Consider the following 47213-nt stretch of genomic DNA (forward strand, 5'->3'; position numbering starts at 1 on the left):
GTCGACCACGGCGCGAAAACGATTGCGGCCACTCCGCAACACTCCAGCGCTACCACCATTCGCCGCGGGGTCGCGGCTCCTACGCTAATGCAGCATTTTCGCCGACCGTAGGAGCGTCGCCCCCGGCGCGAAAACGATTGCGGCCACTCCGCAAGACCGCAGCGCTACCACCATTCGCCGCGAGGTCGCGGCTTGTACAGATGTGGGAGATTCGCTCAGACCGACGGGTCCCAGCGCTGTGACCAGTCGGTATCCTGGGCGGCGATCTCGCGCAGCAGGGTGAAGCTCTGCTGCAAAGCCGCCGAGTCGCGCTCGCGGGCGTAGACCAGATAGGTCGGGTAGCTGAACTCCGGCGCCTTGCTAACCCGCTCGAGCACCTTGCTGTCCAGATAGCTCTGCACCACCCGGGTACGGAAGTAGCCGGACCCACCGTGCTCCAGAATGTACTGCAACGCCAACGGGCCGAGATTGAAGGTCACCGGCGCACGTGCCTTGTCCGGCAAGGCACGGTCGTGCTGCGCGCGGAAGCTGTCGCCCCAGTCGATGTAGACGTAGGGCTCGGGGTTCGCCGCCTTCACCAGGATCAGCTTCTCCTCGAGCACCTGCTCGACCTGCATACCGGCCCAGTACGTGGGCTGGTAGACCAATGCCGCATCCAGCACGCCCAGCTCTACCTGCCGTAACAGACTCGCTCCTTCGGCGATCTGCGCACGCACCGCATAACCATCGATGTTCTCGCGAATCGCGCTCACCCAGCGCAGCATCAGCGGGTTGCACAGGCTGACCTCGCCGCCGATGTGGATGACGTTGTGATAACCATCCGGCAGCGGCAGGTCACGCTGCGCCGCTTCCCAGGTCTGTTGAATCTGGTTGGCATAGGTGACGAACGCCTCGCCGTCGGCAGTCAGTCGCGCGCCCGCCCGGTTGCGCACGAACAGCGTGCTGCCAAGGTGGCTTTCGAGCTTCTGGATCCGCGCGGTGATCGCCGTCTGGGTGACGTGCATGCGCTCGGCAGCGGCGATGAAGCTGCCGCTGCGGACGATTTCCAGAAAGGTGCGGGTAAGGTCGATATCCATCTTCGCTGAGCCAGCGCGATTGGCGCCGACGACTCCTCAAGCCTGATCCGATGTGCAGTGTAAGGGGGCAGGTCGAATCATTCGATGCATCAATTCAGATGCCTGAGCAGATCGCGGTGCAGTGCCGCGACCAGATCGGTCTGGGTGATCATCCCGACCAGAGCCCCGTCGTCCAGTACCGGCAGGCAATGCAGGCCTTCGTCGGAGAGCAATGCAATCAGGTCGACGACATGGACATCGACATCCACCGACTGCACGGGCGATGTCATCAGCTCGCCCAGTACCTGCTTCTTTTGCAGACCGAGCATCGCGCGCAGATTGAAGCGCCTGGAACGCAGAGCGCTGACCAGATCAACCAGGCTGACGATGCCCACCAGTCGCTTGTCACGGTCGAGAATCGGCAAGGCCTTGAGCTGGTGGTGGGTAAGCAGGTAAAGGCCCTTGGCGACGGGGGTTGCGGGGGCGGCATGAACCAGGTCGCGGGACATCATCTGCCCGGCCCGAATATCCCCCATGCTGCGGCGCAGGGCATGCTTCTCGGTGCTGCGCACGATCAGCTCGAGGTCTTCACGGGTGACATCGACGAAGGCGCCAAGCTCGTCCAGGGCATGATCCAGATCGTCCGCCTTGATGCCGGTACGTTCGCTGGGCAGCGGGTCGCGGGTGCGGTGCAGCGTGGACGCTCCCGGGTACGGGCGAGGGTAAGGCATGCGTGTCAGGTTGTTGTAGAGCAGCGCGCAGGCCAGCAGACCGAGGCCGGCGGTCATCGCCACCAGCGCCGGCTGCCAGAACGGCTCACCGGGCGCAGGCGTGGCGAACACCATGCAGAAGGCGATGGCACCCGCCGGCGGATGCAGGCAGCGCAGCGGACACATCAGCAGCAGACTCAGGCCCAAGGCCAGCGCGGCACCGACCAGGCTGTGATCGATGAAGTGGGTGATCGTCAGTGCGACCACGCAGGCACACAGGTAGCTGCCGAGGATCGACCAGGGCTGCGCCAGCGCGCCGGAAGAGACTGCGAACAACAGCACGGCCGAGGCCGCCAGTGGCCCGGAAAAATGCACCGTCATGTGCAGGCCGAACAGATGGCTGCACACCCAGGTACTGAACAGGAAACCCGTCGCGGCACCAAGCGCGGCGCGGCTCCATTCACGAGGTCGGGTGTGCAGGGAATCCGGCAGTAAGGCAGACAGCCACTGGGGAAAATGCGCTGAGGATTTCATCGGGTATCGTCGAAAAGATCGAGCCTCTCACGTGAAAGGCCCGCTGTGTACCGCCATAGGCGGCTGGCAGGAGTATCCGTCCCTGGATGATGGAATCGTCTGTTTGCAACCTTGTCCGCTTCAGCAGAGAAACCGATTCGGACAATGCAACGGAGTGTGACGAACGAAGAAGGCTTCATCAAACGAATAATAATGAAGAATGGATAAGCTTTTTTTGATATTAAATGCCAGCGTTGACAGGTGATCCTGCCAGCCATGCTGACGCCCGCCATTCGCTTGCTGGCTGCAAGCGGGCTCCTCCAGGAGGCTATCGAGAGAGAACACGGGCAGACGGGCGGCTATGGATAGCTGAAGCTTTTCACCAGCGTCAGCTCGCCCGGTGTACGCATCGGTACGAGGAAACTCTGCTGTTTTTCGTTGACCGTGCCCTCTTCGCTGATCACGGTGATCTGCCCGGTGGTGAGAATCTGCTGGGCAGTGCTCTCGCCGTCGTCGTAGCTGTAACCGCCGCCGTAGTAATTCACGTACACCAGGTACTGGCCCTTGAGCGGCGTTGGCGTGGCGATCATCTCCGGGCCGTAGCCGGTGGTCACGTCCACATCCAGGGCTGCACCGTTGGCCAGGGAACGGTCGCCGTACCAGACGTGGCCACCATCGGGTGTCACCAGATGCAGGTCGAGGTCGGTGTTGTCGCTGTCCCAGGACAGCACCACCCGCAAGCGCGCCGGGGTTTCGCCGCTGCCGTTGTTGTAGAACTGCACGCGGCGACGCTGCCCGCCATCGGGGCTGCGCACCTCGACGTTGTTGCTGCCCTCCGAGAATACGAAGGGGCGATCGAAGCTGCCGTCTTCGGCGATCTTCAGCGGCATGCTGACACCGTTGACCACCAGGCGACCGGGTGCCTTGCCATCTTTCTCCGACTTGCTGATCGCGCCCTTGATGCGGGCGGTATCGGCCTGATTGGCGGCGCTGTTGACGCTTGATGCCGGGTAGTTGACCTGCTGCATGAACTGGGCGCCGTCTGCCCCTCCTTCGCGCCAGCCACTGCGCGGTGTATCGAGGCTCACTTCGGCCAGCGCGCAGAGCGGCAGCAAGGTCAGGCAGAGAACGAAACGGGGATTGATCAGAGCCATGATGTCATTCCAGTAACAGGGTGCGGGCGAGGCCTTCGACATAGGCCTCGTCCTGTCCATTGGGGTGAGCGATGAATGCCAGGTGCAGGTACTCGTGGGTCAGGTCGAGGCGGTCTTGCAACGAGAAGAAGCCGCGCACGAAGATCCGTTGCCGCTCGCGATCCACATAGGGCCGGCCAGACGCCAGCTGGCACACGGTGAACTGCTGGATTTCCTCGTAGCCCGGTTCGCGATCCAGGCGCGGGCGCCAGTCGCGGCGCTGCTTGCGCAGCCACTGTTCGGCGGCGGCAAGCGGTTGGCAAGCCGCTACCGGTTTGTCCCAGCGGCTCAGCGTGGCGCGAGGAAAGGCGCGGGCCAGGATGGCGTCATAACGCAGGCCGCTGCCAGCCTGCTCGACGGCCTGCGTCCAGGCCAGGCGATCAGGGCCGGATTGGGTCGTGTGATAGGTAACAGGGGTGCCGGCCAGCACCAGGTCGGCCGTCCACGCGGCGATATCCCGTGCGCCCTGACTGGCCGGGCGCGGCGCCACCCGCTGACTGGCGCTGCTGTCGTCGATACGCAGACATTCGCCGCGCCGCCCGGCACTCTGCAGCAGGTAGGTACGGGCAGCGATGGCCAGAGCCTTGGCGGCTTCAGCGGGCTGCGCCGAGGCTTCGCGATCCAGCACACGGGCGACATAATCTTCGCGATCCAGGTGCGCGGTCAGTTGCAGTCCCTCGTCGGAACGTTCGAGAAACAGCTCACCTTGACTTTCGATGGGCAGGCGATTGCCGTTGGCGAACTCGACCTCGTAACGACCATTCAGCACACCCGGCTCAACGGCCGCGTCATTACCCTCACGGCGTATCTGGCGCAGAGGATAGCGGGCGAACAGGCGTACCTCGACGCAGCTGCCGGCCTCACGCGGCCACCCCGCAGGCAGTACCTGGCCAAGCGCCTCGGCATGCCGCTTGAGCACCATGCTGCTGGTGCCCGAGCCGCCGCTCCAGACCGGCGTGCCATCGGCCAGCCAACCGGCGAAACCGCCCTGACGAGCCTGGGGATCACCATCGGCCAGCCAGCTCCAGGTTTTTACCCGCAGCCGGCTGCCCAGGGCGCTGATGGTCGAGCCGTCGCCGCCCAGCACCACGTCCAGCAGCACCTTGCGGGCATCGGCCTGGGCCGGCAATTGCCCGAGTTGCGTCAGCAATTGCTGAACCGAAACGCGGGTATCCGCTGCCAGGCGCTGGCGCTCGCTGATCCAGCTCGGCGCCTTTCGAGCCTGCCAGTAACGCGACCAGTCATCTTCGGCCAGTTGCAGATTCTGCTGCTCGAAATACAAGCCGCAGGATTTGACCAGCGCCTGATCCCGGTCGATGCGCCCGCCCGGGTTGCAGCAATAGACCTCTTCCTTGTCCTGCCCACGGCACTGATAGCCGTTATCCGGCTGCCTCGTGTCGACCAGATAGGCATAGACGAACAGCTTCCACAGGCTGCCCAGCGGCGCCTGCAGGTTCGCGGATAAGGGTTCGCGGCTGAGCAGCCGCTGCTCGTCCAAGCGCAGCAGCTCGCTGCCATCGGCCCGTTTCCAGGCCAGCGACAGCGGCGCTTCGGCTGCCATTGCCGGCCCTGAGAAAGCGGATAGCAAGGCCAGCGAAGCGAGCAAGCCGCACTTACTCAACGGTTACCTTCTGCAGCGCGGGTTCAGCCTCCAGTGCTTGCTGGCCTGGAGCGTAGAGGCGCACGTAGCGGGCCGGCGGCAGTACGAACTCACCCTTCTGCGAGAAACGCACCAGATGGCGCAACACCAGTTCGCCCTGCAGGCTGTCCACCGGTACGGCGTAGCTCAGCTCGCCCGGCTCGTTGCGCGCCTTCTCCAGCGCCGAGGCTTCATCGCCACCCAGGCCGCTTACCTGAATGCCCCAGGTGGTACGTTCCACATCGGCGCCCGGTGGCAGCGGTACTTCCAGCATGCCGTAGCGCAGGGTCTGCTCGGATTCGCTGCTCAGGGTCACTTCGTCCAGGTACAGGTCGGCACTGGAGATCTCGTCCTTGCCGACTTCCTCGGCGCGGAACTCGAACGCCTTGTCGCTCGGCACCAGGCGCAGCAGCCGCCGTTTCAAGGTCACCGGCACATTGCTTGGCGCCGCCTGGGCGCTCTGGTAGTCGAGGCGCACATCGCTTGGCTGATCCAGGTCACCGGCCAACAGCAAAGCCTGGGGCGGCTGAGCGCCGTTCCATTGCCAGTAGGTTTCGCCAGTCGCCCCCTCCACGGCCCGCCAGTCGCCTTCCAGCACCAACGCAGGCTGCGTGCTACGCAGGTCCAGCGACGGCTGCAGCCAGGTCAGCGCCAAAGCGCGCTCCAGGCCTGCCTGGGCAGGCGCCAGCTCGCCGAGCAGGCGCTGGGCCCGCTGGCGATCCGGGCCATCCAGATACAGACCGACGGCATCGACGAAGGGTGACTGGCTCTCGGCGAGACGCCCACGAACAGCCTCCATCTGCGCGAGCAGCTCATCCGATACCGGCACGCCAGCGCGCTGCGCCAGCTTGACGCCCAGCTCGCGGGCAATCGCCAGACCGAGCGCGGAATCCGGTGCCGCCATCACCAGGCTGTCACCCTCGCCGAGCACCGCTTCCTCGCCCTCGCCCGCTGCGGCCAGGTCATAGACCAGCCCTTCGAGCAGGGTTTTCACCGGCAAGCCCATGTCTCGGGAGAACGCGATGATCAGCGCGCGCTGCAGCAATGGCGTGTCCTGAGCGCGTTTGGCATACAGCTCCAGCAGACGCTGCCAGTGCTCGGGCGGCAACGGGATCGCCAACGCACGGCTGGCGTGCCAGTCGGCGAAATAAGCGTAGGCGGTGAGGAAGGCGTCGCCATCGGCATCGCCGCCCCACCAGGTGAAGGTCGCTTCCGGCCCGGCCATCTGCACCAGGCGCAGGCGGCTGTTCTGCATGACCAGACGCAGGCGATCCTTGATCCGCGGCTCGCCTGCCGCCAGGGTCGGGTAAGCCAGGCTCAGCGGCAGCAGACGGCTTGCTGTCTGCTCGACACCGCCATAGGGGTAGGCGAGCAGATCGTCCAGCGCCGCACCGAACAGGCCGGCGCCGCTGTCATCCAGGCGCACCTGTACCTGACTGGCATCGGCGGGCAGTTGCAACGCCGTGCTGCCCGGGAAAGCTGACAGGCGCGTGCTGCGCACCTGCTGCCAGCCCGCAGCGACAGTGCGCAGATTCACGGCCAGCGCATCGGCCACCTTGTCGCCCTGGCGCAGCTCGGCACTGAAATCACCCGCGGCGATCACCGAGTCCTCGACGGGCAGATAGTTGATGCCCTTGGCCAATACCACTTCACGGCGCTGTTGCTGCTCACCATGACGGATCAGCAGTTCCGCTTTACTGCCCTCTTCGCCCTGATTGAAGGCGAACAGCCCAAGTGCCGGCTTGTCGCCGACCCGGAAGCGGCTCGGGCCGCTCCACTTAAGGTACAGCGGCTTCTCCGAGCGCACGAACTGACGTTTCTGACCAACCTGCCCGTCCGCGCTCACCGCACGGGCGGTGATGCGCCAGCGGGTCAGCGAGTCGGGCATGCGGAAGCTGAAACGTGCCTTGCCGTCCGCATCGGTGACCAGATCCGGCTGCCAGGAAGCGGTGTCGACCTCTTCACGGCGTGGCCGCTCCAGTACCTTGACGCCCCGCTCGCTGCGGTTGGCGCGGCCCGGTGCACTTGGCGTACCCGGCAGGGCCAGGTCATAGCTGATGAACGACAGGCTGGCACTGGTGCGCACGTTGTTGCGCCGTGGGTGATAGAAGAACTGATCGATGCCCGGGGCGATTTCCGGCTGCAAGGCGTAGATCATCTCGTCCACCACGCTGACCGTCAGACGCGTCGGTACCGGCTTGCCTTCGAACAGGGTGCTCAGCTCGACGGTGACCAGGTCGCCCGGCTCCACCACTTCCCTGTCGGCCTTGATGGCGATGTCGATCTGCGGCGTAGCGACCTTGATGCCCGCGTTCTGGAAGCTGTAGTCACCACCGCGGGTGTACAGCGCCGAGAAGGTGATGTTCGGCGAGAAGGTCTTGCCGACCGGAATACGCGCGCGGTACTGGGTGTCGGACAGGCGCTCGAGCTTGAGCCAGTCGCCGCCCTTGGAGAGCAGCGCAGTGGCCTCGACCTTGTCACGTTCCAGGGTCAGCAGCGCATCGCTGACCGGCTCCGGGAACGTGATCAGCGCCAGGGCTTCTTCACCGGCCTGGTACTCGGCCTTGTCGAGCACGATCTCGATGGTGCCGGCGACGGATTTGACGCCCTCGCCACTGACCGAATGGCCGGTGGCGCCGAGAATCAGGCCGCTGCTGTCCTTGAGGGTGACGCTGTAGGTACCGGGGCGTTCGAAGTTCAGCTCGAAGCCCTTGGCATCCGCCGCCAGCTCGCCGTTGCCGGTGCTCTGATCCTCCAGGCGCACCCAGTCGTAACGGGCCGGGCGCCGCTCGCTGTCACCCTCGCTGCGGTAGCTGAAACTGACGGCCTGACCGGCCGAGCTGAAGCGCTGTGGCGCACTCAGGCGGTAGCGCGCGGCACCGCGTTCGATGAGGATTTCCTTGCTGGTCTTGACCCGGTAGGCGGCACCATCGCTGGCGAACACACTGAGCAGGTAGCGGCTGGGCTTGTCGGCGGCCGGCAGGTCGAGCACGGCGCGGCCCTGGCTATCGGTGCTCACTTCGCTGCTGGTCAGCTCGACCGGGAACTGGCCGAGGTACTGCAGCTCGTTATCGACCATCGACAGTTGCTGGGCACGCAGGCTCAACTGCACCTTGGCGTCCACCACCGGCTTGCCATCGGGGTAGAGAAGCACCAGGGCGCCCTTGACCGGCTCACCGGTGCGCAAGTCCGGCTTGTCCAGATCCAGCGACACTTCGAAGTGCGGTTTGATGTACTCGGCCACCCGGAAGGCGCTGCTGTACAGCTGATCACGGTAGGCGAAGCGCAGCTCGTAACCGCCGGCCACGGCGTTGTCCGGCAGCTGGAAGCGGCCCTGGCCGCCACGGGCGCCGTCGAAATCCAGCGTCTGGGTCTGCAGCACGGTGCCGTTGGCGTCCAGCACGCTGAGACTGATCGGCGCGGTACCGGCCGCCACCGAATCACTGGAGTTCTTGAACTCACGGCCGACGATCTTCACCTCTACCCAGTCGCCGGGGCGGTACAGCGGGCGATCAGTGAAGGCGTAGAGCTTGGTGTCGTAGATTTCGCTGTCGTAGTAGAAGTTTTCGGACACGAACACACCGCCCTGGGCGTCCTCGCCGATCACGTAGGAGCGCTCCGGGCTGGCATGGCCGAGGCGCAGCAAGCCTTGTGCGTCGGTCTTGCCACTGGTCATCACACCCAGGCCATCGCTCCACAGCAGCTTGGCATCCGCCACTGGCGTGCCCTGATGCTTGTCGGCCGTCCACACCAGCAGTTCACCACCGGCGATCTTGCTCACCGCCACGGTGTTGGAAACGAACACCACGGTAGTGGCGCGGTACTTGCCGATGATCGCCTCGGCCAGGTACAGGCCCGGCTCCAGCTTGCCCAGCGGCACGTAGACGTTACCCGGTGCGACACTGACGAAGTTGCTCGACGAGCCGGACAGGTCGACGCCCGCTGGCGGCTCGATGGGCTTGGCTTCCCACAACGGATAGCGGAACTCGGCCACCAGCGGCAGCCCCTTCATCGGCGCGAACTGCACCTGCGGGGTGTACTCGGTGGGCGCGGCGATGGCGCTGCCCATCTTCAGCTCCGGCGCTTCCTCGGTGACCTGCTTGCGCGACTCGTAGGAGAAGGCACGCTGCATCACCCGACGGGATTTGCGGTACCAGTTGTCCCACAGGTAGGACAGGGTATTGGACAGCCCCTCCCCCTTGAACTGGCCCTCGGCAACCACGCGGTGCAGATTCTTCTGGCGCTTGAGAAACTCCAGCGGCTGCTCGATGCGGTACAGGCGCATGTCCACCCCGCCGTAGCCTTCCATGCGATAGCGGCGGTAATCACGGCCTGGCGCCTCGAGGCGTACCGTGGCCACTTCGTCGGCGGCGAAGCTCGAGTCGGCGAGCAGGAAGAACGACTCGCCGGACAGCGGCGTGTAGTTGCTCGCCGGCACCTCGTCCTCCGCCTGAGCAGCCAGAGGCAGCAGGGCCAGCAGCGCGACAGCCAGCAGGCGGTTCATCGCGCGAGGAAATTCAGCCGATAGATGCCGATAAAGTTGGGGTTGGCGTCGTCGGGTATCCATCGGGTGTCCTTCCATGTCATGAGTTGTTGCAGGCTGACGGCACGCATGCCGTTATCCGTGGGAGTGGTGGTGCCGGTGTGGTAAACGATGTCGCGGCCCATCCAGATCATCAGGTGCTGGTCGTCGCCCTGATCGAAGAACATCAGGTCGCCGGGACGGGCCTGGTTCAGATCGCGGCCGACCAACTGGCTGTTGAACTGGATCATCTTGATCGCATTGACGTAGGGGCCCTGCTTGCCGCCGCCCTGCTGCCAGTTCTGCGCCAGACGGCGCTGAGCATCGTCCAGCTCCAACTCCGGCGGCAGGTAGCGATTGGACAGGCCATTGGCGTGCAGCCACTTGGCGTCATGCACCTTGAACGCTTCGTTGGCAGCGAAGCGAACGAGGCCGACACAGTCCTGCTGGTGCCAGCGCGGGCTCGGTCCCTGGCGCAGCTGTTCCTGGGCGATCCGCACGAACCAGGCACGGAAGATCTGCGACTGCTCGGGGTTCAGGCCGGGCGCTTGCTCGGCGCGCGCGCAAAGGCTCAACGCCATGAACATGGCGAACATTGCGATAGCTGCAACCCGCCCAGAGGCTCGCGAGCTAGAGCCATGCAAGGCAAAAACAGGCGAGGAACGGACTGGGCTCGCACTCGAGTTTACGAGTTTGTAAATGAGCATTCCGAGCCTGTTTTTAACGCAGCAGGGCCGACGCGCAGCAGCCTCTGGGTGGGTTTTCACAGAGAGCGCCATTCCAGTGGTACCCATTTCCAATCGTCATCGGCTTCGGTGTCTTTCGGCAGCGTCAGCGCGAACTGGCCATAACCACCCATGGCACGCAGCTTGGGCAGCAGATGCGTGTCGGCGGCGTTGCGGAATACCGGCTCGTAGTTGGCTGGCAGGCTGTCCAGGGTTTCCTGTTCGAGCAGGCGCGACAGCCCCTCGGGTGCCAGATAGCCGGGCACCAGGCCATCGGTGGGCAGCACCTCGGCAAGCGGCGGGAAGCGTTTGCCGAGCGTATCGAGCGCCTTGTCCACCAACCGGTCATCCAGGGAGAACAGCAACGTCTGCCCCTGACGCGCCAGGCTCACGCGGAAGAACCCCTGGGAAACCAGCGCATCGGGCATTGCACTCTGCTCGGCCGGGTACTGGCCGAAATTCGAGCCCACCTCGCGGCGCCAGGTATGGCCGTCGGCAGTGCTCTGGCTTTCCACCGGGAAGCGACCGTTCTCGGCATTGGGTTCGAACGCGCCGACCATGCCGTCGAACAGACCACCGATGGCCTGATCGAGCTCGGGTGTGACGGCCTCGTCGAGGTGGGTGACCAGCAACGGCGAATGCAGTCGCGAGTCGGCGTACCAGCATAGACCGGCGGTGCTGCCCAGGCGTGTTTCGAGATCTTCGCTGACCGCCTTGCTGGCACCGACACGGGTCAGCAACCGCTCGGCGCTACCTGGCGCCACGGGGACCGCCACACAGGCACTGGCGCCCATCGGCATGGCTTTCCAGATCGGCGTGAAATCCAGCCGCGGCTGGTCATCGACTTCGTTCAGGGCCAGGAAGCTGCTCCAGCCGCCCTCGCCTTTTTCGAAACGCAGACCGGCGAAGGCCGGAAAGAAGCGCTGGTAGCCGAGGGCGACATACTCGCCACTCAGGGAAATGCGCTGCTGCTCCTGCTCACGGGCCTTGAGGCCGAAGCGCTTGGGAAACGGGTTGTCGCCGTCGAGCAGGGACTCCACCGACTCCACGGCTTCGCGGCCGAGCTTGTCGTCCTCGCCAAGCAGCATGCCAGGTGAAGACAGCACCAACAGCTTGTCGCCATGGCTGGCCAGCAGCAGCGCACGGTCGCCCAGGTAGTTGAGACGATACAGCGGCACGCTGCTGCCATCGACGCGCAGCTCGCCAACCTGCTTCAGTTGGCTATCGTCCAGCGCGATATGGGCCAGCGGCTCCAGCACCTTGGCCAGACCGCCGCGCTGCATCACCATCAGGAAGTGCTTGAGCTTGCCATCGGCGCCCTTCCACAGAGCGACGTCGGCGGGCTGGTCGAGCAGCTCGTCGAGCAGGTTGTCACGCAGCTTCAGGTCGCGTTCGTAGATGATCCGCCGCAGGCTGCCAACCAGCCCGAGGCGGTCGGCGTTGTGCTCGTAGTAGAAGACGAAGTCTTCGGTGAGGGTGTCGCGCAGCAGCGGCACCGCCAGCAGGTCCTTGGGCAGACGGCTGAGCGAGGCACTCTCGATCAGCGCATCGGGGTGCTGCAGATTCAGGCCCAGGGCACTGCGTTCACCCAGCTCGCGGGAATCCTGACCGCAGGCGGCAAGCAGTACAGCCAGCGCCAGTGTGGAGACGCGCTGCAAGTGGGCGGTGATCATCCGGTTCATAAAAAGTCCCAGTTCATCCGAGCATCGGGTTCAATAATTGAAAGATTTCACGAAAAGCAGCTCGCCAATGGCACGCAGCGGCACCAGGAACGTCTCGCGCTTTTCGTTGACGGTGTTCTCGTTGAAGATCAGGTTGATCTGCGCAGTGATGATCTCGTTCTGGTTGCTACCAGCCTCGAAGTTGTAACCACCGCTGCCCAGGTTGTCCCAATAGTTCACGTAGATCAGATAGGTGCCCTGCAGCGGCGCGGTCATGGTGAACATTTCCGGGCCGGGGCCATCGACGCTGTCCACGTCCAGGCCGCCACCGTTGGTCAGCACCGGGTGGCTCCAGAAGGCGTGCTGGCCATCCGGGGTAACCACGTGCAGGTCGAGCTCGGCCTTGGGATCGTCCCAACCCAGCACCATGCGGATGCGCGCCGGGGTGCGCAGGTTGTTGGCTTCATAGAATTGAATGCGTTTGAGCGACTGCCCCTCACCTGCCACCAGCTCGACGCTGTTGGAGCCCGCGCCAAAGGCATAGGGCCGGGCGAAGCTGCCCTGCTCGTCGGTGTACAGCGGCAGCGGGTTGCCGTTGACCACCAGCCGATGGGGCGCACGCAGATGACCGATATTGTGCAGGGTGCCCTCGATCAGACTGCGCCCGCGCTGGGCGCCACGGTCGATGGGCGGCGTGGGGTAAGCCACGCGTGCTTCGTCGGCACCGTCATTGAGACCGTGATAACGCCAGCCACCGCTGGGGCCTTGCAGGGATACGGAGGGGTCGGCCAGGGTCATGGAAGGCGTCAGGACAACGCACAGGAGCAGCACGCGACGCACTGCCCAGGCCTGGGCCCAGGCGAGTCGAAACGACCCTCGTCGTGAAGATGGACGAACCACTGCACTGCACTCCTTGTGCTGGCTCAGGCTCTACAGCCCGGCATCCGCACTTCACATCGTAGGCTCATAGTAGGCGACACCGTGACCTCATGAGCGACAAGGCGGCCGTCACATGAAGTTACACGCTAGCCAAGGATGCTAACCAGTTACCCCGCAACTAACAATCGTGGCGCGTGCGAATCGGCACTGGATCACAGTGGCGGAATCGATGACGGGTAGTCGTGGGTTGGCGATGCGAACAGGTGGTGCGCTGAATCCGCCCCTGCAGCACGCGCCTCGCGTCGGGTGGATGAGGCTCTTGTCATCCGCCCTCGCTCTCGTGAACGAGTGGGCGAAGCGGACCACGCAGGTGAGATCCACGCCACCCGGCCAACTCGCAGGCTCCATTTGAACACGCCATTGGTGGGCTGAAGCCCACCCGACAACCAGCCCCGCAGGATGAGCGTCAGTTATTGCCCACCCCACGGCCTGAAATCGGGGATGCCTGTTGATGCCGAATGAGCGCTTGCGAGGCAATGGGCAAGACGGTAGCTACACGGGGGGCGCTATCGATGCGCTAGATCCATCCTGCCCACTGCAACAGCAACAGCCCGACGTTGGTGGTGACCACCGCCGCCAGGGTGGTGATGACGATGATCGCGGCCGCCAGTTGGTAGTTGCCGTTGACCGCCCGGGCCATAACGAAGCTGGCGGCAGCCGTGGGGCTGGCGAAGTACAGGAAAAGGATCGCCAGGTCGGCGCCACGGAAGCCGAATGCCCAGGCTCCCAGCGTCGACAAAAGCGGCAGCCAGACCATCTTCATCATGCTCGACCCGATCGCCACGCCACTGCTTTCACGCAGCGAGGTCAGCGACAGCGTGCCGCCGATGCAGATCAGCGCCAGCGGCAGGGTCATCTGTGCGAAGTATTCGCCGGACACCAGCATCCAGTGCGGCAGCGGGATCTGCCAGTAGGCGAACGGGATGGCCGCGAGTACGCCGATGATCAGCGGGTTGGTGAAGATGCTCTTGCACAGTGTCCAGGGGTCGGCCTTCATGTTCGGGCTGTAGATCGCCAGGACGATGGCCGACAGCACGTTGTAGCAGAGGATCACCACGCCACCGAGCACCGCGCCCACCGACAGGCCATAGTCGCCATACATGCTGGTGGCCAGTGCCAGGCCGACGATGCCGTTGTTACCGCGGAACGCGCCCTGGGTGTAGATACCGCGATCGGCCATCGGGCAACGCCAGATGGCCCAGCCCCAGGCGACGACGAAGGCGACCAGGGTGGCGAACACGAAGTAGCCGATCAGTGCAGGCTGCAGCGCCGCGTTGAGGTCCGCACCGATGATGCTGAGAAACAGCAGGGTCGGCATGGTGCCGCGGAACACCAGAGAGGACGCGGTATCGATGAAGGCATCGTCGATCCAGCGCAGGCGCTTGAGCAGCACGCCGAGAAACAGCATGGAGAAGACCGGGGCAGTGATGCCTAAGGTTTGCTGAAGCACGGCGAGCATGGGCGTCCAGGAAGCAGGAAGGTGGCACGGCAACGTGCCTGAAAACCCAGGCACGTTGATAGCGTGCTAATGATAGTCGTAAAGGCAGCGGCAAGCTTCAAGCTTTGAAAGGCAAGAAACGGCCCGTTGTTGTCAGGGCATTCGGACGCTGCCCCGACCGAGCACCACCGTCGCTCAGCCCAAGGGCTGGACGTCAGCGGGACACTGCTCAGCCAGCGAACGTCTCTTACTCGCAGCGCGTGGCTCGAGGCCGCGTTATCGGCGAACCGGGCGCTTCTGCAGTTTGCGCTGCAGGGTACGGCGATGCATGCCAAGGGCGCGGGCAGTTGCCGAGATGTTGCCTTCGTGCTCGGCCAGCACGCGCTGGATGTGCTCCCACTGCAGGCGGTCCACCGACATGGGGTTCTCCGGCACCAGGGTGTCGAGGTCGGCATGCTGGGTCAGCAGTGCAGCGAGCACGTCGTCGGCATCCGCCGGCTTGCACAGGTAGTTGCAGGCGCCGCGCTTGATGGCTTCCACCGCGGTGGCGATGCTCGAATAGCCGGTGAGGATCACCACGCGCATTTCGGCATCCAGCTCCAGCAGCTTGGGCAGCAGCACCAGACCGGAGTCGCCTTCCATCTTCAGGTCGAGCACGGCGTAATCCGGCAAGTCCTGGGTGGCGAGCGCCAGGCCTTCTTCGGCGGATGCAGCGGTCGATACACGCAGGCCGCGGCTGCTCATGGCACGCGCCATCACCCGGGTGAAGGTGGGGTCGTCATCGACCAGCAACAGATGGGGTTGTTCTTCGCTTTCCAGCAGCGCTTCGTCACTCATACATCACTCCTTAACTCAGGCCCGAACGTAAGCCCTTGGCAGCTTGAGCTCGGTGAGCGTGCCGCCTTCTTCATGGTTATACAGCTTCACCGTGCCGCCGGCGCGGGTCACGCTGGCCTGACTGAGGAACAGCCCGAGGCCGAACCCCTTGCCCTTGCCTTTGGTGGTGAAGAACGGCCGCCCCAGTTGCTCGGCAATGGCCAAGGGTACACCGGCACCGTAGTCCCGTATGCTCAGACGCACCCACTGGTGATCCCAGTCCAGGCAGATTTCCAGATTCTCCGGGCACGCATCGGCAGCATTGTTGAGCAGGTTGAGCAGCGCCTGGGTCAGGTCCGCAGGCGGCATCAATTGCGGCGGCTTGCCGACCCCCAGGCACTCGTAACGATAGCTGGCTTCGGGGCGCATCAGGTGCCAGCGATTCAGGGTGGTTTCCAACCAGGCCACCGAGGACATCTCCACCACTGCCTGACGGCGATCCGCTTCGGCGGCGCGCACCAGTTGCTGGAGGGTTTCCTTGCACAGTTTTACCTGTTCCTGAAGCAGCGCCAGGTCTTCCTGCAGCAGCGGGTTCTGGTGCTCGCGACGCAGTTCCTTGATCAGCACGCTCATGGTCGCCAGGGGCGTACCCAGCTCGTGGGCGGCACCGGCAGCCTGGGTGGCCACGGCCAGCAGTTGCTGATCACGCATGCCCTCCTCGCGGCGTTCGGCCCGCAGTTTTTCCTGCTGACGCAGTTCTTCGGCCATCTTGGCGACGAAGAAGGTGATCAACCCCGCCGCCAGGGCGAAGCTCAGCCACATGCCATAGACCAGCAGGCTTTCCCGCGGTCCGACCGGCAGTTGCAGCGGGTGCGACCACATCAGCAGCAAGGTGTAGGAGGCCAGCGCCATACCGCCGAGGATCATGGTGAACAGCCACGGCAGTGTCGCGGCGGCGATGGTCAGCGGCACCAGGTAATAGGAAACGAAGGGGTTGGCCGAGCCACCCGAGTAATACAGCAGCACACTGTGGATGATCAGGTCGAAGCCCAGATGGATACCGTACTCGGCCTCGGTCACCGGCCAGGGCCCACGCAGGCGAATGGCCGTAAGCAGGCACAGCACCAGAGAGGCGCCCAGGGTGATGCTCAACTGCATCCACGGCAGCGGCAGCAGCTCGGACTTGTAGGCCAGGCCGACCGAACCGGCCTGTGCCGCCAGCACCAGAAAGCGAATCAGGGTCAGCCGCCACAGGTTCTGGCGGCTGGCGGAGAGCAGTTGTACGGGGGCGAGCATCAAATTTCCTCAAGGCTCATCGCGAGCCTGGCGAGTATAACCAAGCCCGCCAACGGCCTGATGCGGCAACGCGCCGCAGTCGTACGATGATTGCCGGCCCAGGTAGAGGATTAAAGAAGTCACCTGCCAGAAATGGAGGTCAGAGAGGGGGCGGATATTTTTTTCGACCGGGCTTAACCCGAATCCCCACGTCGCCTCGTCTACCCTCATGAACACGGCCGATGGGCCGTACACGTCACCGATAAGGAACCGCCATGCAGCCACTGTCCCGTCTCGCCACCGCTCTGGCCCTCACTACCGCTGGTCTGCTCAGCGTCACTGCCCAGGCCGACGAGCCACGCTACAACCAGATCTCGCTGAGCACCCAGGTCAGCCATGAAGTGGCCCATGACCTGATGCAGGTCACCCTGTACACCGAAGCCCAGCAGAAGGATCCAGCCGCTCTCGCCGCAGAGATCACCCGCACCCTCAATGCCGGTCTGACCCAGGCCCGTGGCGTGAACGGCGTGACCGTCTCCCAGGGCAGCCGCAACAGCTACCCGGTCTACAGCGAGAAAGGTGAGGAAATCAGCGCCTGGCGCGAGCGTGCCGAGATCCGTCTGGAAAGCGCCGATTTCGCCGCCCTCTCGAAACTCACGGGCGACATGCTCAAGACCCTGAAGATGGGCGGCATGAGCTTCAGCATCGCCGATGCCACGCGCAAGAAAGAGGAAGACGCACTGATCAAGGACGCCGTGGCGGCCTTCAAGGAGCGCGCGCAGTTGACCACCGAAGCCCTGGGCGGCAAGAGCTACAAGCTGGTCAGCCTGGGCCTCAACAGTGGCGGCTTCGTGCGCCCGCCGATGCGCATGGAAGCCATGAAGGCTTCCGCGTTCTCCAGCGACAGCGTGACGCCTGAAGTCGAAGCGGGCACCAGCCAGGTGACCCTCAGCGCTGACGGCGTGATCGAAGTACAGATGTAATCGAACGCCCATCCCCGCGCCGGGCCCGCTCGGCGCACCCGATCTCGAGGTTGCGACCGCTGTCGCAACCTCATTGCCACATCCCGCCTGGTTTTCGGCACATCCCGTGCATAGCGTAAAACAAGGTCTAGGGTTAAGGCAGGCTGGTCACGATCTGACACGCCCTGTTTTCCCCACAGCAGACCCCTCACGAAAAACACAATACCAATGAGGTAACCATGCACAAGAACGCCTTCATCCAGGCTTTTGTCGTCGCCGGCCTGATCGCCAGCACCCCCTTCGCCCAGGCCGCCGGTAACCTGGTGTACTGCTCCGAAGGCAGCCCTGCGGGCTTCGACCCTGGGCTCTACACCACCGGCACCGACTTCGATGCCGGTGCGGAAACCGTATTCAACCGCCTGTCGCAGTTCGAGCGCGGCGGCACCGCCGTGGTCCCCGGCCTGGCGGAAAAGTGGGACATCAGCGATGACGGCCTCACCTACACCTTCCACCTGCGCGAAGGGGTGAAATTCCACACCACCGAATACTTCAAGCCGAGCCGCGAATTCAACGCCGACGACGTGCTGTTCACCTTCAACCGCATGCTCAGCAAGGATCACCCGTTCCGCAAGGCCTACCCCACCGAGTTCCCGTACTTCACCGACATGGGCATGGACAAGAACATCGCCAAGTTCGAGAAGGTCGACGATCACACGGTGCGCTTCACGCTGGCCACCGTTGACGCAGCCTTCATCCAGAACATGGCCATGAGCTTCGCGTCGATTCACTCCGCCGAATACGCCGACCAGCTGCTCAAGGCCGGCAAGGCCTCGGACATCAACCAGAAGCCCATCGGCACCGGCCCGTTCGTGTTCAGCCGTTACCAGAAGGACGCGCAGATCCGTTACAAGGGCAACAAGGAGTACTGGAAGCCCGAAGACGTGAAGATCGACAACCTGATCTTCGCCATCAACACCGACCCGTCCGTGCGCATGCAGAAGCTGCGCGCCGGTGAGTGCCATGTCAGCGTATTCCCTCGCCCTGCGGACCTCGAAACGCTGAAGAAGGATCCCAAGCTGCAGATGCCCGAGCAGGCCGGTTTCAACGTCGGCTACCTGGCCTACAACACCGAGCACAAGCCGTTCGACAAGCTCGAAGTGCGCCAGGCCATGGACATGGCCGTCAACAAGCAGGCAATCATCAACGCCGTCTACCAGGGCGCAGGCCAGGTGGCAGTGAACGGGATGCCGCCGACCCAGTGGTCCTATGACGACACCATCAAGGACACCCCCTACAACCCGGAAAAGGCCAAGGAACTGCTCAAGGCCGCTGGCGTGAAGGAAGGCACCGAGATCACCCTGTGGGCCATGCCCGTGCAGCGCCCGTACAACCCCAACGCCAAGCTGATGGCCGAGATGCTCCAGGCCGACTGGGCGAAGATCGGCATCAAGGCGCGTATCGTCAGCTACGAGTGGGGCGAGTACAACAAGCGCGCCAAGGCCGGCGAGCATGACGCGCTGCTGATCGGTTGGACTGGCGACAACGGTGACCCCGACAACTGGCTGAGCGTGCTGTACGGCTGCGATGCCATCGGCGGCAACAACTACAGCCGCCTGTGCAACAAGGAGTTCGACGGGCTGCTGAAAAAGGCCAAGGCGATCAACGATCGTGAAGAGCGTACCGTGCTCTACAAGCAGGCCCAGCACCTGCTCAAGGCCGACGTGCAGAACACGCCGATCGCCCACTCCACGGTGTACCAGCCGATGAGCACCCGGGTTAAGGACTTCAAGATCAGCCCGTTCGGGATCAACTCCTTCTACGGCGTCAGCATCGAGTAACGCATCTGCCTGAATGAAAACGCCCGGCCAATTGGCCGGGCGTTTTCGTTTCTACTGGCTGTTACGCGCTCAACCCGAACGGGTCGTCTACCGAATGGCTCGGCTGGGTAAACCAGCGCGGGCCGTCGGCGGTCATGTAGAAGTGATCCTCCAGACGAATGCCGAACTCGCCGGGCACGCAGATCATCGGCTCGTTGCTGAAGCACATGCCTTCGGCCAGCGGCGTGTCATCGCCACCGACCAGATACGGACCCTCGTGGATGTCCAGGCCGATGCCGTGACCGGTGCGGTGCGACAGGCCCGGCAGCTTGTAGCCAGGGCCAAGCCCGGCTGCCTCGAGGCTGCGGCGCGCTGCGGCGTCCACCGATGAACAGGGCGCGCCCAGGGTAGCGGCCTCGAACGCGGCCTGCTGGGCAGCCTTCTCCTTGTCCCAGAACTCGCGCTGGCGCGCGCTGGGGGTACCGAACACGTAGCTGCGGGTGATGTCCGACAGGTAGCTGTGCACCTGGCAGCCGGTGTCGATCAGCACCATGTCACCGTCCTTCAGGTACTGCGCATGCTTGACCCCATGGGGAAACGCGCTCGCCGGCCCGAACAGCACGATGCAGAAGATCGAGCCCGGCGCGCCGACCTTGCGGTGCGCCTGACGGATGAACTCGGCGACTTCGGTGGTGCTGATGCCTTCGCGAAGGATGCTCGCAGCGGCCTTGTGCACTTCCAGGGTCATGTCCTTGGCGCGCTGCATCAAGGCGATTTCCGCCGCCGACTTATGCTGTCGGCAGGCCGTGGTGATGGTGCCAGCATCGACGAAACGATAACCGCCGGTCAGTTGGCGCAGGCCGTCGTACATGAAAAAAGGCAAGGAAGAACAAAGACCTACCCGAGGCGGCGCACCATCATTGGGCGCAACACCCAGGCGTCGCAAGCATCTGATCAGCAGTGCGTAGGGGCTCTCATGCTCTTCCCAGGTATTGATCACACCGGGCACGACCTGAAAGTCGAGCACGGTGCCTTCTTCGAAAGTCGGAGCCAGGTATTCGAGTACACCGTCGGCAGGCAGAATCGCCCCGACCATGCGCTCGCTGGGGTTCCACTTCACACCGGTGAAGTACTGCAGATTGCTGCCTGCGGACACGAACAGCGCCGCGATACCTTGCTCGCGCATCAAGGACTGAGCGCGTGCGATGCGGCCGCGGTACTCGTCTTCGCTGATCGGCGACGTACCGCCTGTCATGTCCCGCAGGCGTGCCAAGGCCTGCTCCGGCGTGCTGCCGCCCACTCCCAGTGTCATCTGCGCATCCTCTTCTTGAGCCTGCAACGGGCATCGTCGCCCGGCAGTTCGCTGCGGCAAAATTTAAGTGCAACTTAAATTTTGGTCAAAGGCTTTTTCAGTCAGACTTAAAAAGCACCGGAGGTTCAGGCTGAAGTCCCTGCGTCTGATGGGTATACTGCGACGATTCGAACAGCGAGCCCCTTTCATGACCGCAGATCGCATTGGCGAACGCTTGCGCCGCTACCGGCGGGCCGCCGGCAAGACCCTCAATCAGGTCGCGGCCGACGCCGGCCTGACCGCGAGCTTCCTGTCTCAGGCAGAACGCAATCTGACCGGCGTGTCGATTTCATCCCTGGCGAGCATTGCCAAATCCCTGAACATCCCGCTCAACGCCCTGTTCGATCAGCCGGCCCAGGCGCAGCCGGACTCCCACGTCAGCGAGCGGGTTCGCTACACCGTGGGCGGCCAGTTGCTGGCCTACGAGCGCCTGTCCAGCTCGTTTCCCGGCAACTCGATCAACGCAGTGAAGATGAATATCCCGGTGGGTTACCAGTCGGAACTGATCGCCCACGAAGGCGTGGAATTCTCCTACGTGCTCGCTGGCCAGATCGTCTACACCATCGAGGGCCGCGACTACATTCTCGGTCCGGGTGACTCGGTGCACTTCGATGCAGGCAAGCTGCATCGCCTCGCCAATGCCACCGATGCCCCCGCCGAAGTGCTGACCATGACCACCATGGCACTTTTCGACGACCGCCCCACCATCGAGTGATTTTCGCCCCAATTCAGGGCAATTATGCGCAATGTTAGTGCCGCTTAATTTTTGTTGACCGGAATTTCAGCATGACTTAATTTCGAGGCTTACCCGGTGGGCTATCCGCTTTCACCGCATTCCGAGCTCGCGCTGAACCGAAGCGCGAACAAAAAGAAAAAGAGGTTCGCATGCGCATGTCTCCCCTGTGCAAGGCTCTGCTCACCGCAGGACTGCTCACCAGTGCTTCGTTCGCAAACGCCAGTAACCTGGTGTATTGCTCCGAGGGCAGCCCGGGCGGTTTCGATCCGGGCCAGTACACCACCGGCACCGACTTCGATGCGGCTTCGGAAACCATCTTCAACCGCCTGGCGGAATTCGAGCGTGGCGGCACCAAGGCGCAGCCCTCCCTGGCCAGCTCGTGGGACATCAGCGAAGACGGCCTGACCTACACCTTCCATCTGCGCGAAGGGGTCAAGTTCCACACCACCGAATACTTCAAGCCGACCCGCGACTTCAACGCCGACGACGTGCTGTTCACCTTCCAGCGCATGCTCGATCGCAACCACCCGTTCCGCAAGGCGTACCCCAGCGAGTTCCCGTACTTCACCGACATGGGCCTGGACAAGAACATCGCCAAGGTCGAGAAGACCGACGACAAGACCGTGGTCTTCACCCTCAACGCCGTGGACGCCGCCTTCGTGCAGAACCTGGCGATGAGCTTCGCGGCGGTGCATTCGGCCGAGTATGCCGACCAGCTGCTCAAGGCCGGCAAGGCCGCTGACATCAACCAGAAGCCTGTCGGCACTGGCCCGTTCGTGTTCAGCCGCTACCAGAAGGATGCGGTGATCCGCTTCAAGGGCAACAAGCAATACTGGGCACCCGAACTGGTTAAGATCGACAACCTGATCTTCTCGATCAACACCGATGCCTCGGTGCGTGCGCAGAAACTGCGCGCCGGTGAATGTCACGTCACCCTCAACCCGCGTCCAGCCGACCTCAAGGCGCTGCAGGCGGACAAGAACCTCAACGTGCCGACCGAGCCTGGCTACAACGTCGGCTATATCGCCTACAACGTCACCCGCGCGCCATTCGACAAGCTCGAAGTGCGCCAGGCGCTGGACATGGCGGTGAACAAGTCAGCGATCATCGACGCCGTGTACCAGGGCGCCGGCCAGTTGGCCGTCAACGGCATGCCACCGACCCAGTGGTCCTACGACGAATCGATCAAGGACGCCGCCTACGACCCGGAAAAGGCCAAGCAACTGCTCAAGGCCGCCGGCGTGAAGGAAGGCACCGAGATCACCTTGTGGGCCATGCCCGTACAGCGCCCGTACAACCCCAATGCCCGTCTGATGGCCGAAATGCTGCAGAGCGACTGGGCCAAGGTCGGCATCAAGGCACGTATCGTCAGCTACGAGTGGGGCGAATACATCAAGCGCGCCCATGCCGGCGAGCACGACGCCATGCTGATCGGCTGGACCGGTGACAACGGTGACCCCGACAACTGGCTCGGCACCCTGTACGGCTGCGCCTCGGTAGACGGCAACAACTTCTCCAAGTGGTGCGATGCCGAGTACGACAAGCTGGTGGTCGCCGCCAAGCGCGTCACCGATCAGGAACAGCGCAGCGAGCTGTATCGCCAGGCCCAGGTGGTGCTCAAGCGTGAAGTGCCGATCACCCCGATCGCCCACTCCACGGTCTACCAACCGATGCGCACCAGCGTCAAAGGCTTCCAGATCAGCCCCTTCGGTCGTAACAGCTTCATCGGTGTGAGCAACGACTGATAGCGTCGCGCACCGTCCTCGAACGGCGAACCCGGGCAAAACGCCCGGGTAACGTCGTGGTCGAACAGCTAACCTGCAAACAAGCGAAGGAATCGCCAGAATTCCCTGCTGCTGGCAGGTCGTTGAAAACATTGGCGAGGCAGCCAGTTTTTCAGCGGCCTGTTCGACACCGCCCTGATTAGGAGTTATCTACCCCCATGCTGAGTTTCATTGCGCGCCGCCTGGGCCTGCTGATTCCCACCTTCTTTGGCGTCACCCTGCTGACCTTCGCACTGATTCGCATGATCCCCGGCGACCCCGTGGAAGTGATGATGGGCGAACGCCGGGTCGACCCGCAGATGCACGCCGAAGCCATGGAGCGCCTGGGCCTGAACAAGCCGCTGTACGCTCAGTACTTCGACTACATCAGCCAACTGGCGCGAGGTGATCTGGGTGAATCGCTGCGTACCCGCACCCCGGTGTGGGACGAGTTCACCACCCTGTTTCCCGCCACCCTGGAACTGACCCTGGCCGCGCTGCTGTTCGCCGGTACCCTGGGGCTGATCGCCGGGGTGATCGCGGCACTGAAACGCGGCTCTCTGTTCGATCACGGCGTTATGGGCATCTCGTTGACCGGCTACTCGATGCCGATCTTCTGGTGGGGCCTGCTGCTGATCATGTTCTTCTCGGTATGGCTGGGCTGGACACCGGTATCCGGGCGTATCGACCTGCTCTACGACATTGCGCCGGTGACCGGCTTCATGCTCATCGACACCCTGCTTTCCGGTGAAGAAGGCGCGTTCGCCGATGCCCTGCGCCACCTGATTCTGCCGGCCATCGTGCTGGGCACCATTCCGCTGGCGGTGATCGCCCGCATGACCCGCTCGGCGATGCTCGAAGTGCTGCGCGAAGACTATGTGCGCACCGCCCGTGCCAAGGGCCTGTCACCGGGTCGCGTGGTGTTCGTGCATGGCCTGCGCAACGCACTGATTCCGGTGCTGACGGTATTCGGCCTGCAGGTCGGCACGTTGCTGGCCGGTGCGGTACTGACCGAAACCATCTTCTCCTGGCCGGGCATCGGTAAATGGCTGATCGAGTCGATCGGCGCCCGTGACTACCCGGTGGTGCAGAACGGCATCCTGCTGATCGCCTGCCTGGTCATCCTGGTCAACTTCGTGGTCGACATCCTTTATGGACTCGTTAACCCACGTATCCGCCATCAGCGCTAATGAAGGAGCTTGCCATGTCCCTGAACCAGCACTGCTGGCAACCCGTAGGGTGGATGACGTTTTTTTCATCCACCATGAACAACATGCAGCGATGGATGGGTGAAGCGTCGGCTACGCGCCCCGGTTCCCCCACAAAGGTCGAGGCACAACCATGACTTCAACCACCACGTCCCTGGACCAGAGCCTGGTCTACCCTTCGCCGCTAAAGGAATTCTGGAGCGCGTTCAGTCACAACAAGGGTGCCGTCGCCGGTCTCGGCTTCATGATCCTGATCGTGTTCTGCGCGCTGTTCGCGCCGTGGATCGCCCCCTACTCGCCCAGCGAGCAGTTCCGTGACGCCCTGCTGACGCCGCCGGTTTGGCTCGAAGGCGGACAATGGCAGTTCCTGCTGGGTACCGACGAGGTGGGTCGCGACCTGCTTTCGCGGCTGATCCACGGTGCGCGCCTGTCGTTGCTGATCGGCCTCGCGTCGGTGGTCATCTCGCTGATCCCCGGTTTGCTGCTGGGCCTGGTCGCGGGCTTCTTCCCGCGCCTGATGGGCCCGTCGATCATGCGTCTGATGGACATCATGCTGGCTCTGCCGTCGCTGCTGCTGGCGGTCGCCATCGTCGCCATCCTCGGCCCTGGGCTGATCAATACTGTGATCGCCATCGCCATCGTCTCGCTGCCGTCCTACGTGCGCCTGACCCGCGCCGCGGTGATGGGCGAGCTGAACCGCGACTACGTCACCGCGGCACGCCTGGCCGGCGCCAGCCTGCCACGGCTGATGTTCATCACCGTGCTGCCCAACTGCATGGCACCGCTGATCGTGCAGGCGACCCTGAGCTTCTCCTCGGCGATCCTCGACGCCGCAGCACTGGGCTTCCTCGGCCTTGGCGTACAACCGCCAACCCCCGAGTGGGGCACCATGCTGGCCTCCGCACGCGACTACATCGAGCGCGCCTGGTGGGTCGTGACCCTGCCGGGGCTGGCGATTCTGCTCAGCGTACTGGCGATCAACCTGATGGGCGACGGCCTGCGCGATGCGCTGGATCCCAAGCTCAAGAACGCGATCTGAGGAGGCCGATCATGAATAACCTCCGCATCACTATCCACCAGGCGCCTCGCCTGCAGATGGAGGCCGCCCGATGAGCCTGCTGGAAATCCGTAACCTGAGCGTGCGCTTCGGCGACGCCAACGCCGTACCGGTGGTCGACGGTCTCGACCTGAGCGTCGACAAGGGCGAAGTGCTGGCCATCGTCGGTGAGTCCGGCTCCGGCAAGTCGGTGACCATGATGGCGCTGATGGGCCTGATCGACTCCCCCGGCATCGTGCGCGCGGACCGCCTGGTCTTCGACGGCACCGACATGCTCACCCTCAAGGGCCGCCAGCGTCGCCACATCGTCGGCAAGGATCTGTCGATGATCTTCCAGGACCCGATGACCGCGCTGAACCCCAGCTTCACCGTGGGTTTCCAGATCGAGGAAGTACTCCGCCAGCACCTCGGCCTCAAGGGCAAGGCAGCTCGTCAGCGAGCCCTGCAACTGCTCGAACGGGTGGAGATTCCAGGGGCGGCGAGCCGCCTCGAGGCCTACCCGCACCAGCTGTCCGGCGGCATGAGCCAGCGCGTCGCGATCGCCATGGCGATCGCTGCCGAGCCCAAGCTGCTGATCGCCGACGAACCCACCACCGCCCTGGACGTGACCATTCAGGCGCAGATCATGGAGCTGCTGCTCGACCTTCAACGCGAGCAGAACATGGGCCTGGTGCTGATCACTCACGACCTGGCCGTGGTCGCCGAAACCGCCAACCGGGTCTGCGTGATGTACGCCGGCCAGGCGGTGGAGCTGGGCCAGGTGCCGGCGCTGTTCGATGCGCCCACCCACCCGTATACCGAGGCGCTGATCAAGGCGATCCCCGAACACAGCCTGGGCGCCACTCGCCTGTCGACCCTGCCCGGCATCGTACCCGGGCGCTACGACCGGCCGCATGGCTGCCTGCTGTCGCCGCGCTGCCCTTACGTGCAGCAGAGCTGCCGTGACCGCCGCCCGACCCTGGAACCCCACGAGCGTGGCGCCGTGCGCTGCCATTTCCCGCTCAACCTGAATGCCGAGGTGGCGTGATGACGACCGTCCTGACCGCACGCGAACTGACGCGTCACTACACCGTTTCCCAGGGGCTGTTCAAACCCAGTGCCACGGTGCAGGCGCTCAATGGCGTGTCCTTCGAGCTGCAAGCTGGCAAGACCCTGGCCGTGGTCGGTGAATCCGGCTGCGGCAAATCCACCCTGGCCCGTGCCCTGACACTGATCGAAGAACCCTCTTCGGGCTCGCTGCAGATCGCCGGCCAGGAAGTCGCGGGCGCCAATGCCCAGAAGCGCAAGCAACTGCGTCGCGACGTGCAGATGGTCTTCCAGAACCCCTATGCCTCGCTCAACCCACGCCAGAAGATCGGTGATCAGCTGGCAGAGCCACTGCTCATCAATACCGGTCTGTCACGTCTCGAGCGTCGTGAGAAAGTCCAGGCGATGATGAGTCAGGTGGGCCTGCGCCCCGAGCACTATCAGCGCTACCCGCACATGTTCTCCGGCGGCCAGCGCCAGCGTATCGCCCTGGCCCGCGCCATGATGCTCACCCCCAAGGTGCTGGTGGCCGATGAGCCGACCTCGGCGCTGGACGTGTCGATCCAGGCGCAGGTGCTCAACCTGTTCATGGACCTGCAGGAAGAGTTCAAGACCGGCTACGTGTTCATCTCCCACAACCTCTCGGTGGTGCGTCACGTAGCGGACGACGTGCTGGTCATGTACCTCGGCCGCCCGGCGGAGATCGGCCCCAGCGAGCGCATCTACGAACGCCCGCTGCACCCGTACACCAAGGCATTGCTGTCGGCCACGCCGACCATCCACCCGGATCCGGCCAAGCCGAAGATCAAGATCGTCGGTGAACTGCCCAACCCGCTGAACCCGCCATCGGGTTGCGCCTTCCACAAGCGCTGCCCCTACGCTACCGAACGCTGCCAGAGCGAACTTCCGCTATTGCGCCCGCTCGATGGCCGCCAAGTGGCCTGCCATCACGCCGAGCAGTTTCTCTGACCGCACGTCGGGCGCAGCAGCACGCTGCGCCCGACGACTCAGGCAGCCAGCGTGACGAATGCAGCAGCGGGTCAGGAGGTCAGCTCGACGGTGGTAGCGGGCGGGGACGCCTAGCCATGCCCGCGATTAGCGCACGGGCCGCACCCACTTCAGCACTTGCCCATAACGACAGAGCGAGCCCTCAGTACACATCCCGCCGGTACCGTCCCTGCTCCACCAGCTCCTCGACCACCGCCTCGCCCAGCACCTCGCGCAACACCTGATCCACCCCCGCCGCCATGCCCTGCAGGCTGCCGCATACATAGACGGCAGCGCCATCGGCGATCCATGCACGTAGCTCCTCGGTTGCTTCACGCAGTCGATCCTGCACGTAGATGCGCTGTGCCTGATCGCGGGAGAAGGCCAGATCAAGACGCTGCAGCTGGCCGCCATTCGCCCAGCCCTGCAGTTCCTCACCGCAGTAGAAATCGTGCTCGACACTGCGCTCGCCAAACAGCAGCCAGTTGCGCGTATGGCCTGCCGCGATGCGTGCCTTGAGCAGGCTGCGCAGACCCGCCAGGCCCGTGCCGTTGCCGATCAGGATCACCGGTCGATCATCCACGGGAGCATGGAAACCACTGTTGCGACGCACCCGCGCCAGCAGCTGTGCACCGACCGGCAGATGCGCGGTCAGCCAGCCGGAGCCCGCGCCCAGCTGCCCGTTAGCAAGGTGTTGCTGGCGTACGATCAGCTCCAGCTTGCCCTCCTCGGGCAAGGACGCGATGGAGTACTCGCGGCTCGCCAGCGGCACCAGCGCATCGAGCAGCGCCTGGGCATGCAGACCAACCAGATGGCTGGCGCTGAACGGTAACTGACGAGCGCTCAGCGCCTCGCCAAGCGTGTGCCCCAACGGCTCGATGACCACGGATTCCAGTGCCTGCAAGCCATGCTCGTGCAGCCAGTGACGAACCTGAGCCTCGCCATTGCGCGGCACAATCTCCAGGATATCGCCGGCCTCCCACGAGACGCCGGTCGGTGGCTGCAAGCCGATCAGCCAGGTGCTCTGACCCTGGCCGTGGGGATTGAGGCATTCACGCGCGCGCAGCGTCCAGCCATCGAAGGGTACGTGCTGCACCGGTAGCGGCTGCACGCCGGTCAGATCGGCCAATTGCCGTTGCCAGGCGAGCAGCGCCGCCTCGTCGTCACCGTCGACCTCGACACGCTCGCCGAGACGCAGGGCTCCACGGCTGCTCAACCAGTCGTCGAGGCGCCGGGCAAAGCCGCAGAATTGGCTGTACTGCCGATCACCGAGAGCCAGTACCGCATAGCGCAGCTGCGGCAGATCCAGGGTCGCCGCCAGCCATTGCCTTTCCACGCCGCGAGCGCTGTCCGGCGCCTCGCCGTCGCCAAAGGTGCTGAGCACCAGCAAGGCACGGGGCGTGGTACTCAGCCTGGCGGTATCGATGCGCGCCAGCGGCTGCACCTCCACCGTCATGCCGGCCGCCTGCAACTGCCCGGCCGTCTGCCAGGCCAGTTGCTCGGCGAAGCCGCTCTGGCTGGCGAACCCCACCAACCAGGATTCACCGCCTTCGCCACCAGCCAGCGCCTGGCGGGCTGCCAGCGCCGCACGCTTCTTGCGTCGTCGGTCCAGGTACAGCAACCAGCCGGTGATGAAGAACAATGGCATCAGCAAACTGGCGACCATCATCAGCACCCGCCCGGGCATGCCGAAGTACTCACCGGTATGCAGGGCGTAGACACTGGCCAGCAGTTGCGCCTTGAACGACTTGTCGGCGTAGCGCTCGACCTGCTTGGCTTCGCCGGTCAGCGGGTCGAGCTGCACCTGGTTGAAGGCGCGCGTGTGCTCGGCGTCGCGCAGCATGAAAAACACCCGCGCCGGCTGGCCGAGTGCATTGGGCAGCTGCAGGCTGTAAACGCCGAGCTTGTCGCCCGCCGTTCGCTGAATGCCTTGCCAGAGGTTCGCGTAGTTCACCTCAGGCATTGGCTGGCCATCGGGCGGCGGGCCGCGTCGGCCGCGCCCCTCGCCTGCCTCACGGGGCGTATCGCTGAGCAGGGTTTCCAGGCCGCTGCGGTACCAGTCGTATGACCAATACAGGCCCGTCAGCGCCGCACACAGATAAAGCGGCAGGCACCAGGTGCCGACCACTGCATGCAGATCCCAGTTGAAAGCACGGCCCTTCTTGGCCCAGTCGAACGTCAGCCAGGCGCGCCAGCTGAACACCCGCCGCGGCCAGCGCAGATAGAGCCCGGACAGGCAGAAGAACACCAGGGCGATGGTACAGGCGCCGGTGATCTGCCGGCCCGTCTGGCCCATGGCGAGGAAGCGATGCAGTTGCAGCATCAGACCGAAGAACGCCATGCCCCGCGGCTCGCCCAGTGACTCGGCGGTGTAAGGGTCGACGAAGCGCACACCGCCACGTCGCTCACCCGGCGGCGGGGTCAGGAACACCCGCGCTGGCTGGCCGCCTTCGGTATCCACATAAAGGCCGGACACACCGATGCCCTGAGCCTGCAGCCGCTCGATCATCTCGCCGGGCTCGAGTACCGATCCCGGCTGCGCCGTCACCGCCATCTGCGGATTGATCGCCAGCAGGATTTCCTCCTGAAAGCTGTACAGCGCACCGGTCACGCCCATCAGGGCAAGCACCAGGCCGGCAGTGATGCCAAAAAACCAGTGCAGTTGGAACAAGACTTTCTTGAACACGATTAACACTCAGCAGATGGACCTGACATGAAACCGCGCGACTCTAGATGAGAATCATTTGGAATGCTCGATATTTACCCGACCTTTACAGCCATCCAGACCCCACCTGCGAGAAAGCCCCGCCAACGCTGGTGCGTTGGCGGGGCTGGTCAGGCTTGAATCAGAAGTTGTAGGTCGCAGACAACAGGGCAGAACGGCCATCGCCATATTCGATAGCTGAAGAACGTGCGACCGCACCAGCCTGCTGGCGCACCCGCTCGACGTAATCCTTATCGAACAGGTTGTTGACGTTGAGCTGCAGATCCAGATTCTCGTTGACCTTGTAGGCAACCATGGCGTTGTGCAGCCAGTAGTCATCCAGTTTGGCGCGCGTGCTGGAGGTCACGTTGCGCTCGCTGACGTAGCGAGCGCCGTAGCCGATGCTCCAGCCTGCAGGCAGCTCGTAGGTTGTCCACAGGTTGAAGGAGCGTGGCGGTGTATTGCCCAGCGCCTGCCCTACGCGCCCCACACCTGCCGGAGTATCGGCGGCCTTGAGCGTCTCGCTGTTGAGGAAGGTGTAGTTGGCGAACACATCCCACTGTTCGGTCACATGACCGGTCAGGCCCAGCTCGAAGCCATCGACACGCTGTTTGCCCGCCAGCTGCGTCGAGCCGTCGGACATGGTTTCCCGCGCGTTGCTCTTCTCCACCCGGAATACCGCCGCGTCCAGTTCCACTCGGCGGTCGAACAGCTCCCACTTGGTACCCAGCTCCCACGTCTCGTTCTTTTCCGGGTCCAGGTTCGCTGTCGCGACGGTCAAGCCACCGCCTGTAGACGCCAGGTTTTCGGCCGACGGGTTGAAGGAGTTGCCCCAGGCGACATAGAACCGTCCGTTCTCCACAGGCTTGTAGACCAAACCGACGCGGCTGCTGGCCTTGCGATCATTGGAGTCGAAACGGGTAGTTGGCTGCTGCGTGGCATTGAAGGCGCGGGCTTGGCCGTCCATCCAGTCCACCCGCACGCCGCCATTGAGGTCCCATTGCTCATTGAGGGCAATGGTGTCGAAGAAGTAGATCGCCTTGTCGGTCAGCTTGGTCTCGGTGTAACCGCTGTTGGCCTTGTTGGTCGCACCGCTCCAGTACTTGGGAGGATTGCCTAGATTGGCAACCGGATAAGGCGCCGCGCTGGTCAGGTTGTAGCTGTATGTGCGCAGATCCAGAGTCTCGCGGGAAATTTCCGCTCCGACCACCAGATTGTGCGCCAGGCCGAAGGTATCGAAAGCCGCCTTCAGGTTGGTCTGGTTGATCCACATTTCAGTCTCGGCATCGCGGCCATAACCTTGCGGGCCCGCTGGCCGGTAACTGCCTGCCGGCAACCCGGTGGTATTGACGTGGGACGCCGACACCGTGGTATCGCGGTTGACCAGGCTGTAGCGGGTCAGGTTCTGGATGCTCAGGTCATCGTTGAACTCGTGCTCGAAGTTGGCAGTGAACGCGCTTTGCTCGATCTCTTCCTTGTCGAGGTTCTTCCAGCCGAAGTAGGCCTCGCGATCGACACCGGCCAGGCGCTTGCCGTCCAGTGCTGGCACGCCGTAATCCGGTAGGTTGTCGTCCTGCTGGTGGTGCAGGCTGAGGGTCAGACGGGTGGAGTCGTTCAGCCCCAGGCGCAGCGACGGGGCAATCCCCCAGCGCTTGCGGTCGATCTCGTCGCGCCCCGCTACGTCGTTCTTGTGGCCCATCAGGTTCAGGCGCACGGCGCTGTCGGTGCCCACACCTTCGAGCGGCTGGTTGGTGTCGAGCGTCATGCGGTAGTAGCTGTCGGTGCCCACGCTGCCACCGATACGCGTGAAGGCGCGATCCTGCGGCTGCTTGCTGATCACGTTGATGCTGCCGCCCGTGGTGCCGGCGCCACCGAATACCGAGTTCGGGCCCTTGATGACCTCGACCTGATCGATGTTGAAGGTGTCGGTGCGGCTGGTCTGCGCGCTGTCACGCAGGCCGTCGATCTGCATGTTGGCGTTGGCACTGAAGCCACGAATGTTGATGCTGTCACCCGAACCACCACCGCCCTCCCCGGCGTTGAAGGTGATACCGGACACATTGGACAGCACCTGGCGCAAACTCAGCGCCTGCTGCTCCTCGATGAGTTTCTGCGGCACTACCGTGATGGTCTGTGGAGTATCGAGCAAGGGCGTCGCGATCTTTGCCGATGCAGACTGCTCGACCCGGTAATTTTCCTCCTGCTGGCCCTGAATCCTTACGTCACCTAGCTCGAGCGAGCCTGGTTTGGTGGCCGATTGGGCAACCGCACCCCACGCACAAGAAGCCAAGGCAAAGCCGATGGCCGAGGCCAGCAGGCTAGGTTGAGGACGACGCGTTAGCGATTTTTTTATGTGCAACATGAAAGCTCCCCCCGAAAAGTCGTGAAGAGCAAATGATATATACTACCATCAGCTAATTACAATCATTCTCATTGGCGGCATGCATCGGTTCGATCTCGAATGGCGGCTGACGCGCAGGGCCAGCGCTCCAGCCTTGCTCATCAGTGGAGCCGTCCTGTTGATCGGTCAGCGTGCCAGCACCCGTTTGTCGATGGCCGCCAGATCACGGCAACCGGTCAACGCCATGGCCACCTCCAGCTCGGCACGCAAGAGCTGGATCACATGGGCCACACCAGCGGCGCCGGCAGCGGCCAGGCCATAGAGGTAAGGCCTGCCGATCAGCACCGCATCGGCGCCCAGCGCCAGCGCCTTGAGGATGTCGCTGCCGCGCCGAATGCCACCGTCGAACAGCAGCGGCATTCGGCCCTGCAGTGCATCGGCAATCGGCTCCAGGCAGTCGAGGCTGGCGGCCATGCCATCGAGCGTTCGGCCGCCATGGTTGGACACGATCAAACCATCCACGCCCTGCGCCAGGGCTTCATTGGCGTCATCCACTTCGGTGACACCCTTGAGTAGCAGCGGCAACGTGGTGATCGAGCGCAGCCAGCGTATATCTGCCCAAGTCGGCGCCGCAGCGAGCAGGCTGCCACCGAGCAGCAAGGCGCCGTTGTCCGGTGCGGGTTTGATGACGGGCGTGCGCATGCCCTGCAGATTGACTGCCTGCACACCCTCAGGCAGCACGAACCCTGCACGCTGCTCGCGGTTGCGCACGCCGTTGACCGGCGCGTCCACCGTCAGCACCAGCGCACGATAACCGGCCGCTTCAGCGCGCCGTACAAGGGCTTCGGTAAAAGCCCGGTCGGGCTGGATGTACAGCTGAAACCACAGCGGGTTGCCGGCCGCTGCGGCAATCGCTTCCAGGCTGGTGCTCGCCTGAGTGCTGACGATCATCCCGGCCTGCAAGGCCGACGCAGCCATTACCGTGGCCAACTCGCCCGCCGGATGGGCGAGCTTCTGGTAAGCGACCGGCGCCAGCAGGATCGGGAAATCGTGGGTGACGCCAAACAGTTGCCTGCGGGTATGCCCCCCACTGAGGTCACGCAACACCCGGCTGCGCAGGCGCGGGTGCTGGAAGGCCGCGACGTTGGCCTGCAGGGTCAGCTCATCGGCAACGCCGCCGTCGATATAGGCCCAGGCCTGCTCGCTCATGCGCGTCTGGGCGATGGCGCGATAATCGCTGACCGACGCGATGCCCGGCGGTATCTGCTGCACGATTTCCATGCTCAGGTATTCGCCCAGTGCCGCAGCAGGTTGTGATACACGCCCGTCAGGCGCACCGCCTCCGGGCTTTCAGGCAGTTGCCGGGTGACGCCCTGAATCGCCTGATCCAGTTCGAACAGCATGCTGCGCTGGCTGTCCCCGCGGACCAGGCTCTGAATCCAGAAGAACGAGGCGAACCGCACGCCGCGGGTCACCGGCATGACACGGTGCAGGCTGGTGCCGGGATAGAGAATCAGGTGCCCGGCAGACAGCTTCACGCTGTGGCTGCCATAGCTGTCCTCGACCACCAGCTCACCGCCGTCGTACTCGTCGGGGTCACTGAAGAACAGCGTCGCGGAGAGATCGCTGCGCACCCGATGTGGCGTGCCGGGCACACTGAAAATGGCATTGTCGACATGGTTGCCATAGGTGCCGCCACCCTCGTAGCGATTGAAGCGCGGGGGCAGCACCTTGAGCGGCAATGCCGCAGAGACGAAGAGCGGATTGGCGCCCAGGCAATCGACGATGAAATCGCCAATCTGCACGGCCAGGGGATCGTCGTGAGCGAGCTGCCGATTATCCTTGGCGCGCTGAGCGACGTGTCCGGCGGTGCCGCGACCATCCTGCCAGGCCGCCTGCTCAAGCGCCGCGCGGCATTGGCGCAACTGCTCGGGCGTCAGCACATCGGGGAGGGTCAACATCATGATCGGGATCTCGCGGGCACCTTAAAGATAATGATTCTAAGGCGCAACAAGCGAGCGAGAGAAGCCTGAGAAGGCAAATAAACGGCGATCGCTCACCGAAGCGAGGCAATCGTCGTCGCCCTCCAGAGCGCGGTACGTGAGTGTGGCCCGCTGAGCAGCGTCAACGCAGACGCTGGGTCTCGAACGGCCTGGCGAGGATGAACAGATCCCGGGCGATGGTTTCCGGGTACTGATCCACGGGCAGTGCCTTGGGCAGGTACAGCGCCGCCGCGTCCAGGGTGGCCAGCGCGAACTCCGGCTCGATGGCGCAGGCGCGGAACAGATGGGTGATCGCCTCGACCTCGGCGGCACTGGTGCAATTGACCCGCCGCCCGCCAATGAACGCATTGAGCTGATCGCAGACCTTTTCCGGCTGCAGCCCGGTGGCCTCGGCCTCGAGCAGCGACAGCCCCAGGTCCTCTTCACTCATGGGATCGAGCATCGCCAGCCCAGCGGTCGGCTTGACGATGGCGGACATGCTGGAGCCGGGCACGGCAGCGCCGACTTCGATGGGGAAAGGACCATTCACGCTTTGATAGAAGCGGACGGCCATCGCGCCTTCGAGCATTCCAGGGATCGATTTCATTGCACGACTCTCGCTAATCCAGTTTTGTTCTGACCCGCGACGACATCCTGCTGCCGCAACGGGGAGGCATTTTCATCCTCTTGTGTGTAGGAGTCGTGACAGTTGGAGATGGTTGAGTGTTTTTTGCCGAGCGGACTGACCGGTGGTCAGCCTGGGCTGGGCGGCGAGTGATCGCCTGCTTGACCGGAACGCCGGCGGCCACCGGCGCACTCATGAAACAGAACGCGCGGCAGGATTGCCCTGCCGTGCGTCAGAGGCGTTAAACCACGCCCTGAGCCAGCATCGCATCCGCCACTTTGACGAAGCCGGCGATGTTGGCGCCTTTCACATAGTTGATGGTGCCGTTTTCCTCGCCGTGGCGTACGCAGGCGCCATGGATGGACTGCATGATGCCGTGCAGCTTCTCGTCCACCTCGCCTTCGCTCCAATGCAGGCGCATGGCGTTCTGCGACATTTCCAGGCCGCTGACCGCAACGCCACCGGCATTGGAGGCCTTGCCCGGTGCGAACAGGGTGCCGTGCTCGATGAACAGGTCCACGGCGTCCAGGGTGGTGGGCATGTTGGCGCCTTCTGCGACGCACACGCAGCCATTGCCCAGCAGTGTGCGGGCATCATCCAGGCTCAGCTCGTTCTGGGTGGCGCATGGCAGGGCGATGTCGCACGCCAGGCTCCACGGCCGTTGACCGGCCTGGAAGCGCAGGCCGTTGCCCTCCAGCTCGCGGATGCGGCCGCGCTGCTGGTTCTTCAGCACCATGAGGTCCTGCCACTGCGCCTCGCTGAAGCCCGCTTCGGCGTACAGAGTGCCCTCGGAGTCGGACAGCGAAATGACCTGCCCACCCAGCTCCATGACCTTGCGTGCGGCGTATTGCGCCACATTGCCGGAACCGGAGATCGCCACGCGCTGACCGTCGAAGCTGCGGCCACGGGTCTTGAGCATTTCCTCGGCGAAATACACGCAGCCATACCCCGTCGCCTCCGGGCGGATCAGGCTGCCGCCATAACTCAGGCCCTTGCCGGTGAGCACCGAGGAGAACTCGTTGGCCAGGCGCTTGTACTGCCCGAACATAAAACCGATCTCGCGGGCCCCAACGCCGATGTCTCCGGCCGGCACATCGAGATCCGCACCGATATGGCGGTACAGCTCGCTCATGAACGACTGGCAGAAACGCATCACTTCGGCGTCGCTCTTGCCCTTGGGGTCGAAGTCCGCCCCGCCCTTGCCGCCGCCCATGGGCAGCGAGGTCAGGGAGTTCTTCAGGGTCTGCTCGAAGGCCAGGAACTTGAGCACGCTGAGGTTCACCGACGGGTGAAAGCGCAGGCCGCCCTTGTAAGGGCCGATGGCACTGTTCATCTGCACCCGAAAGCCACGATTGACCTGCACCTGACCCGCATCATCGACCCACGGCACGCGGAACAGCACAGCCCGCTCAGGTTCGACGATGCGCTCGACGATCCCGGCCTGCAGATAATGAGGATTGGCCTCGAGAAACGGCCACAGGCTGCGCAGCACCTCTTCCACCGCTTGGTGGAATTCCGGCTGATCGGGGTCGCGCTGCTTCAGGCGATCGAGAAAACGGTCTACGGAAAGCGTCATGAAAAGCTCCTGGCGTCCCTGCGCCGCGAAAAAGTTGCCGCGACTCTAGCAAGAACGACACGCCCTAAAAAAGGGCAAAATGACGCTTTTATGAAAGTTTTTGGTGCCAAGCTATAAATAAACCGCCGTAACCCAGATAAATTCGCGACCTTTAAGCACGAATTTAGTGCGCCACAAGCACCAAAAGAGCACCTCGCTCAATCGACCTGCCGCAGCGCTTTCCAGTCGAGGCCGAATCGCGCCAGGTACTTGCGCAAGCGATCGGCATCGTTGGGCTGGGCTCTGGCCTGGCGGGAGATGTCGAACAGGCGCCGCCCCGCGTCGGACAGGCTGTCAGCCTCGCGACAAACCGCAATCACCGCGCGCAGTTGCAGGCGATCGAACAGATCGAGATCCGCTGCCGATCCGCCCAGCAGCTCGTCCAACTCGTCGTTCTGGTCAGCCAGCCCCCAGGCGCGACGCAGGCGTTCGATTTCCTCCTGCACCTGGGCTTCATCGATTCGCCCGCTGTCGGCCAGGGTAGCCATGCGCGTGATGGAGGCGGAAAGCTCCCGGAAGTTACCTTGCCAGGCTGCGTCGCCAGAGCTGGCGAAGGCCAGGTAGCGGCGCCGCGCCTCCAGGTTGAAGCGCACCAGGCGCCCCTGCTCGCGAGCATGGCGCTGCAGCTCGAAGTCGATGTTCGGCTCGATATCCTCGCGACGCCCGGCCAACCCTGGCAGTTCGAAGGTCCACAGGTTGATACGCGCGAACAGGTCCTCACGGAACACGCCCTGCGCGACCCGCGCCCGCAGGTCCCGGTGGGTACCGGCAATGAGCAGGAAGTCGCTGGCCACTTCCTTGTCGGAGCCGAGCGGGAAAAAGCGCTTCTCTTCGACGGCCTTGAGCAGCATGGCCTGCTCATCCAGCCCCAGCTCGCCGATTTCGTCGAGAAACAGCATGCCGCCATCGGCCGCCCGCAACAGACCGTCACGGGCATTCTGCGCGCCGGTGAAGGCCCCCTTGATATGACCGAACAGGGCTGACATGGCGCCGTCACCGCGCAAGGTCGCGCAGTTCACCTCGACGAAACGACCCTCGACCTGATGCCGACTGCGTTTGAGCTCGTAGATGCGCCGAGCCAGAAAGGACTTGCCCGCACCGGTCGGGCCGATCAGCAGCATGGGCGCCCTGGAGCGCACCGCCACCCGCTCGATCTGCTCGATGGAACGGTTGAAGGCGGCATTGCGCGTCGCGATCCCCGACTTGAGAAAGGCCAGCCCCTCCAGGCGCTCGTGCTGGAAACGGCTGGCGATACGGTCGTAGCGCGACAGGTCGAGATCGATCAGCGCATGGGTACCGGTGACCTGAGCATCGTCATCACGCTTGCGTGCTGGCGAGGTCTGCACCAGACGCGCCGGCAGGTAGCGCGCCTCGGTGAGCAGAAACCAGCAGATCTGCGCCACGTGGGTCCCGGTGGTGATGTGCACCAGGTAATCCTCATGCTCGGTGTCGAACGCATAGGCACTGGTGAAATCGTGCAGCGCCCCATAGACCTCTTCGAAATCCCAGGGATTGCGCAGAGGCATCGGCCGCAGGCGCACCTCGGTTTCCGGGGATATCTGCTCGATATCGGCACGCACGCGCTCAGCCAGGCTGATGTCGCGTGCATCGGCGCCATGAATCAGCTCGAGGCGATCGATGAGCAGATCCGGCTGCTGGCACAAGCCAATGCTGGGTCGCCATTTATTCCAGCGGTTGGCACCCTTGCCCACTCGATCCAGGGTCGCGCCGATGAAACCGATTGCGACCGTGCGCTTGCGTGCCATGTCAGCTGCCTCTTGATTTTCCGGATGGAAGACGATTTGCAAATATTATCTAAAAATATAAAACACTATCCATTCATCTATAAAAATCAGAGAGAACCCTCCTATCACCTCATCACACAATCCTTAATAAATAATTTTAAATCCTTATAAATCAACTATTTGAAATTAAATAGGCGCGAAATACGAAAAGCTGGCACAGCGACTGCAATAGCTCTGGCAACACGGAAACACAGAGCGAGACGCTAAGATGGCCAACTTCAAGCTGTTCAATACCCAGGAAGCGCGCCTGCCAACCAGCGATACGCTGAACAAGGCACAGGCTCCGGCTTACACCAACAAGCCCAAGCACAAGCTGGCGCAACTGGCGGTAACCGGCTGCCTGAACCAGACCTACTACGCCGCTGCCGAGACCCAACTGGCCGACGTGCTGGCGCTGGTCGCTCAACTGGATAGCCGCTACGTGGCCAAGGCCGCCCTGTATGCCCGCAAGAAAGGCCACATGAAGGACATGCCCGCCCTGCTGCTGGCAGCCCTGGCGGCGCAACGTTCGAGCCTGGTACCGGCGCTGTTCGCCGAGGTGGTGGATAACGGCAAGATGCTGCGCACCTTCGTGCAGATCCTGCGTAGCGGTGTGACCGGGCGTAAATCCCTGGGCTCGCAGCCCAAGCGACTGGTGCAGAACTGGCTCAACACGGCCAGCGAGCGCCAACTGCTGCAGGCGGCGATCGGCAACCAGCCCTCCCTGGCAGACGTGGTGAAGATGGTTCACCCCAAGCCGGCAGAAGCATGGCGCGAGGCGTTCTTCGCCTGGCTGATCGGCAAACCGGCGGATGTCGCTGCGCTGCCACCGCTGACCCGCTCCCTGCTGGCATTTCGCAGCGGCACCAGCAGCGAACTGCCGGACGTGCCATTCCAGTTGCTCGGTAACGAGACGCTGAACAAGGCGCAATGGGCCGAACTGGCAGGACGCATGGGCTGGCAGGCACTGCGCATGAACCTGAACACGCTGCTGCGCCATGACGCATTCGAGATCAGGGGTTGCGCGGAGATCGTCGCCGCACGGCTGGCCGACGCAGAGGCGGTGGCCAAGGCGCGGGTTTACCCCTACCAGTTGCTGGCGGCCTACCGCATGGCCAGCAGCGAAGTACCGCGGGTGGTGCGCGAAGCGCTGCAGGATGCCCTGGAGCTGTCGCTGGCCAACGTGCCGGTGCTGAGCGGTAACGTAGTGGTGTGCCCGGACGTATCGGGCTCGATGGCGAGCCCGGTAACCGGCTACCGCCAGGGTGCGACCACGGCGGTGCGCTGCATCGACGTCGCGGCACTGGTGGCAGCGGCTATCCTGCGCAAGCAACCGCATGCCCAGGTGCTGCCGTTCGAGAACAAGGTGGTGAAGGTAACGCTCAACCCGCGTGACAGCGTGATGAGCAATGCCCAGAAACTGGCGGCAATCGGTGGCGGCGGAACCAGTTGCTCGGCCCCCCTGCAACAATTGGCGGATGCCAAGGCCCGGGTGGATACATTGATTCTGGTTTCCGACAACGAATCCTGGATCGACGCCCGACGTCATGGCGCCACGCAAACCCTGCGGCAGTGGGAACGGATCAAGCACCTCAACCCGCAAGCGCGGTTGATCTGCATCGACCTCCAGCCCCATGGCACCACCCAGGCGCCGGATCGTGCAGACATCCTGAATGTCGGCGGCTTCAGCGACGCGGTGTTCGATGTGGTGGCACAGTTCACCAACGGTACCTATGGCGCAGCCCACTGGGTAGACGCCATCGAGCAGATGGAGATATGAAAAGTGGTGCTTCGTGCAACGGGCGAAGCACCCAAAGAAGCAACTTCGCGGCGTCATGAATGCCGCTGGGACTACAGGTAAGCCAAGCCGGCAAAACCGGTACGAGCGAGCAGGTTCAAGCCCTGCAACGCGCTAGCGCGAACAGTCCCGGCGAACCTGGTCATGGCGAAGCGAGGCACGAATGCCAGTGGCTGTACATCGGTTAAGCGGGTTCGATTCCCGCCCGTGGCAACACGGAACAGTCACTCATCTTGTCGTGCCACCTGATTCAACGGTTTTGCGACGAATGCCGGTGGAACTACACCCTTCCACGGTCGAGATGCGGGTTCGAATCCCGTCGGCTCCATCACTGGGGGGCCGTAGTTCAATGGCAGAACACGAAAATACGTTTCACCACCTTTGTCGTCGCATCTTTAAACAACGCAGCGAATGCGGCCGGGCATTCCATCGGAACTGTGGGTTCGAATCCCACCTTGCGAAAGCAAGACGCTCATCTGGCAGAGCGCATGCCCGCTGAACTTGTCGCTGCACGGAGGCTTAGCCTCCACTTTTTGATTGATCCGGCGAATGCCGGTGGAACTACAGAACGTGAAGGTTGCGGGTTCGACTCCCGCCCCGGCAACGGGTAGCTCAACTGGATAGAGCAACGCGCATGTTTCACCAACGATTGTCGCCGCACTACGAACGCTGGCACGGCCAGCACGAATACGAGTGAATGATGATGCAAACCAAGACCTACAACCTGCTGGAAGTCGCCAACGGCAAGCCGATCAAACTGTGGACGCAAGGCGTTCCGGTCGAGGAAGAGGCCCGCCAGCAGCTGATGAATACCGCGAAGATGCCCTTCATCTTCAAGCACCTGGCCGTGATGCCGGATGTGCACCTGGGTAAGGGCTCGACCATCGGCAGCGTGATTCCCACCATCGGCGCCATCATCCCGGCTGCGGTCGGCGTGGATATCGGCTGCGGGATGATCGCCGCACGTACCTCGCTGACTGCCACCGACCTGCCGGACAACCTGGCCGGGCTGCGCGCCGCCATCGAGAAAGCCGTTCCCCATGGCCGCAGCAACACCCGCGCCGGTCGCGACCGTGGTGCCTGGGAAAACGTACCGGACCTGGCCGATCACGCCTGGTCGGCGCTGAGCGATCGCTTCAAGGTGATTACCGACAAATACCCGAAACTGGAGAAGACCAACAACCGCAAGCACCTGGGAACGCTGGGAACCGGTAACCACTTCATCGAGGTCTGCCTGGACGAAGCCAACCGGGTCTGGTTCATGCTGCACAGCGGATCGCGCGGTGTGGGTAACGCCATCGGCAACCTGTTCATCGAACTGGCCCAGGCCGACATGCGCCAGCACATCGCCAACCTGCCGGACCGCGACCTGGCCTACTTCGAGGAAGGTAGCCAGCACTTCGCCGACTACGTGGAAGCGGTGGGCTGGGCCCAGGACTTCGCCAAGCAGAACCGTGCCTTGATGATGCACGCGGTGATCGCAGCGGCCCGGGGCGTTATCGCCAAACCGTTCGAAGTCGCTCTGGAAGCGGTCAACTGCCACCACAACTATGTGCAGAAGGAACGCCACTTCGGTGAAGAGGTACTGGTAACGCGCAAGGGGGCGGTGTCCGCCAAGAAGGGCGAACTGGGCATCATCCCCGGCTCGATGGGGGCCAAGAGCTTCATCGTGCGCGGGCTGGGTAACGAGGAAGCGTTCTGTTCCTGCAGCCACGGTGCCGGTCGAACCATGAGCCGAACCAAGGCCAAGAAGCTGTTCACCGTGGAAGACCAGATCCGCGCCACGGCCCACGTCGAATGCCGAAAGGACGCCGACGTGATCGACGAAATCCCGATGGCCTACAAGGACATCGACCATGTCATGGACGCCCAGCGCGAGCTGGTAGAAGTCATGCACACCCTGCGTCAGGTGGTGTGCGTGAAAGGATGAGGTGAGGACATGCTGCAACCCGTACAAAACCAGCGACTCGACGAACTGCGTACCCGCCTGGAACAGGCGGGATGTGTCTTTGACTTCGCGGTGACAATGCTCGACCCAACTGCCACGCCAGGCGAAGCGGAACATCGTCTGGCGTTACAGATGCTCTTCGAGACCATTGAGGAGCGCGCACGGATTTGGCGGCTGGAGCTGATTGCACGCGCCCCCCGTAATGCCAAGCAGTGCTGGCCCGACCTGAAACCGGACTTGGCTCAAGCTCGCCCGCAGGCACTCACCATTGACGCAGTGCGTGAACTGATCAGCGAGGACGGCCTGTTATGCAAGAACTTCCGCGACCCGCCCTACGGCACTGGGCTGCAGGTGACGGACTTCCGCGAATGGCTGCAGGTGCTGAAGCTGCACCCCGACGAGGGGCTGCAGGTGTTCGACTGGGTCGGCAATGCAGACGTCGAACCGCAGCGCAGCAGTTGGAGCAGCTACTTCGACGACGGCAAGGAATGGTGGGGCATCTGGTGCCTCACGTTATACAACCCGCGACGCCGAACATTGTCCGCGCTGGCCGCCAGCGCGACGGATTAGACAAGGATCGAACACATGGACATGCAACAACGCCACCCCCTCAGCGACGCCATGCGCGCTCGGGTACTGGCTGAACTCGAACGGGTCGAGCGCGAGCGCAACGTCAAGGTGCTGTACGCCTGCGAGTCGGGCAGCCGCGCCTGGGGGTTCGCTTCGACCGATAGTGACTATGACGTGCGCTTCGTCTACGTGGAAAAGCCGGACTGGTTCGTCCAGGTCGATGAAGGGCGTGACGTGATCGAGCGTCCACTGGATGACGAGCTGGACGTCAGCGGCTGGGAACTGCGCAAGACCCTCGGGCTGTTGCGCAAATCCAACCCCACGCTGCTGGAGTGGCTGGACTCGCCCCTGGTGTATCGCCAGGAAGGCGACGCCACGGTGCGTCTACGCGAGCTGGCCGAACGGTTCTACAGCCCGCGGGCAGCGCGCAACCACTACCTGTCGATGGCCAAGAAGAACTTTCGTGGCTACCTGCAAGGCGAGTCGGTGCGTTTCAAGAAGTACTTCTACGTGCTGCGCCCGCTGCTGGCCGTACGCTGGATCGACCAGGGTCGCGGCCGGCCGCCAATGACCTTCGCCGACCTGCTGCAGACGGTGGACGACCGTGCACTGCTGGAGGAAGTCGACGACCTGCTGGCCCTCAAGCGCAGGGCCGATGAGTCGGCCTATGGCCCTCGGCGCACGGCCCTGCACGGGTTTATCGAGGCGCAGCTGGAACGGCCGGTACCGAAACTGCCGCGCACCGAGGCGGACAGCGGCGTGCTGGATGACTACCTGCGCGAGATGGTCAGGCACTACGCCTGAGCCGCGTTCTTGACCCGGGTCGAGCGAAGCGATACCCGGGGCGATATCTCGGGTGTCGCTTTGCTCGACCCAGGCCACCGCGGAGCGTGGGACCGATCGATGGCCCACAAAGCTCGACCATGTCATGGACGCCCAGCGCGAGCTGGTAGAAATCATGCACACCCTGCGTCAGGTGGTGTGCGTGAAAGGATAGAGAATATGAAACATCTGAAAGACTGGCTGCAGTGGCTGAACAGCCGCCCGGCTTCCGATAATTATTGGGAAAAATATCGTCACCGCGAAGCATTGGAAGTCCTCGCAGGCTGCAAGGACGACGCCGACTGGCTAACGCTGAGCAGTCACGGCAATGGCTTCGTGCGCGAGATCGCGGTGCGTGAACTGCGCGAGTTGCCGTCGCCAGCAGCTTTGGCTGCCCTGCTCGAACGGGTCAACGACTGGGTACCGCCGGTACGCCAGCAGGCCAATGCCGGCGTACGGCAATATCTTATGTCCGAGCATGCGCCAACGTTGCTGTATGCCCTGCAGCCCCTGATGGCGCTTGCAGAACGTCACCGCGCCGATCACAGCAAAACGCTGGAGGCAGCGCGCACGGTGTTGCAGGGGCCCGAAGTGCGCGATGCGGTGCTGGCGGCCTTCCTCGTACAGCACGGCAAAAGCGCCCGGTTTCTTTTCGAGCTGTTGCTGGAGGCAAGCGACGAGCCAACCAGCCTGCTCGGCAAAGCACTGATGCATCGTGAGATGACAGTACGACAAATGGCGGTGTCGGCCTGCCAGATGCTGCCAGCGGATCTGGCGCGCCCATTGTTGCTGAGGGCTTTAGCGACACCGGGCGCCAGTGTTCGGGTCAATGCCTTGCGGTATCTGCTGACGTCGCTCGATGACCCACGCCCATTGCTGCGCCAAGCGCTGCTGGATGCGTCACCTGCAGTACGCAACCTGGCACGCTGGGCTGCTCCACGCTGGCAGATCGACGCACGCGAAGTACTGGGTGCCCGCCTCGACCAGCGGACGCCAGCCAACAAGCGCGAATGGCTAGGGTTGCTTGGCCTGGCTTGCGAGCTGGCGGTCGACCTGGACGACCGCTGGAAAGACCAGGCCCAGCAGGCGCCCATGAGCAGCGTGCGTCTAGCTGCTGTCGAGAGCCTGAAACAGGCGGATCTATCGAGGCAGTTGGTGGCACTGGATGACGCCTGCGACAAGGTGTTCGCCAAAGCGGTAGAGCGCTTGAGTTCGCAGGACTGGAACGAGCTGGCCAGCGAACTCGACGCCAGGCTGGATCATGGATGGTATGAGCTAACCAACAGGCGGCGTGCGGCAATACTCGGGATGCGACCACGCTGGCAGCAACTGAAGTACCTGTTGATACGCCTGGATAGAACCCCTGAAGAACAAGGGTATTGGCTGGAGCAACTGAGCGTCTGGTGCAGCAAACAATACCTGATGGTCGACCCGACAACCTCGAAGGGCGAACGAGCAGCGTTACTGCAGCGTGTCGAACGACTTGAAGCCGATGGACTTGTATTGAAAGGCAGTTCCGAACGATTGCGTTAAGCGCGTAATGAAGAAAGGAAATGGACATGGCAACGGAAGAACGCCACCCCCTCAGCGACGCCATGCGCGAGCGGGTGCTTGAAGGGCTGCAACGCGTCGAGCGCGAGCGCAACGTCAAGGTGCTGTACGCCTGCGAGTCGGGCAGCCGCGTGCTGGATGACTACCTGCGCGAGATGGTCAGGCACTACGCCTGAGCCGCGTTCTTTACCCGGGTCGAGCGAAGCGATACCGAGGGCGATATCTCGGGTGTCGCCTGCTCGACCCAGCCCACCGCTGAGTGGGACGCGGAGCGTCCCGATAGGTATTCCCACGCGGAGCGTGGGAACGATCAAAGGATTCACAGATGAACAAGGACATTCTCGAACTGGATGGCGCCATCGGCGGCGGCCAGGTGCTGCGCACCGCGCTGAGCCTGTCGATGATCACCGGCACGCCATTGCGTATTCACAACATCCGCGCCAAACGCAGCCGGCCGGGCCTGCTGCGTCAGCACCTGACCGCCGTACTGGCTGCCGCGCAGATCAGCACGGCCGAGGTCGAGGGTGCGCAGATGCACGCCACTACCCTGACCTTCCGCCCGCAGGCAGTGCGCGGCGGTGACTACCGCTTCGCCATCGGCTCGGCGGGCAGCTGCACCCTGGTGCTGCAGACCATTCTGCCGGCCCTGCTGCGTGCCGCCGAACCGAGCCGCGTACACATCAGTGGTGGTACCCACAACCCGGCGGCGCCGCCTTTCGACTTTCTCGATCAGGCCTGGCTGCCGCTGCTGCGGCGCATGGGCGCGCAGGTCGAACTGCAATTGCACCGCCACGGTTTCGTGCCGGCCGGTGGAGGCGAACTGGAGGCCTTCATTCAGCCCTCGCAACTGCTGCCGCTGCACCTGACCGAACGCGGTGCGATAACCGGGCAGCACGCACAGGTGCTGCTGGCCGGGATCGCCGGGCATGTCGGTGAGCGCGAACTGGAGCGTGTCGGCAAGCGTCTGAAGTGGGCGGACGAGGATCGGCACTGCACCTGGCTGGATCACAGTCACGGTCCCGGCAACATCCTCATGCTGACGGTGGCCTGCGAGAACCTGACGGAACAGTTCTGCGCCTTCGGACAGACCAGCGTGCGGGCCGAAGCGGTCGCTGACCGGGCCATCGAACCGCTGCGTCAATGGCTTGCCAGCGAGGCGGCGGTAGCCGAGCACCTAGCCGACCAGCTCTTGCTGCCCATGGCACTGGCGGGTGCGGGCAGCTTCACCACGACGCACCTGAGCGAGCACCTGCAAAGCAATATCCAGGTGATCGAGGCCTTCTGCCCGGTGACCGTCAGTTGCACGCCAACGGACAAGGCACTGCGGGTCGAGGTCAGCAGCCGAGCGTAGGAACCTGGACCCTACTCCAGGACGTAGGGTGGAGTTCGTATGCCATGGTTCGATGGTGACAAAACAGAAACGGTCATCCGGACATTGATCGTGGGAACGGGCCATGCCCGTGACGCTTCGCGCGCATGGCCCGCTCCCACAGGTACCTGAGCCGAATGGCCGCGCACTCCCCTCGGTCATCGCACAAGGCATTTCGTCGAAGATCGCGAACCTCGACTGGAGTTCGTATGCCATGGCTCGACGGTGACAAAACAGAAACGGTCATCCGGCGATTGATCGTGGGAACGGGCCATGCCCGTGATTTTTCGCGGGCATGGCCCGCTCCCACAGGTACCTGAGCCGAATGGCCGCGCGCGTCACTTTTCGGTCATTGCGCAGGGTATTTCGTCGAAGATCACGAACCTCGACTGCAGTTCGTATGCCATGGCTCGATGGTGATAAAGCAGAAATGGTCATCCGGACACTGATCGTGGGAACGGGCCATGCCCGTGACGCTTCGCGGGCATGGCGCGCTCCCACAGGTACCTGAGCCGAATGGCCGCGCACTCCTCTCGGTCATCGCACAGGGTATTTCGTTGAAGATCGCGAACCTCGACTGGAGTTCGTATGCCATGGCTCGATGGTGATAAAGCAGAAACGGTCATCCGGACATTGATCGTGGGAACGGGCCATGCCCGTGACGCTTCGCGGGCATGGCGCGCTCCCACAGGTACCTGAGCCGAATGGCCG

At 63.5% G+C, this 47213-nt stretch carries 33 protein-coding genes, 1 tRNA gene and 2 pseudogenes; 17 read left to right on the top strand and 19 right to left on the bottom strand.

Translation table 11 applies throughout. The features are described 5' to 3' along the window. Positions 1-215: 215 nt before the first annotated feature. From ACT9T4_RS23010 to ACT9T4_RS23060, 11 genes are all read right to left on the bottom strand, one after another. Positions 216-1076: a LysR family transcriptional regulator gene (locus ACT9T4_RS23010; protein ID WP_499119112.1), complete on the bottom strand. Its 861-nt coding sequence runs from the start codon at positions 1074-1076 to the stop codon at positions 216-218. Between the two features lie 89 nt (positions 1077-1165). Next, positions 1166-2299 (bottom strand): HPP family protein, encoded by a 1134-nt coding sequence (locus tag ACT9T4_RS23015; protein WP_499119114.1) that lies wholly within the window; start codon positions 2297-2299, stop codon positions 1166-1168. Positions 2300-2637: 338 nt separating this feature from the next. Beyond that, positions 2638-3432, bottom strand: a complete 795-nt coding sequence (locus tag ACT9T4_RS23020) for a YfaP family protein (protein ID WP_499119116.1) — start codon at positions 3430-3432, stop codon at positions 2638-2640. Between the two features lie 4 nt (positions 3433-3436). After that, on the bottom strand, positions 3437-5032 hold the full coding sequence (locus ACT9T4_RS23025; protein WP_499119118.1) for a DUF2300 domain-containing protein: 1596 nt from the start codon (positions 5030-5032) through the stop codon (positions 3437-3439). A 52-nt stretch (positions 5033-5084) separates the two neighbouring features. Beyond that, on the bottom strand, positions 5085-9614 hold the full coding sequence (locus ACT9T4_RS23030) for an alpha-2-macroglobulin family protein (protein ID WP_499119120.1): 4530 nt from the start codon (positions 9612-9614) through the stop codon (positions 5085-5087). Then, positions 9611-10228: a DUF1175 domain-containing protein gene (locus ACT9T4_RS23035; protein WP_499119122.1), complete on the bottom strand. Its 618-nt coding sequence runs from the start codon at positions 10226-10228 to the stop codon at positions 9611-9613. The genes ACT9T4_RS23030 and ACT9T4_RS23035 overlap by 4 nt, the downstream gene beginning before the upstream one ends. A gap of 167 nt (positions 10229-10395) precedes the next feature. Then, positions 10396-12039, bottom strand: coding sequence for a DUF2138 domain-containing protein (locus tag ACT9T4_RS23040; protein ID WP_499119124.1), 1644 nt, complete (start codon positions 12037-12039; stop codon positions 10396-10398). 30 nt (positions 12040-12069) lie between these two features. Then, positions 12070-12816 (bottom strand): YfaP family protein, encoded by a 747-nt coding sequence (locus tag ACT9T4_RS23045; RefSeq protein ID WP_499119126.1) that lies wholly within the window; start codon positions 12814-12816, stop codon positions 12070-12072. A 658-nt stretch (positions 12817-13474) separates the two neighbouring features. Beyond that, positions 13475-14416 carry an AEC family transporter gene (locus ACT9T4_RS23050; protein ID WP_042554778.1) on the bottom strand — a complete coding sequence of 314 codons (942 nt, stop codon included), beginning with the start codon at positions 14414-14416 and terminating at the stop codon, positions 13475-13477. Between the two features lie 255 nt (positions 14417-14671). Further along, entirely contained in the window at positions 14672-15232 is a 561-nt protein-coding gene (locus ACT9T4_RS23055; RefSeq protein WP_042554777.1) for a response regulator transcription factor, read from the bottom strand. A 15-nt stretch (positions 15233-15247) separates the two neighbouring features. Continuing rightward, positions 15248-16507, bottom strand: a complete 1260-nt coding sequence (locus ACT9T4_RS23060) for an ATP-binding protein (protein WP_042554776.1) — start codon at positions 16505-16507, stop codon at positions 15248-15250. 254 nt (positions 16508-16761) lie between these two features. Here ACT9T4_RS23060 and ACT9T4_RS23065 point away from each other — a divergent pair, with 254 nt between their 5' ends. Both ACT9T4_RS23065 and ACT9T4_RS23070 read left to right on the top strand, forming a co-directional pair. Beyond that, positions 16762-17469, top strand: a complete 708-nt coding sequence (locus ACT9T4_RS23065; protein WP_499119129.1) for an SIMPL domain-containing protein — start codon at positions 16762-16764, stop codon at positions 17467-17469. 218 nt (positions 17470-17687) lie between these two features. Beyond that, positions 17688-19286 carry an ABC transporter substrate-binding protein gene (locus ACT9T4_RS23070; protein WP_499119131.1) on the top strand — a complete coding sequence of 533 codons (1599 nt, stop codon included), beginning with the start codon at positions 17688-17690 and terminating at the stop codon, positions 19284-19286. A gap of 61 nt (positions 19287-19347) precedes the next feature. On the opposite strand, the gene ACT9T4_RS23075 is transcribed toward ACT9T4_RS23070, so the two are convergent. Then, positions 19348-20577 carry a M24 family metallopeptidase gene (locus ACT9T4_RS23075; protein WP_499119133.1) on the bottom strand — a complete coding sequence of 410 codons (1230 nt, stop codon included), beginning with the start codon at positions 20575-20577 and terminating at the stop codon, positions 19348-19350. 187 nt (positions 20578-20764) lie between these two features. Between ACT9T4_RS23075 and ACT9T4_RS23080 the strand changes: the two genes are divergently transcribed. The 6 genes from ACT9T4_RS23080 to ACT9T4_RS23105 all read left to right on the top strand — a co-directional run bounded on the left by ACT9T4_RS23080 (position 20765) and on the right by ACT9T4_RS23105 (position 27375). Next, positions 20765-21331 (top strand): cupin domain-containing protein, encoded by a 567-nt coding sequence (locus ACT9T4_RS23080; protein WP_042554772.1) that lies wholly within the window; start codon positions 20765-20767, stop codon positions 21329-21331. Between the two features lie 176 nt (positions 21332-21507). Then, entirely contained in the window at positions 21508-23097 is a 1590-nt protein-coding gene (locus ACT9T4_RS23085) for an ABC transporter substrate-binding protein (protein WP_373565167.1), read from the top strand. A 197-nt stretch (positions 23098-23294) separates the two neighbouring features. Next, on the top strand, positions 23295-24305 hold the full coding sequence (locus ACT9T4_RS23090) for an ABC transporter permease subunit (protein ID WP_042554770.1): 1011 nt from the start codon (positions 23295-23297) through the stop codon (positions 24303-24305). Between the two features lie 151 nt (positions 24306-24456). Further along, positions 24457-25362, top strand: a complete 906-nt coding sequence (locus tag ACT9T4_RS23095; RefSeq protein ID WP_179539902.1) for an ABC transporter permease subunit — start codon at positions 24457-24459, stop codon at positions 25360-25362. A 70-nt stretch (positions 25363-25432) separates the two neighbouring features. Further along, positions 25433-26407 carry an ABC transporter ATP-binding protein gene (locus ACT9T4_RS23100; RefSeq protein ID WP_499119135.1) on the top strand — a complete coding sequence of 325 codons (975 nt, stop codon included), beginning with the start codon at positions 25433-25435 and terminating at the stop codon, positions 26405-26407. After that, positions 26407-27375: a peptide ABC transporter ATP-binding protein gene (locus tag ACT9T4_RS23105; protein WP_179539901.1), complete on the top strand. Its 969-nt coding sequence runs from the start codon at positions 26407-26409 to the stop codon at positions 27373-27375. The genes ACT9T4_RS23100 and ACT9T4_RS23105 overlap by 1 nt, the downstream gene beginning before the upstream one ends. A 181-nt stretch (positions 27376-27556) precedes the next feature. Here the strand turns inward: ACT9T4_RS23105 and ACT9T4_RS23110 are convergent, their stop codons facing one another. The 7 genes from ACT9T4_RS23110 to rtcR all read right to left on the bottom strand — a co-directional run bounded on the left by ACT9T4_RS23110 (position 27557) and on the right by rtcR (position 38426). Next, positions 27557-30079 carry a PepSY domain-containing protein gene (locus ACT9T4_RS23110; protein WP_499119137.1) on the bottom strand — a complete coding sequence of 841 codons (2523 nt, stop codon included), beginning with the start codon at positions 30077-30079 and terminating at the stop codon, positions 27557-27559. 160 nt (positions 30080-30239) lie between these two features. Then, positions 30240-32459: a TonB-dependent receptor gene (locus ACT9T4_RS23115; RefSeq protein WP_499119139.1), complete on the bottom strand. Its 2220-nt coding sequence runs from the start codon at positions 32457-32459 to the stop codon at positions 30240-30242. A gap of 165 nt (positions 32460-32624) precedes the next feature. Then, positions 32625-33719 carry an alpha-hydroxy acid oxidase gene (locus ACT9T4_RS23120; RefSeq protein WP_499119141.1) on the bottom strand — a complete coding sequence of 365 codons (1095 nt, stop codon included), beginning with the start codon at positions 33717-33719 and terminating at the stop codon, positions 32625-32627. 2 nt (positions 33720-33721) lie between these two features. Then, a complete protein-coding gene (locus ACT9T4_RS23125; RefSeq protein WP_042554763.1) occupies positions 33722-34402 on the bottom strand; it encodes a Fe2+-dependent dioxygenase in 681 nt (226 codons plus the stop codon). Between the two features lie 160 nt (positions 34403-34562). Beyond that, positions 34563-35027 carry a hypothetical protein gene (locus ACT9T4_RS23130; protein ID WP_156152735.1) on the bottom strand — a complete coding sequence of 155 codons (465 nt, stop codon included), beginning with the start codon at positions 35025-35027 and terminating at the stop codon, positions 34563-34565. A gap of 259 nt (positions 35028-35286) precedes the next feature. Further along, entirely contained in the window at positions 35287-36621 is a 1335-nt protein-coding gene (gdhA, locus tag ACT9T4_RS23135; protein WP_042554761.1) for an NADP-specific glutamate dehydrogenase, read from the bottom strand. Between the two features lie 197 nt (positions 36622-36818). Next, entirely contained in the window at positions 36819-38426 is a 1608-nt protein-coding gene (gene rtcR, locus ACT9T4_RS23140) for an RNA repair transcriptional activator RtcR (protein ID WP_042554760.1), read from the bottom strand. Positions 38427-38673: 247 nt separating this feature from the next. Here rtcR and ACT9T4_RS23145 point away from each other — a divergent pair, with 247 nt between their 5' ends. The 9 genes and pseudogenes from ACT9T4_RS23145 (at position 38674) to rtcA (ending at position 46484) form a co-directional block, all read left to right on the top strand. Next, a complete protein-coding gene (locus tag ACT9T4_RS23145; protein WP_499119144.1) occupies positions 38674-40224 on the top strand; it encodes a vWA domain-containing protein in 1551 nt (516 codons plus the stop codon). Between the two features lie 357 nt (positions 40225-40581). After that, positions 40582-40704: transfer RNA gene (locus tag ACT9T4_RS23150), tRNA-OTHER, on the top strand. A gap of 241 nt (positions 40705-40945) precedes the next feature. Continuing rightward, entirely contained in the window at positions 40946-42172 is a 1227-nt protein-coding gene (locus ACT9T4_RS23155; protein WP_499119153.1) for an RtcB family protein, read from the top strand. A gap of 9 nt (positions 42173-42181) precedes the next feature. Next, positions 42182-42760, top strand: a complete 579-nt coding sequence (locus tag ACT9T4_RS23160) for a hypothetical protein (protein ID WP_499119146.1) — start codon at positions 42182-42184, stop codon at positions 42758-42760. Positions 42761-42775: 15 nt separating this feature from the next. After that, positions 42776-43564: a nucleotidyltransferase domain-containing protein gene (locus tag ACT9T4_RS23165; protein ID WP_499119147.1), complete on the top strand. Its 789-nt coding sequence runs from the start codon at positions 42776-42778 to the stop codon at positions 43562-43564. A 112-nt stretch (positions 43565-43676) separates the two neighbouring features. After that, positions 43677-43757, top strand: a pseudogene (locus ACT9T4_RS23170) (hypothetical protein); the annotation flags it as partial. 5 nt (positions 43758-43762) lie between these two features. Further along, positions 43763-45115: a PBS lyase gene (locus ACT9T4_RS23175; protein ID WP_499119149.1), complete on the top strand. Its 1353-nt coding sequence runs from the start codon at positions 43763-43765 to the stop codon at positions 45113-45115. Between the two features lie 26 nt (positions 45116-45141). Beyond that, a pseudogene (locus ACT9T4_RS23180) lies at positions 45142-45264 on the top strand (DNA polymerase beta superfamily protein); the annotation flags it as partial. A 194-nt stretch (positions 45265-45458) separates the two neighbouring features. Further along, the gene (gene rtcA, locus ACT9T4_RS23185) at positions 45459-46484 is read left to right on the top strand and encodes an RNA 3'-terminal phosphate cyclase (protein ID WP_499119151.1); all 1026 of its coding nucleotides are present in this window, start codon (positions 45459-45461) and stop codon (positions 46482-46484) included. The last annotated feature ends 729 nt before the right edge of the window (positions 46485-47213 follow it).

Source organism: Pseudomonas sp. SZ40 (genome assembly GCF_052958135.1).

Bases quoted from the DNA above. Each gene is read 5' to 3' on its own strand.
- rtcA (WP_499119151.1), top strand. From the start codon at position 45,459: ATGAACAAGGACATTCTCGAACTGGATGGCGCCATCGGCGGCGGCCAG.
- ACT9T4_RS23115 (WP_499119139.1), bottom strand. From the start codon at position 32,459: ATGTTGCACATAAAAAAATCGCTAACGCGTCGTCCTCAACCTAGCCTG.
- ACT9T4_RS23020 (WP_499119116.1), bottom strand. From the start codon at position 3,432: ATGGCTCTGATCAATCCCCGTTTCGTTCTCTGCCTGACCTTGCTGCCG.
- ACT9T4_RS23120 (WP_499119141.1), bottom strand. From the start codon at position 33,719: ATGGAAATCGTGCAGCAGATACCGCCGGGCATCGCGTCGGTCAGCGAT.
- ACT9T4_RS23050 (WP_042554778.1), bottom strand. From the start codon at position 14,416: ATGCTCGCCGTGCTTCAGCAAACCTTAGGCATCACTGCCCCGGTCTTC.
- ACT9T4_RS23075 (WP_499119133.1), bottom strand. From the start codon at position 20,577: ATGACACTGGGAGTGGGCGGCAGCACGCCGGAGCAGGCCTTGGCACGC.
- ACT9T4_RS23095 (WP_179539902.1), top strand. From the start codon at position 24,457: ATGACTTCAACCACCACGTCCCTGGACCAGAGCCTGGTCTACCCTTCG.
- ACT9T4_RS23175 (WP_499119149.1), top strand. From the start codon at position 43,763: ATGAAACATCTGAAAGACTGGCTGCAGTGGCTGAACAGCCGCCCGGCT.
- ACT9T4_RS23085 (WP_373565167.1), top strand. From the start codon at position 21,508: ATGTCTCCCCTGTGCAAGGCTCTGCTCACCGCAGGACTGCTCACCAGT.
- ACT9T4_RS23130 (WP_156152735.1), bottom strand. From the start codon at position 35,027: ATGAAATCGATCCCTGGAATGCTCGAAGGCGCGATGGCCGTCCGCTTC.
- ACT9T4_RS23015 (WP_499119114.1), bottom strand. From the start codon at position 2,299: ATGAAATCCTCAGCGCATTTTCCCCAGTGGCTGTCTGCCTTACTGCCG.
- ACT9T4_RS23025 (WP_499119118.1), bottom strand. From the start codon at position 5,032: ATGGCAGCCGAAGCGCCGCTGTCGCTGGCCTGGAAACGGGCCGATGGC.
- ACT9T4_RS23090 (WP_042554770.1), top strand. From the start codon at position 23,295: ATGCTGAGTTTCATTGCGCGCCGCCTGGGCCTGCTGATTCCCACCTTC.
- ACT9T4_RS23070 (WP_499119131.1), top strand. From the start codon at position 17,688: ATGCACAAGAACGCCTTCATCCAGGCTTTTGTCGTCGCCGGCCTGATC.
- ACT9T4_RS23105 (WP_179539901.1), top strand. From the start codon at position 26,407: ATGACGACCGTCCTGACCGCACGCGAACTGACGCGTCACTACACCGTT.
- ACT9T4_RS23055 (WP_042554777.1), bottom strand. From the start codon at position 15,232: ATGAGTGACGAAGCGCTGCTGGAAAGCGAAGAACAACCCCATCTGTTG.
- ACT9T4_RS23030 (WP_499119120.1), bottom strand. From the start codon at position 9,614: ATGAACCGCCTGCTGGCTGTCGCGCTGCTGGCCCTGCTGCCTCTGGCT.
- gdhA (WP_042554761.1), bottom strand. From the start codon at position 36,621: ATGACGCTTTCCGTAGACCGTTTTCTCGATCGCCTGAAGCAGCGCGAC.
- ACT9T4_RS23010 (WP_499119112.1), bottom strand. From the start codon at position 1,076: ATGGATATCGACCTTACCCGCACCTTTCTGGAAATCGTCCGCAGCGGC.
- ACT9T4_RS23125 (WP_042554763.1), bottom strand. From the start codon at position 34,402: ATGATGTTGACCCTCCCCGATGTGCTGACGCCCGAGCAGTTGCGCCAA.
- ACT9T4_RS23040 (WP_499119124.1), bottom strand. From the start codon at position 12,039: ATGAACCGGATGATCACCGCCCACTTGCAGCGCGTCTCCACACTGGCG.
- ACT9T4_RS23045 (WP_499119126.1), bottom strand. From the start codon at position 12,816: ATGACCCTGGCCGACCCCTCCGTATCCCTGCAAGGCCCCAGCGGTGGC.
- ACT9T4_RS23060 (WP_042554776.1), bottom strand. From the start codon at position 16,507: ATGCTCGCCCCCGTACAACTGCTCTCCGCCAGCCGCCAGAACCTGTGG.
- ACT9T4_RS23165 (WP_499119147.1), top strand. From the start codon at position 42,776: ATGGACATGCAACAACGCCACCCCCTCAGCGACGCCATGCGCGCTCGG.
- rtcR (WP_042554760.1), bottom strand. From the start codon at position 38,426: ATGGCACGCAAGCGCACGGTCGCAATCGGTTTCATCGGCGCGACCCTG.
- ACT9T4_RS23080 (WP_042554772.1), top strand. From the start codon at position 20,765: ATGACCGCAGATCGCATTGGCGAACGCTTGCGCCGCTACCGGCGGGCC.
- ACT9T4_RS23155 (WP_499119153.1), top strand. From the start codon at position 40,946: ATGCAAACCAAGACCTACAACCTGCTGGAAGTCGCCAACGGCAAGCCG.
- ACT9T4_RS23035 (WP_499119122.1), bottom strand. From the start codon at position 10,228: ATGTTCGCCATGTTCATGGCGTTGAGCCTTTGCGCGCGCGCCGAGCAA.
- ACT9T4_RS23065 (WP_499119129.1), top strand. From the start codon at position 16,762: ATGCAGCCACTGTCCCGTCTCGCCACCGCTCTGGCCCTCACTACCGCT.
- ACT9T4_RS23100 (WP_499119135.1), top strand. From the start codon at position 25,433: ATGAGCCTGCTGGAAATCCGTAACCTGAGCGTGCGCTTCGGCGACGCC.
- ACT9T4_RS23160 (WP_499119146.1), top strand. From the start codon at position 42,182: ATGCTGCAACCCGTACAAAACCAGCGACTCGACGAACTGCGTACCCGC.
- ACT9T4_RS23145 (WP_499119144.1), top strand. From the start codon at position 38,674: ATGGCCAACTTCAAGCTGTTCAATACCCAGGAAGCGCGCCTGCCAACC.